The sequence below is a fragment of the Aureitalea marina genome, from assembly GCF_002943755.1.
In the GTDB taxonomy this organism is placed as follows: Bacteria; Bacteroidota; Bacteroidia; order Flavobacteriales; family Flavobacteriaceae; genus Aureitalea; species Aureitalea marina.
Window position 1 is genome coordinate 767844 of the sequence record NZ_MQUB01000001.1, and the last position, 57671, is coordinate 825514.

The 57671-nt window shown below is 44.9% G+C and carries 42 protein-coding genes and 1 tRNA gene (2 of these 43 cut by a window edge); 31 read left to right on the forward strand and 12 right to left on the reverse strand.

Annotated elements, in window-relative coordinates; all coding sequences use genetic code 11:
- The 3 genes from BST85_RS03610 to BST85_RS03620 all read left to right on the forward strand — a co-directional run.
- On the forward strand, nucleotides 1-133 hold the final stretch of the coding sequence (locus BST85_RS03610; protein WP_146090636.1) for a TonB-dependent receptor plug domain-containing protein. It extends 1931 nt beyond the left edge of the window; 133 of the gene's 2064 nt are visible here — the last part of the coding sequence; its start codon lies beyond the left edge, outside the window; its stop codon occupies nucleotides 131-133.
- Between the two features lie 137 nt (nucleotides 134-270).
- Entirely contained in the window at nucleotides 271-2436 is a 2166-nt protein-coding gene (locus tag BST85_RS03615) for a VWA domain-containing protein (RefSeq protein ID WP_104812008.1), read from the forward strand.
- An 87-nt stretch (nucleotides 2437-2523) separates the two neighbouring features.
- The gene (locus BST85_RS03620) at nucleotides 2524-3846 is read left to right on the forward strand and encodes a M24 family metallopeptidase (RefSeq protein ID WP_104812009.1); all 1323 of its coding nucleotides are present in this window, start codon (nucleotides 2524-2526) and stop codon (nucleotides 3844-3846) included.
- Here BST85_RS03620 and BST85_RS03625 read toward each other — a convergent pair whose 3' ends face one another.
- The 7 genes from BST85_RS03625 to BST85_RS03655 form a co-directional block, all read right to left on the reverse strand.
- Nucleotides 3847-5379, reverse strand: a complete 1533-nt coding sequence (locus BST85_RS03625) for an amidohydrolase family protein (RefSeq protein WP_425427909.1) — start codon at nucleotides 5377-5379, stop codon at nucleotides 3847-3849.
- Between the two features lie 143 nt (nucleotides 5380-5522).
- On the reverse strand, nucleotides 5523-5945 hold the full coding sequence (locus BST85_RS03630) for a DoxX family protein (protein ID WP_104812011.1): 423 nt from the start codon (nucleotides 5943-5945) through the stop codon (nucleotides 5523-5525).
- Between the two features lie 63 nt (nucleotides 5946-6008).
- Nucleotides 6009-7259, reverse strand: coding sequence for an MFS transporter (locus BST85_RS03635; RefSeq protein ID WP_104812012.1), 1251 nt, complete (start codon nucleotides 7257-7259; stop codon nucleotides 6009-6011).
- Between the two features lie 3 nt (nucleotides 7260-7262).
- The gene (locus tag BST85_RS03640; RefSeq protein WP_104812013.1) at nucleotides 7263-8771 is read right to left on the reverse strand and encodes a M20/M25/M40 family metallo-hydrolase; all 1509 of its coding nucleotides are present in this window, start codon (nucleotides 8769-8771) and stop codon (nucleotides 7263-7265) included.
- A 22-nt stretch (nucleotides 8772-8793) separates the two neighbouring features.
- A complete protein-coding gene (locus tag BST85_RS03645) occupies nucleotides 8794-9936 on the reverse strand; it encodes a putative porin (protein WP_104812014.1) in 1143 nt (380 codons plus the stop codon).
- Nucleotides 9937-9998: 62 nt separating this feature from the next.
- A complete protein-coding gene (locus tag BST85_RS03650; RefSeq protein WP_104812015.1) occupies nucleotides 9999-10892 on the reverse strand; it encodes a bestrophin family protein in 894 nt (297 codons plus the stop codon).
- 33 nt (nucleotides 10893-10925) lie between these two features.
- Nucleotides 10926-12554: an acyl-CoA carboxylase subunit beta gene (locus tag BST85_RS03655; RefSeq protein WP_104812016.1), complete on the reverse strand. Its 1629-nt coding sequence runs from the start codon at nucleotides 12552-12554 to the stop codon at nucleotides 10926-10928.
- A gap of 198 nt (nucleotides 12555-12752) precedes the next feature.
- Between BST85_RS03655 and BST85_RS03660 the strand changes: the two genes are divergently transcribed.
- Genes BST85_RS03660 through BST85_RS03680 form a run of 5 tightly spaced genes read left to right on the forward strand, consistent with a single transcriptional unit; the run spans nucleotide 12753 to nucleotide 17894 of the window.
- Complete coding sequence (locus tag BST85_RS03660) at nucleotides 12753-12929, forward strand: CAL67264 family membrane protein (protein WP_245917714.1); 177 nt, start codon at nucleotides 12753-12755, stop codon at nucleotides 12927-12929.
- A gap of 15 nt (nucleotides 12930-12944) precedes the next feature.
- Nucleotides 12945-14636, forward strand: coding sequence for an energy-dependent translational throttle protein EttA (gene ettA, locus BST85_RS03665; protein WP_104812018.1), 1692 nt, complete (start codon nucleotides 12945-12947; stop codon nucleotides 14634-14636).
- Entirely contained in the window at nucleotides 14636-15328 is a 693-nt protein-coding gene (locus BST85_RS03670; RefSeq protein WP_104812019.1) for an HAD family hydrolase, read from the forward strand. The genes ettA and BST85_RS03670 overlap by 1 nt, the downstream gene beginning before the upstream one ends.
- A gap of 38 nt (nucleotides 15329-15366) precedes the next feature.
- Nucleotides 15367-17394: a S9 family peptidase gene (locus BST85_RS03675; protein ID WP_104812020.1), complete on the forward strand. Its 2028-nt coding sequence runs from the start codon at nucleotides 15367-15369 to the stop codon at nucleotides 17392-17394.
- Nucleotides 17395-17396: 2 nt separating this feature from the next.
- Nucleotides 17397-17894, forward strand: a complete 498-nt coding sequence (locus BST85_RS03680) for a hypothetical protein (protein ID WP_146090637.1) — start codon at nucleotides 17397-17399, stop codon at nucleotides 17892-17894.
- 38 nt (nucleotides 17895-17932) lie between these two features.
- Here the strand turns inward: BST85_RS03680 and ftcD are convergent, their stop codons facing one another.
- Entirely contained in the window at nucleotides 17933-19621 is a 1689-nt protein-coding gene (ftcD, locus tag BST85_RS03685; RefSeq protein ID WP_104812022.1) for a glutamate formimidoyltransferase, read from the reverse strand.
- Between the two features lie 9 nt (nucleotides 19622-19630).
- The gene (hutI, locus tag BST85_RS03690; RefSeq protein ID WP_104812023.1) at nucleotides 19631-20878 is read right to left on the reverse strand and encodes an imidazolonepropionase; all 1248 of its coding nucleotides are present in this window, start codon (nucleotides 20876-20878) and stop codon (nucleotides 19631-19633) included.
- Between the two features lie 62 nt (nucleotides 20879-20940).
- Between hutI and BST85_RS03695 the strand changes: the two genes are divergently transcribed.
- From BST85_RS03695 to BST85_RS03705, 3 genes are all read left to right on the forward strand, one after another.
- Nucleotides 20941-22119 carry a trans-sulfuration enzyme family protein gene (locus tag BST85_RS03695; protein ID WP_104812024.1) on the forward strand — a complete coding sequence of 393 codons (1179 nt, stop codon included), beginning with the start codon at nucleotides 20941-20943 and terminating at the stop codon, nucleotides 22117-22119.
- Nucleotides 22116-22835 carry a bacillithiol biosynthesis deacetylase BshB1 gene (gene bshB1, locus BST85_RS03700; protein ID WP_104812025.1) on the forward strand — a complete coding sequence of 240 codons (720 nt, stop codon included), beginning with the start codon at nucleotides 22116-22118 and terminating at the stop codon, nucleotides 22833-22835. Before BST85_RS03695 ends, bshB1 begins: the two co-directional genes overlap by 4 nt.
- Before the next feature lie 76 nt (nucleotides 22836-22911).
- Nucleotides 22912-22987, forward strand: a tRNA-His gene (locus BST85_RS03705).
- A 1026-nt stretch (nucleotides 22988-24013) separates the two neighbouring features.
- Here BST85_RS03705 and BST85_RS03710 read toward each other — a convergent pair.
- Nucleotides 24014-24742 (reverse strand): bacteriorhodopsin-like, encoded by a 729-nt coding sequence (locus BST85_RS03710; RefSeq protein WP_104812026.1) that lies wholly within the window; start codon nucleotides 24740-24742, stop codon nucleotides 24014-24016.
- Nucleotides 24743-24852: 110 nt separating this feature from the next.
- Between BST85_RS03710 and BST85_RS03715 the strand changes: the two genes are divergently transcribed.
- A complete protein-coding gene (locus BST85_RS03715; protein ID WP_104812027.1) occupies nucleotides 24853-25737 on the forward strand; it encodes a Brp/Blh family beta-carotene 15,15'-dioxygenase in 885 nt (294 codons plus the stop codon).
- A gap of 446 nt (nucleotides 25738-26183) precedes the next feature.
- Here the strand turns inward: BST85_RS03715 and BST85_RS03720 are convergent, their stop codons facing one another.
- Nucleotides 26184-27218: a M28 family metallopeptidase gene (locus BST85_RS03720; protein WP_104812028.1), complete on the reverse strand. Its 1035-nt coding sequence runs from the start codon at nucleotides 27216-27218 to the stop codon at nucleotides 26184-26186.
- Nucleotides 27219-27354: 136 nt separating this feature from the next.
- Between BST85_RS03720 and BST85_RS03725 the strand changes: the two genes are divergently transcribed.
- From BST85_RS03725 to BST85_RS03745, 5 genes are all read left to right on the forward strand, one after another.
- Nucleotides 27355-28746 carry an MBL fold metallo-hydrolase gene (locus tag BST85_RS03725; protein ID WP_104812029.1) on the forward strand — a complete coding sequence of 464 codons (1392 nt, stop codon included), beginning with the start codon at nucleotides 27355-27357 and terminating at the stop codon, nucleotides 28744-28746.
- A 143-nt stretch (nucleotides 28747-28889) separates the two neighbouring features.
- Complete coding sequence (locus tag BST85_RS03730) at nucleotides 28890-31934, forward strand: T9SS type A sorting domain-containing protein (protein ID WP_104812030.1); 3045 nt, start codon at nucleotides 28890-28892, stop codon at nucleotides 31932-31934.
- A gap of 197 nt (nucleotides 31935-32131) precedes the next feature.
- Complete coding sequence (locus BST85_RS03735; RefSeq protein WP_146090638.1) at nucleotides 32132-32353, forward strand: hypothetical protein; 222 nt, start codon at nucleotides 32132-32134, stop codon at nucleotides 32351-32353.
- Nucleotides 32354-32425: 72 nt separating this feature from the next.
- Nucleotides 32426-34021 (forward strand): SulP family inorganic anion transporter, encoded by a 1596-nt coding sequence (locus tag BST85_RS03740; protein ID WP_104812032.1) that lies wholly within the window; start codon nucleotides 32426-32428, stop codon nucleotides 34019-34021.
- A gap of 1 nt (nucleotide 34022) precedes the next feature.
- Nucleotides 34023-34649, forward strand: a complete 627-nt coding sequence (locus tag BST85_RS03745; protein WP_104813890.1) for a carbonic anhydrase family protein — start codon at nucleotides 34023-34025, stop codon at nucleotides 34647-34649.
- A 69-nt stretch (nucleotides 34650-34718) separates the two neighbouring features.
- Here the strand turns inward: BST85_RS03745 and BST85_RS03750 are convergent, their stop codons facing one another.
- A complete protein-coding gene (locus BST85_RS03750; RefSeq protein ID WP_181039946.1) occupies nucleotides 34719-37196 on the reverse strand; it encodes a tail fiber domain-containing protein in 2478 nt (825 codons plus the stop codon).
- A gap of 321 nt (nucleotides 37197-37517) precedes the next feature.
- On the opposite strand from BST85_RS03750, the gene BST85_RS03755 reads away from it, so the two are divergent.
- From BST85_RS03755 to BST85_RS03825, 14 genes are all read left to right on the forward strand, one after another.
- Nucleotides 37518-40880: a T9SS type A sorting domain-containing protein gene (locus BST85_RS03755; RefSeq protein WP_181039947.1), complete on the forward strand. Its 3363-nt coding sequence runs from the start codon at nucleotides 37518-37520 to the stop codon at nucleotides 40878-40880.
- A 428-nt stretch (nucleotides 40881-41308) separates the two neighbouring features.
- A complete protein-coding gene (locus BST85_RS03760; protein ID WP_104812035.1) occupies nucleotides 41309-42769 on the forward strand; it encodes a hypothetical protein in 1461 nt (486 codons plus the stop codon).
- Nucleotides 42770-42788: 19 nt separating this feature from the next.
- Nucleotides 42789-43682, forward strand: coding sequence for a DoxX-like family protein (locus BST85_RS03765; RefSeq protein ID WP_104812036.1), 894 nt, complete (start codon nucleotides 42789-42791; stop codon nucleotides 43680-43682).
- Nucleotides 43679-48274, forward strand: a complete 4596-nt coding sequence (locus tag BST85_RS03770; RefSeq protein WP_104812037.1) for an Ig-like domain-containing protein — start codon at nucleotides 43679-43681, stop codon at nucleotides 48272-48274. The genes BST85_RS03765 and BST85_RS03770 overlap by 4 nt, the downstream gene beginning before the upstream one ends.
- A gap of 549 nt (nucleotides 48275-48823) precedes the next feature.
- On the forward strand, nucleotides 48824-50071 hold the full coding sequence (locus tag BST85_RS03780; protein WP_104813891.1) for a tyrosine-type recombinase/integrase: 1248 nt from the start codon (nucleotides 48824-48826) through the stop codon (nucleotides 50069-50071).
- Nucleotides 50072-50075: 4 nt separating this feature from the next.
- Complete coding sequence (locus tag BST85_RS03785; protein WP_104812039.1) at nucleotides 50076-50945, forward strand: hypothetical protein; 870 nt, start codon at nucleotides 50076-50078, stop codon at nucleotides 50943-50945.
- 71 nt (nucleotides 50946-51016) lie between these two features.
- The gene (locus BST85_RS03790) at nucleotides 51017-51292 is read left to right on the forward strand and encodes a helix-turn-helix domain-containing protein (protein ID WP_104812040.1); all 276 of its coding nucleotides are present in this window, start codon (nucleotides 51017-51019) and stop codon (nucleotides 51290-51292) included.
- 8 nt (nucleotides 51293-51300) lie between these two features.
- A complete protein-coding gene (locus BST85_RS03795; RefSeq protein ID WP_104812041.1) occupies nucleotides 51301-51576 on the forward strand; it encodes a helix-turn-helix domain-containing protein in 276 nt (91 codons plus the stop codon).
- The gene (locus BST85_RS03800) at nucleotides 51551-52324 is read left to right on the forward strand and encodes a hypothetical protein (RefSeq protein ID WP_104812042.1); all 774 of its coding nucleotides are present in this window, start codon (nucleotides 51551-51553) and stop codon (nucleotides 52322-52324) included. Before BST85_RS03795 ends, BST85_RS03800 begins: the two co-directional genes overlap by 26 nt.
- A gap of 116 nt (nucleotides 52325-52440) precedes the next feature.
- Nucleotides 52441-52845, forward strand: a complete 405-nt coding sequence (locus BST85_RS03805) for a hypothetical protein (protein ID WP_146090639.1) — start codon at nucleotides 52441-52443, stop codon at nucleotides 52843-52845.
- A gap of 68 nt (nucleotides 52846-52913) precedes the next feature.
- Nucleotides 52914-53687, forward strand: a complete 774-nt coding sequence (locus tag BST85_RS03810; protein ID WP_104812044.1) for a hypothetical protein — start codon at nucleotides 52914-52916, stop codon at nucleotides 53685-53687.
- Between the two features lie 131 nt (nucleotides 53688-53818).
- On the forward strand, nucleotides 53819-54028 hold the full coding sequence (locus tag BST85_RS03815; protein WP_104812045.1) for a helix-turn-helix domain-containing protein: 210 nt from the start codon (nucleotides 53819-53821) through the stop codon (nucleotides 54026-54028).
- Complete coding sequence (locus tag BST85_RS03820; RefSeq protein ID WP_104812046.1) at nucleotides 54018-55565, forward strand: DNA cytosine methyltransferase; 1548 nt, start codon at nucleotides 54018-54020, stop codon at nucleotides 55563-55565. Before BST85_RS03815 ends, BST85_RS03820 begins: the two co-directional genes overlap by 11 nt.
- Before the next feature lies 1 nt (nucleotide 55566).
- A protein-coding gene (locus BST85_RS03825; RefSeq protein WP_104812047.1) for a hypothetical protein crosses the window boundary here: on the forward strand, nucleotides 55567-57671 show its 5' portion. The gene runs 1066 nt beyond the window's last position; only the first 2105 of its 3171 coding nucleotides appear in the window; it begins with the start codon at nucleotides 55567-55569; its stop codon lies off the right edge, out of view.

The following is a 57671-nucleotide window of genomic DNA, read 5'->3' on the forward strand; positions in this document are numbered from 1 at the left end:
CAATAATCTACCTGCATATTTAAAGATCACCACCTATCAGTACTATGGTCAACCTCAGCAAACCAAAAAAATAAGGGTGATCACACTAGATGAGATCAATCAGAACAAGAATATACTCAAGGTTAGTATCTAAGTTACTTTTCGAGAAAGAAGAAGCCCGGTTAGCCGGGCTTTTTTTATTTCCCTCATCCAAATACCCCTTTGGCTAATTCGTGCTTTTGGAAGCCGAGCTGTGATCCTAGATTCGATTTCAAATTAAAACCAAGGATTATGAAATCAATACTTAGAACAACGGTCGTTATGTTGCTGATCAGTCTGATGGCCCACGCACAACAATTCGAATTAAAAGGAAAGGTGATCGATGATCTCAGCTTTCCCCTGCCAGGTACCAACATTTATAAGAAAGCGGCCAAAGACGGTGTTCAATCTGATGTTGATGGTAATTACAGCATTGTGGTGCAAGTTGGGGATACCATCCATTTTGCCTATGTTGGTTTTAAAACTCAAAAGCATTTGATCACTGGGAAAATGAATCGATTGGATGTCGCAATGATGATTGACGAAACGGAGCTGGAGGAAGTATTGGTCACTGCCGGTGGTGTCAGAAAGGAGAGTAAAGCCCTAGGGTATGCCGTCAGTGCGGTTTCAGCGGAAGACCTAAGTATTAGACCAGCCGGTGAGGTGGCTCGTGTCTTACAGGGGAAGGCCTCTGGAGTACAGATCACAGCGCAAAGCGGAACGGCGGGTTCGGCAACCAATGTGCAGATCAGGGGTTATTCTTCCATGAGCGGGACTAACCAGGCATTGATCGTAGTAGACGGTATTCCTGTTATTCGGGACGCGAAAAATGCGATAAACAAGCTTTCAGGCAATATTGATGCGAGTGAGTTGATCAACATCGACCCGGATCAAATTGCCGATGTGAACGTATTAAAAGGCATGGCTGCCGCCACACTCTATGGCACAGCTGCAAGAAATGGAGTGATTGTCATTAATACGAAATCTGGTCAGGTAGGCAAGCAACTATCACCGTATTATGACCAGGAATCCTATGCCCGGATCATTGAGAATCAATACAAATATGTCAGTGCCTCCCCCTTGTCAACCTTTTCCATAGACGTGGACAAGGCCGGGTACAGCAATGTCAGGAGAATGATCAACAACGGCCAGGATATCCCGCCAGATGCGGTGAAGCTGGAAGAGATGATCAACTATTTTCAGTACGATTATCCTCAACCGGCTAGTGATGAAGTGTTTTCCATTACGACGGATATCGCCAATTCTCCGTGGAACCCGGATGCAAAGTTGGTCCGTATCGGACTGAAAGGAAAGGAGATCTCACTGGAGCAAGCTCCTGCTTCCAACCTCGTCTTTCTGATCGATGTATCAGGCTCTATGAGTGATCACAATAAGTTGCCCTTGGTGAAAAGATCATTGGAACTATTGGTGAGTAAACTTAGGCCGGCAGATCGGGTCAGTATGGTGGTCTATGCTGGCGCTGCCGGTGTTGTGCTGGAACCAACCACTGGTGATGAGAAACAGGAGATCCTGGATGCCCTGAACAGACTGGAAGCTGGTGGCTCGACAGCTGGTGGAGAAGGAATAGCCTTGGCCTATGAATTGGCTGAGAAACATTTTGTCAAGGATGGCAATAATCGGGTCATCCTCGCCACCGATGGTGATTTCAATGTAGGACCCTCCAGCGACGAGGACATGGAGGACCTGATCGTCAACAAGCGTAAGAGTGGGGTGTTCCTTACCGTTCTAGGATATGGGATGGGAAATTATAAGGATTCAAAAATGGAAACCTTGGCCGATAAAGGAAATGGCAATCACGCCTATATCGATGGCATGCAGGAAGCCAGCCGGGTCTTTGGAACCGAGCTGATGGGAACCATCTACACCATTGCCAAGGATGTGAAGATACAAGTGGAATTCAATCCGGCAAGAGTTCAGGCCTATCGTCTGGTGGGTTACGAGAACAGATTATTGGCTGACGAAGATTTTACCAATGATAAGAAGGACGCCGGCGAGTTGGGCAGTGGCCATACCGTTACTGCTCTTTACGAGTTGATCCCTGTAGGTGTGAAAAGTAAATTGATCCCCTTGCTGGAGCCATTTACTTATACTTCGGGCAAGGAGTCTGCCAACAAAAAGGATTGGTTAACGGTCAAGTTCCGTTATAAGGCGCCGGATGGGGAGAAAAGCAAGTTGCTGGTCCAGGCCCTGGACTCCGAAGCCGTTCCGTTTGAGCAGGCATCAGCTGACTTCCGTTTTGCTGCTTCAGTGGCCTTGTTCGGCATGCAACTGAGGAAGTCCATTTATATTGACCAGCAGAATAGTGACGAGGTGGTTCGCATTGCCCGATCGTCCATCTCTGAGGATCCTGATGGATATCGGGCCGAATTCATCCGGCTTGTAGAGAGTTATCAATAGGGCATAGTTGGGCTAAGTTTACTAAGCGGGAGGATTGTTCCTCCCGCTCTTGTTTTAGTTGTATTTTTAGCTTCAAATTCTCACACTATGAATCGATTTTTCGCGCTTTTGTTGTTTTTAATTTTTGCTTCTACCGGATTCGCCCAAGTGCTTACGGAACGAGATAGGGCCGATCTCAAGGATGAGATACTGGCGGATCGCTTCAATACGCTTTTGCCGGGGCTTATGGACGAAAGTGGAATCGATATGTGGCTGGTCATCTCCAGGGAGTATAATGAGGACCCGGTTATGAAGACCATGCTTCCGGCAAAATGGTTAAACGCCAGACGTCGTACCATCTTGTTGTTCTACCGGAACAAAAGGGCAGGAACAATTGAGAAATTGGCAGTTGCCCGTTACGATGTGGGGAAAAATATCACCTCGGCCTGGGACAAGGAAAAACAGCCCGACCAATGGGCACGACTCGTGGAATTGATCGCCGAGCGAAACCCGGAGAAGATCGGGATCAATTATTCAACTCATTTCGGCTTGGCAGATGGTTTGGTCAAAACCGATTACGAAGAATTGTTGGAAGCCCTGCCTGCCGATCAGGAGGCTCGGCTGGTCTCTGCGGAGAAGCTGGCCATAGGCTGGCTGGAAACCCGTACAGAGATGGAAATGGAGCTATATAACACCCTGGTTCAGATCACCCACGATATCATAGACGAGGCCTTTTCAGATAAGGTGATCACACCCAGCGAAACCACTACCGACGATGTGGTCTGGTGGATGCGCCAAAAAGTAACTGATATGGGGTTGGAGACCTGGTTTCATCCAACAGTGGATATCCAGCGGGACAACGAAGTACTGAAAAGCCAAGTTAATGCATTTTCGAAAGGGAAGGAAGACAAGGTGATCATCCCCGGAGATCTACTCCATTGCGATTTCGGGATCACCTATATTGGATTGAATACTGATTGCCAACAGCACGCCTATGTCTTGCAAGAAGGGGAGAGCAAGGTGCCGGATTTTCTGGCGGCAGCTTTTAAAAAGGGCAACCAGGTTCAGGATTTCTTGACCGATGAGATGAAGACAGGAAGAACAGGGAATGAGATCTTATTATCAGCATTAGAGAATGGGCGAAATGCCGGATTGAGACCTGCCATTTACACCCACCCCTTAGGCACTTATGGTCATAGTGCTGGTACCACTATAGGCATGTGGGATTCCCAAGGCGGGGTGCCTTTTACAGGCGATTATCCCTTGCATCCCAATACGGTCTACGCCATCGAATTGAACACCACCGTGACTATTGATCAATGGAGTAAGGACATCCGGATCATGCTGGAAGAAGCCGGCTTCTACGGTCCTGACGGCTTCCGCTACGTCAATGGGAGACAGCAAGCCATCAAACCGATCAGTTGGAACTGATCAGTCTTTGATCCCTGGCTGCTTCAACTCAAAACCCTCCGCGGCCTTGGCCTCGTCCACCATTTGTTTGACCTGTGCAAGGAGTAGTTTTGCGTCGTAGATGATGCCATCCTTGATGGTATATTTAACGCCTCCAACCCGAACCACTTCATTGTCCTCGGTCAGTTTGATCGCTCCGGTTCCGTAAAGGACTTTGAGGTTTTGCAAGGGGTTTTCCTCAACGATCACAAAGTCTGCCAATTTACCGATTTGCACGGATCCGATCTTGTCGTCCCAGCCAAGGGCTTCGGCCCCATTGAGTGTGGCCGAACGGATCACTTCCAATGGATGGAACCCTGCCTCTCGTAATAATTCGAGTTCCCTGATGTAGGCAAAACCGTATAGTTGGAATATAAACCCAGAGTCTGAACCCGCCGTCACACGTCCACCCCTGTTCTTGTATTCGTTAATAAAGGTCATCCACAAACGGTAGTTCTCTCTCCAGGCAACCTCTTCCTCGGTTCCCCAGAAATGCCAGTAACTTCCATGGCTGATCTTAGAGGGTTGATAAAATCTCCAGAGGGAGGGGAGGGTATAATCTTCATGCCACTCTGCTCTTCGGGCACGTTGAAGATCCCTGCTCGCCTCATAGATATTGAGTGTGGGATCCAAAGTAAAGTCTAGTTCCAGTAATTCGTTCATCACAGCATTCCAATGATCGGAGTAAGGTTCGGCTGCCTGTTTCCATAATCGGCCGGCTTCACCAAAGCGGTGCTGCTCATTCTGATAATTGTAATCCAGTGGATAATCTTGGACCGTACGGTCATCAAATAAAGCTTCTGGTAGGCCATACCAGTGTTCCATGGAAGTTAGACCGGCCCTTGCCGAATGGAGAACGTTCCAGCGGGCAACACTCAGTTGGGCATGATGGCATGCAGAACGCAACCCTAATTTCTTATTTTCGTCCAAGGCAGCAGCCATGATCTCGGGCTCTGCACCAAAGAACTTGATGCCATCGGCTCCATTGGCAGCATTCGCACGAACCCATTCCCTGGCCAGTTCCGGGGTGCTGATAGGAGCGTCATTCAAAGGATTGAAACCGGCAGTGGTCTGGCCAAATCCTGTGTAAGCAAAAACACGAGGTGCGATGATCTCGTTCTTTTCGCTCTTCCGTTTCAGGTCCAAGGTCCAGTCAATTCCCCTGCCCGAAGGTTCGCGAACCGTTGTAATCCCGTGTGCCATCCACAGTTTAAAGACATAATCCCAGTCTGCGCCCTGACCTACCCCGCCAATATGGCCATGCATATCGACAAAACCTGGTAAAAGGTACATGCCAGAAGCATCCAGTTCCTTACCACCTGGTTTGAGTTGAGGTCTTCTTTGCTGGTTGATCGGGACACCGGGATACCCGACCACTTGTATCTTTTTTATCACATTGCCTTCTACAACAATATCTATAGGGCCCCTTGGTGGAGCGCCATCGCCATTAATGAGCATTACTCCTCGGATGATCAACTGATCAAAGGGGCCTTGGCTCACTTCCTGAGCGATCATAAGGGATGTGGCTAGCAGGAATACAGTGACCAGTGCGCGAAAACTTTTCATGGATGGTAGTCTTTTATGAAATTAGGTAGGCAGAAGATACTAATTTCTGACTAGCTATTAATAAGCGGAACCAACCTCATGTCAGTGCACGGTTATTTCTGCATGCGTAAGTATTTGTCTACCGAGTGTTTACCAGAGCCATAGACCAGGAAGAATAAACTCAAAATAAGAGCAACACCAGACAGGATCAGATTGGTTTGATTCATTTCACCAACAAAATTGATGGCAACAGCTCCGATCAGTATGGGTAACTGTGCAACAATTGCCCATCTTGTCAAAAGCCCAAAGGCAATTAGAATCCCACCCACAAAATGAGCAGGGGCAATGTAGTGAATGACGGCCATTTCGCCCGCTACACTTTGCAATGGTTCGAACAGTTTCAGTAGCATCCCCGTGTTGCCCATAAAGTCGATCCCTTTAATAAACAGGAACACACCTAAGGCAACTCGCAGAAGATCCAGCGGATAATAGGTATGGGCGTTGGCCCATTTGTTTAACGATTTAATTGTTTCCATAATCGTATTGCATTGAATTACAATACAAAAGGTACAAAATTTAATAATTAATGTTAAACAAAACTAGGTCCGGGTGATTCTTTTAAGCCCGATAGAGGCGATTAGTCCTACACCTGCAAATGCCATTAGCATCCAGAAAACATCCTGATGACCGGCTTCACCCGGTGAAGCGTCCAGCAAATACCCCATGGCTGGCCCTGCAAATATATCCGGAGTATAACCCACCAGGGAAATCAGACCAACAGCAGTTCCTGTTAGCGCCAATGGGATCATCCCGTCCTGCATGGTTGCAAAGTAAAGCGCGCGCACGCCGTAAACTCCAGTGGCTATGATCAATACAGATGAGAAGAAGAAAGCTGGTAAACTCGGGTCCAGCACCCCACTAGCAAAGATAAAAGCACCGATCAGTGTCAACACAAAGCCAGCAATCAGCCAATTGATCACCCCAGACCTGTCTGCGAGAAAACCAATGGCGATTCCCACAATAGGACGCATATAGAGTAGGATGGTGCCTACCTGGGCGGAATCGATCTCATCGTAGAGCATCACCTCTCTGGCGTAGAGTGAGAATATATCTGTGATCTTGTATCCCACATAGGCACAGAGTATGATCACCATCAGGTACCATACGGAAGGAATTCGCATCACTTGTCTAAATTGGGACCAGCTGATCTTGTTTACGGCATTCTCGTTATCCTCTTGATCTTTCAGTCGCATCCCGAACCAAACAATAAGGCCAATTAGGGCCACCAGGGTAGAACTGCTATAGATCACTTGCCGGAAGGCCATGGCCTGTTCTGCCGGCCCTGTGTCCGCGGTTATGGTCAATCCCAGTATAAAAACTCCCAACGAACCAAAAGCTGCTCCAACCAAGCCGCGTCCGCCATCTAGTAAACCATATGCACGTCCCTGGCTGTTGATCCCTCCCCATTGCCTGGTCGCTTTGATCATCGCCGCCCAAAACAAGAAGATGGTGGTAAAGCCCCAATAACCATAAAGGATCTTCAATTCAAGATAAGTAGGAGAGGAGGCCATCCATAATCCTCCCAGTGCTGTCAAGATCAGGGAAATCCCCATCAATTTGTTGGCTGGGTAGCGATCTGCCAGAGGCCCACCGATCAAATAAGAGACTAGCGCCACGATTCCGTAAATGGAAAAACAAGTACCCAGTTGCAGATTGGTCAACTGGAAAACCTCCAGGACGGTCGGTCGGAATACCCGTGCCAGAACAAAAGGGAGGATAAATACCGCTTCCCCTGCCAATATCAACAGGGTGATCAGATGCCAGGGCTGTCGTTTTGCAGATTGCCCCAAGTCCTATAGTTTTTGAGTCAGGATTGCCAGCATACTTCTTATACCTTCCCGGTAATTACCCAATCTCAGATTCTCATTTGGGCTGTGTTGGTTGTTGTCTCTATTTACAGTAGGGACAGAGACAGCCGGGATATCCAGGGTGACCACAAATGGGGAAATGGGTATGGAGCCACCTGCCAGGCGCTCCATCACTGGGTCCTCCCCGTAGGCATGGATCAAAGCGGCCCTCAACCAGGTTCCTACTTCGCTATCAAAATCGGTGCGGAAGGACTGATATGAAACCTCATAATTGAAAGTGGCAAGTTTGGGATATTTCAGGCGCTGTTCTTTGGTTGGCCAATCTGAAGTCAGGAAATATCCTTGCGATTGGATGTGTTCTTTGATCAGTGCGATCAGTCGTTCCGGGTCCGATTCCAGGACCAGTCGCACATCGATCTCGGCCTTGGCCCAACTGGGAATGATTGTTCTCACTTCCTCATTGATCCAACCAGATTGCATACCCCGAACGTTAAGGGATGGGTATTGAATGGCTTCCTGGTAATACGACCCAACCTGATCGGGCTGGGCTATTTGAAGGCGTTCCCTGATCTCGGTTTCATCATCGGGTACGTCTCTTAGAATTTTGACGGTCTTATTATCTATAGAAATACCGTCGTAGAATCCGGGTATAGTGACCCTGCCAGCCTCGTCTTTCATCGAAGTCAGCAGTCGGGCCAATTTAAAGGCCGGATTGGGTGCGTAGTTGCCGTAATGCCCACTGTGCTGTGGTTTTACCGGACCATGCACCGTAAGCTCGATAGTAGCGATTCCCCTTGCGCCGAAAACCAGGGTCGGCCGGTTGCTGATGTGCATGGGGCCATCAAAGATGACCAACATATCAGCCATTAAGTCGGTTTTGTAATCCTTTACCGACTGGGGTAGGTTGGGTGATCCCAGTTCCTCTTCATAGTCCAGTATCACCTTGAGGTTGTAGCTCGGTTCTAGTTTCTGTTCATCCATCGCATCGATGGCAGAAAGGAACATGGCCACAGGTCCTTTAGCGTCGCTGGCAGCCCGGGCAAAAACACGCCAGTCGTCCTGATAATTGGCTATGCGTTCCCAGGAGATAATCTCCCATTCTTCCCCTTTGGGCTGTTTAAGTACCGGATCGTAAGGACTTGGTTGAAACCAACGGGTAGAATCGACGGGTTGACCGTCCATTTGCAGGTATACCAGTACGGTCTTATCAGCTCCTTCAAAATTACGCTCTGCGAGGACTAAAGGAACAGTGGGCGTTTTTAAGCGTTTGGTGCTAAATCCGCGTTGGGAAAAGACCTTTTCAGTCCAAAGGACATTGGGTTCTATATGGCCAGGTTGCATGGCATCGTTTGGTATGCTGAGCACTTCTTTCAGCAATTCGAAAGAATTTAGCGCGTATTGACTGGCTAATTGCTCGATCTGCGAAGGTGAAAGCGATTGAGCTGCTGAGGTCAGGGAAAACAGTATTCCTGTGACCAGTAGGAAAGAGCGCATAGGGTTGTTTTGGCTAAAGGTATCAAAAACCGATATCGATATCAAACCGTATCCGCTGTCCGGTCTCCAGGAATGGACCGTATGGGACCAACTGCTCTACGGCGAAGTACCGGGTGTTGACCTTGATCTGATCTGAGATCATATAGCCAGCCATCAATTCTAGTCCACGGTAATTGGTTAAGCGGCCGTCAGGAGAATCTGCGAACGAATAATCCCAACGGGCCCAGTCGTTTTGAGCAAAGTAATCCACTGCGGAAAAGCGTTCCAATTCTTGCAAGGTGATCCTGAACTTCCAGTCCCCTTTTTTCTTCAGTTTACCCACCCGGGCACTAATGACCCAGCCTGTGCGCTGGTCCTGAAGATTGTTTGGGATGGAGTCGTTCTTGGTGTATTCCTGTAAATTGTGATAATAGTCTAGCTCGACCCCGACTATCGGTTTTTCGAGTAAGTCGACCCGTCCACCAAGATGCAGTATGGAGTAGTCTACGGTATAGGTCCCACCCCCGTCTGGGATGTCGGGTAAAGCGTGGAAATAGTAGAAACCCGGGAAAAGGGTCAATCGCTTATTCCAATGTTTACTCACGGCTTGTATGCCTTGAAAATAGCTGTCTTCATCCAATCCGCCATTGTTGAAAATGGCAATGAAGTGCCCGGTATTTCCGCCCAGTTCATCGATCCAATTTCCGGATACAGGCCACATTCCTCTTAAGGCGACTCCTTCTGGATAGACATGGTCACTCCAGAACAATTCGTTCTGTTTCTCAAAAGGAAAGGTGTTTTTTCCTGCCCAGATGCGTATTCCGCCGGTAACGTATTGGCCATAGGCTTTCTCCAGGAAAATTGGCAGGGTTCCAAATTCATTAAAGGCATAACCAAGGGTCAACTGGGGGTCTTGTTGTTTCCTGCCAAATCCAGTCCTTAAGCGCGCGCCGATCTCCCAATTGGAATCCAAGTGGTAGGTGCCGCCAAACCGGACCCGGTAGCGAAGACGGGTCCTGTTATCCCTGTAAGACCCATCACTTTTGCGGGAATCCCAGTCAGGTTCTACGCGGAATCTAAAATCGCCGGTCCATGTAAATTTTTGCTGAGTGCTATCGGTCTGGGCTAAGGCCATAACCGGGAACAATAGTGATAGAGCGAGCAGTAGGGCTCTGAGTATACTCATTAGTTGGTAATTCTGCCGCAAAGTATAAAGGTCATTTCAACCGAAAAATGACATTTGTCGCCTTACATGGCGTAGAAGGAATCGGACTCCAGTGGATCAGGTTGACCAGGAAGGTCAAGTAATTGCCGGATGTTGCGATCAATGGCGGTAGAGATGGTAGACATGGCGGTGTCGTTAGGCCGGTTTTCGAATGGGTCTTGAAGGCCTAGTGCCGTTTTTTCGAGCATGAAAAAAGGCAGGGCGATGATCACTACAAGTGGTACTTCAAAGATGGTGTGTATCAGACCAGTAATAGCGATATCCAGCGTACCAATAAAGATGTAGATAAAGAAGTGTAAAAATAGCCGGTACTTCTTAGGGAATACCGTGTTCTTGATCCGTTCTGCCATTCCCATGGATGCGGTCAATCGGACCAAGGTCTCATCTATTTGAACCTGCTGATACGCATTCAGCTTATCTTCTGCCCTCAATTGATTGACGCGCTTTGCAATGGCCACATGGATACCCAAAGGGATATTGTCCTGTTTCACGATCTTGGACCATTCGGAATCTGGAATCAAATCTTCAGCCTGCTGAGCCGGTGGAAGTTTTCTCAACGCATTGGCCAGGCTGTAGCACCAGGCAATCTGTAATTGACCGATCTCCCGGACCAGCTTGTTTTCTGGTTCGTCCGTAAATTCGATCAGCTGGACGATCAAGCTCCTGGAGTCGTTTACTATGGCACCCCAGATCTTTCTTGCTTCCCACCAACGGTCATAGGACTGGTTCAGTTTGAAAGACAGAACCAGGGTGATTGCTGTACCCAGGAAGGCCGGTATGGAAATGGGGAAGTCGTATTCGATATTGAAGTAGTTGGTCACAAAGGTCATGGCAGATGAGACCAAAAGAACTATCAACAGATCAACCTTGGCCAGGTTGAAGAGGTAGCGAAGCGGTATTCGTTTTTCGAGTATCAAATAATTAGAATTTCCAGACTATGAAGATAGAAATTACACCTGAATGACACCAAGATTAAAGGGTTTTTCGATGGGGGATTGGTTGGCCGCCTCTATGCCCATTGAGATCCATTTACGGGTATCCAAGGGGTCGATCACTGCATCTGTCCATATCCGGGCCGCTGCATAATAAGGTGAGATCTGGTTGTCGTATCGGGCCTTGATCTTGTTGTAAAGCTCCTCCTCTTCTTTGGGGTCTATGGTCTTCCCCGCCTTCTTCAAGGAGGCTGTCTCTATTTGGAGCAGCACCTTGGCTGCACTCTTGCCACTCATTACGGCCAATTCGGCACTCGGCCAGGCTGCGATCAGCCTTGGGTCGTATGCCTTGCCGCACATGGCATAGTTTCCTGCCCCATAGGAGTTACCAATAACAATGGTAAACTTAGGGACCACCGAATTGCTTACCGCATTCACCATTTTGGCCCCATCCTTAATGATGCCGCCATGTTCACTTTTACTACCTACCATAAAGCCGGTTACGTCCTGAAGGAAGACTAAGGGGATCTTCTTTTGGTTACAATTGGCAATGAAACGGGTAGCCTTGTCGGCACTGTCGCTGTAGATTACTCCGCCAAATTGCATTTCTCCTTTCTTTGTCTTGACCACCTTTCTTTGGTTGGCGACTATACCCACAGACCAGCCATCGATCCTGGCATAGGCACAAATAATGGTCTTTCCATAGCCTTCCTTGTACTGTTGGAAGTCGGAATTATCAACCAAGCGTTTGATGATCTCTAACATATCGTATTGGTCTCCGCGGGAGCGAGGAAGTATTCCGAAGATATCCTCCGGTTTTTCCTTGGGTTTAATGGCTTCTACACGATCAAATCCGGCTTGCTCGGGCTCACCAATTCGTCCCATGATATTGCGAATGGTCTCCAATGCATCCTTATCGTCCTTCGCTTTATAGTCCGTCACACCGCTGATCTCGCAGTGGGTAGTGGCTCCACCCAGAGTCTCGTTATCTATGCTTTCACCTATGGCAGCTTTAACCAGGTAACTGCCGGCCAGGAAGATACTGCCGGTCTTGTCCACGATCAAAGCTTCATCACTCATGATCGGGAGATAGGCGCCCCCGGCCACACAGCTGCCCATTACGGCAGCTATCTGAGTGATCCCCATGCTGCTCATTACTGCATTATTTCTAAAGATCCGCCCAAAGTGTTCTTTGTCTGGGAAGATCTCGTCCTGCATAGGGAGATATACCCCCGCACTGTCTACCAAGTAGATGATAGGGAGTCGGTTTTCCATGGCGATCTCCTGGGCCCTCAGGTTCTTTTTGCCGGTGATCGGGAACCAGGCACCTGCCTTTACCGTAGCATCGTTGGCAACCACCACACACAATCGTTTTTGGACATAGCCTATCACAATTACCACACCTCCACTGGGGCATCCTCCGTGTTCCTGGTACATCTCATCCCCTGCAAAGGCTCCGATCTCTATCCTTTTGGATCCTTGGTCTAGTAAATGATCAATGCGTTCTCTGGCGGTGAGTTTTCCCTTCTCGTGATGCTTGTCTATCCTTTTTTGTCCTCCACCCAATTTGACCTGGGCCAGGCGTTTCTTAAGGTCGCTGAGTTGTAATCTATTGTGATCTTCGTTCTTATTGAAGTTGAGGTCCATGGGCCGTTGCTGATTTGTTCAAAAATACGAATTGCCCTTCATAATTGAGCGCCGATTCAGCCGAGTTGATATTTTATCAGAATTCCAATAATCCCCTGACGCTAAAGGCAAAAGATAAATGTGATAAATTCCCGATATTTGCTCTCCTCGCGCTACTCATTATAATTCGCGGCGCGTGTTTCAAACTAATCCATTATGATGAATAAAAATACCGTTCTTGCCTGGGCCACCTTTATAATGATCCTGGTGGGACTGGGTCTGATTGCATTAGGCGCCTTTAAGTATGACGATGTAGCAGGTTGGGGATTTGCAGCGGTTGGGATCGGATTCTTTGCCATTGCCTGGGTCTTTAATGCCCTTAAGGGGCGGGTTTAATCCTATTCTTTAATTATGTCAGACGATAAGAAGATCATCTTTTCCATGTCTGGGGTCTCCAAGACCTATCCATCGGCCCAGACACCGGTTATCAAAAATATTTACCTCAGTTTCTTTTACGGCGCCAAGATCGGCATCTTAGGACTGAACGGTAGTGGTAAATCAACCTTGCTTAAGATCATTGCCGGGGTTGATACCAATTACCAAGGCGATGTGGTTTTCTCTCCTGGATACTCTGTTGGATACCTGGAGCAGGAGCCCCAACTGGACGAATCCAAGACGGTCATCGATATCGTCAAGGAAGGCGTTCAGGAAGTGGTTGATGTATTGGATGAATACAACAAAATAAACGATATGTTCGGGCTGCCCGAGGTGTATGAGGATGCAGACAAAATGCAGGAACTGATGGACAAGCAGGCTGCCTTGCAGGATAAGATCGACGCTACCAATGCCTGGGAGTTGGACACCAAACTGGAGATCGCCATGGATGCGCTAAGGACTCCGGAACCGGATAAACCAATATCGGTACTTTCTGGAGGAGAGCGACGACGCGTAGCCTTGTGCAGATTGCTTCTGCAGGAGCCTGATGTGCTGTTATTGGACGAGCCTACCAACCACTTGGATGCTGAAAGTGTTCATTGGCTGGAGCACCATCTTTCTCAGTACAAGGGAACGGTGATCGCCGTTACTCACGACCGCTATTTCCTGGATAATGTAGCGGGTTGGATCTTGGAGTTGGACAGGGGAGAGGGTATACCCTGGAAAGGGAACTATTCCTCTTGGCTGGACCAGAAAGCCAAGCGCCTCGCCCAGGAACAGAAACAAGCCAGTAAACGGCAAAAGACTTTGGAGAGAGAGTTGGAATGGGTTAGAATGGCGCCCAAAGGTCGTCAATCCAAACAAAAGGCCCGTTTGAGCAATTACGATAAACTGTTGAGTCAGGATCAGAAACAGCTGGACGAGAAGCTGGAGATCTACATCCCGAATGGACCCCGCTTGGGGACCAATGTGATAGAGGCCAATGGGGTGGCCAAGGCTTATGGCGAAAAATTGCTATACGAGGACCTCAATTTCAAATTGCCCCAGGCTGGGATAGTTGGGATCATTGGTCCAAACGGAGCCGGTAAGACAACAATCTTTAGAATGATCATGGGCGAAGAGACTCCGGACAAGGGTAGCTTTGACGTTGGAGAGACTGCCAAGATCGCTTATGTGGATCAATCTCATTCCAATATTGATTCCAACAAGACCATTTGGGAGAATTTCTCCGATGGACAGGAGCTGATTATGATGGGTGGTCGTCAAGTGAATTCTAGGGCCTATCTAAGTAGATTCAACTTTAGTGGTTCTGAACAGAACAAGAAAGTCTCTATGCTTTCCGGTGGAGAACGCAACCGCTTACACCTGGCCATGACCTTAAAAGAAGAAGGTAATGTGTTACTTTTAGATGAGCCGACTAACGATCTTGACGTCAACACATTACGCGCGTTAGAGGAAGGGCTTGAAAATTTTGCTGGCTGTGCCGTGATCATTTCCCACGATCGATGGTTCCTGGACCGGATCTGTACGCACATCTTAGCCTTTGAAGGGGATAGTCAGGTCTATTTCTTCGAGGGAGGATTCAGCGATTACGAGGAGAACAAGAAGAAACGCCTGGGAGGAGACCTGCTCCCAAAACGCATCAAGTACAAGAAATTGATCCGCTAATGGCATTGAACGGGATAAAGGCAATTGCCTTTGATGCGGACGATACGCTCTGGGTAAACGAGCCCTTCTTCAGGCAGGCAGAGGAAGAATTCTGCGAGTTGATGAAGGATTATCTCCCGTCAGAAGAATGCAACAAGTTACTCTTCGACATTGAGATGCAGAACCTTCCGTTATATGGCTATGGGATCAAACCATTTACCCTTTCTCTGATCGAAGCCGCGATCCGATTCTCCAATGGTCAGGTTCCTATTGAACGTCTTAACGTACTGATAGAGCGCGGGAAGAAAATGCTGCAGGAGCCCATCGAGCTAATCGATGGGATAGAGGAGACCTTAAAGGCTCTAGCCCCTAATTATCGCTTGGTCATGGCGACAAAAGGAGATCTGCTGGACCAGGAAAGAAAGCTAATCAAATCTGGTCTTGAGCCTTATTTTCACCACATAGAGATCGTTTCGGATAAAACAGAGAATCAATATCGGAAACTAGTCAGTCACCTGGACATCAGACCGGAGGAATTCCTGATGGTCGGTAACTCGGTGAAAAGCGACATTTTACCGGTTCTCAACATTGAATCCTATGCCTTTCACATTCCCTTCCACACCACCTGGGTCCATGAGTTGGTGGATGGAAGCATTGATCATCCCCGGTTCCGGGAGCTGTCCAATGCCCGGGAGATGCTGGAATTACTGTAGTTAATAACCGATCAAATCGATACAATACCGCTATAATCATGAAGAAGTTCCTTTTTCTCGTTGCCTTTTGCTTATTTACCAGTTACCTCAGCGCACAGTTACAATCCGACTTCGATTATTTGGATGTTTTCCAACTGGAATACGCCAATGATCCCCAGATCTCTCCAGACGGAAACTATGTGGTCTATCGCAGAATGGGCTATGACATCATGAAAGATAGATCGGTGGGAAGCCTATGGGTGATCAGTACCACAGATCCCACGATTCATCACAAACTAACGGCAAGAGACGCTAGTGAAAGCCAGGCCCGATGGTCTCCCGATGGGAAGAAGATAGCCTTTGTGAGCAGCACGGAGAACGGCAGTGAGATCTATCTGTATTGGACAGATACCGGTGCTGTAGCTCGACTCACGCAATTGCCAGCTAGTCCTGGGAATTTGGCTTGGTCTCCCAATGGCCGGAGAATTGCCTTTACCATGAAGGTGGAAGCCAAACCACCTGTAATAGCCAAGATTCCGGCTAAACCCAAAGGTGCCAAATGGGCCGCTGCTCCAAGGATCACAGATCGGCTAAAGCATGAGGCGGATGGGGCAGGCTATATCAAACCTGGCTTTACCCACATCTTTACAATCTCCTCAGAGGGTGGTGCACCCCGCCAGTTGACCTCCGGAGATTTCAATCATGGCGGCTCGCTATCCTGGTCGTCCAACAGCTATAAAGTATTCTTCTCTGCCAATCGCAGCGAAGATTGGGAATACGACTTCAGGAATTCTGAGGTTTATGCCTTCAATACGCAAACCTGGTTATACGAGACCTTCACAGATAGGAACGGCCCCGATGCAGCGCCCATGGCATCCCCGGACGGAAGCTATGTTGCTTACATCGGCTTTGAGGACAAGGTACAGACCTATCAAACCAGGAAGCTGAACCTGATGCACGCTGACGGATCGAACAAGCAGGTACTTTCTTCCAACTTGGATCGAAGCATAAGCAGGGCCAAGTGGTCTGGTGATGGTCAAGGATTGTATGTGCAGTACAACGACCTCGGCCTGACCAAGATCGGTTATATGGACCTCAGTGGAAATCTCACAGAACTGGTAAGCAATGTGGGTGGTACGACCATTGGCAGACCTTATGCTAGTGGTGCCTTTAGTGTTGCAAAGAATGGGAAAGTAGCATATACTGTTTCCTATCCCGATCGGCCTGCCGATGTTGCCATTTATGACCCCGCTACGGGAACAGCAAAGGATCTGACCAACCTGAATGGTGATCTGATGGACTATCGAAACATGGGTATGGTGCAGGAGATCAATTATAAATCCTCCTATGACGGCAGGGAACTGCAGGGTTGGATCGTTTATCCGCCTAAATATGAAAAGCGAAAGAGCTACCCCTTGATCGTGGAGAATCACGGCGGTCCGATACTGAACTATGGTCCACATTTCTCGGCAGAGATGCAATTGTATGCTGCCAAGGGCTATGCCGTTTTCTATCCAAACCCGCGAGGAAGTACCAGTTACGGGGAAGAATTCGGAAATCTGCTGTACAACAATTACCCGGGTCAGGATTATAACGATGTGATGGATGGGGTTGACGCTGTAATGGAGAAGATGAAGATCGACAAAGACCGATTGTATGTGACCGGTGGGAGTGCAGGTGGTATCATGACCGCCTGGATCGTTGGCAAGACCAACCGTTTTCGAGCCGCTGTGGTGGCCAAGCCAGTCATGAACTGGATCTCCAAAACCTTGGTGGCAGATAACTATTACGGCTATGCTAATTCCCGTTATCCCGGCCAGCCCTGGGAGAATTTTGAGGGTTACTGGAAGTTCTCGCCCATATCCCTGGTTGGAAATGTAGAAACACCAACTATGGTTATGGTAGGGATGAACGACCTAAGAACTCCTCCAAGTGAGGCGAAGCAACTCTATCACGCCCTGAAACTGCGTAAGATAGAGACTGTGCTGGTCGAGATACCTGAGGCTTCTCATGGGATCGCCAACCGACCGTCCAACCTGATCGCCAAGGTGGCACATACCTTGGCCTGGTTCGAGAAATACAAATGATGATGCGCTTTCTCGCATTATGTATGATATGGGCACTGGTCTCCTGCGGGGATTCGCCCCCGGAACCCTATCCTCTTCCTGAGAATGCAATGAATTTGATTGCGGGGGATAGTGCAAAGACCTGGATGTTGGCCAAAAGGATCAATGGTAAGGTCCGCATGAACATGGGCGATTGCTTTCTGCACTACCGACAAACCTACCTCCAGAATGGGTCGGTTTCCGATAACAATTCTAAAGCGAAGGATTGTGGCCCAAGCTTGGTAGGTCAGTGGGAGATCACGACCACAGAAAAAGGGAATTCTTATATCAAGATCACCAGTGCCCTAATCCCAGAATTGCTGAATATTGAGGAGGATCACAAATTCTTTCAGATCCGTTATCTCTCTGAAGATTCCTTAGTGCTCAAGTTCTCTCACAATCAATTCGGAAAAAAACAGTGGATAACCGACTACCTGGTAACCGAGAGCGTTGATGTTCCGGACCGGGATTTTCACCACTAAAGGGATTATTTAAATTTCCCAATAAAAAAACACAATTGCTAAAGTTTCTCTTCCAATAATTGGGTCATGGAGGCCTCGGCTGTGTTTGCTGCATTTACAATCTCCGTTGCTCGAGTCAACAGATCCTCTGCCTTTTTACGATCCTTCAGATCTTTAGCATTGATCTTTACATTGAAGTATGCTCCAAGAACCGCAGCCCGTGCACAGAGAATGCCTACTCCGGCATCGGATAGTGAATTCTGGAGTCCATCTTGGGCCATTGCCTGCATCACTTCCATGGAGGCGAGGGCTGTTTCCATCACCTTAAGCGGTACTTCTGTGGCGTAAAGGGTCGCAGCTTCAATGGCTTTCGCTCGCTTGGCCTTTTCCGCATCGCTGTCCTTAGGCATGCGAAATGCATCGATGATCTTATTAAAGGCATGGGTGTCCTCATCCACCAAGGCCAGCAGTTGCTCTTTATACCCTTGTCCTTTCACAGCCCAGTCCGAGTAAAGTTCCCATTTGTCGTCCCATCCGGGTTTATGAGCAGATAAGTTAGCCACCATTGTCCCCAGCGAGACTCCAAGTGTCCCTACATAGGCCGCAATGGAACCTCCTCCAGGAGCCATGGATTCACTGGCCGTTTCATCAGCAAAATCCGTAAGGGTCATTCCGACTAACCCCTTGGAAGTATCGGCAATCTTGTATTCAATGATCTTTTCTTGGGGATCAAAAGGCTTAAGATCGTCCAGTCCTAGAGACTTCACAGCGATCTTGATCTTTTCGGATTCTGCTATTCCTAATGAGCGCCCCTGCTTGATCAGAAAATAATCCGCAGCGTCCAGCATGGCCTTCAGCGGAACCAGCCCAACCAGTTCCGATCCTGTAACGCGCAAGCCCCTTTCCGTGGCCGCCTTGCAGGTCTCATCAAAAGCTACATGCATGGAAGTAATGGAAATATTGGTCAGGTTATAGGAGATCTGCGCAATTCCGTATTCCTCAATATACCAACCAATGCCCTTAACGGCCTTCAATTTACCCGGCACCCGTACTGGTTCTCCTTGCGAATCCAGCACTTTCTTACCAGTGATCGGGTTTCCTTCTCGTTTAATTCGACCGGCCTCACGAATGTCAAATGCGATAGCGTTAGCCCGACGGGTAGAGGTGGTGTTGAGATTAACATTGTAGGCAATCAGGAAATCCCTGGCCGAAATAGCTGTGGCACCTGTTGAAGCTACATGCTCATTGAATTCCGCAGGCCCAAAATCGGGTTTCCAGACGGGATCGGTCAATTTCTTCGCTAGGCCCTCATATTCCCCGGCCCTGCAATTGGCCAGGTTACGTCGTTCCTCGCTGCTTGCAGCGTTCTCGTAGAAGTAACCTGGAATTCCCAACTCTTCGCCAACTCGTTTACCCAGTTTATGAGCATACTGCGCTGTTTCTTCCATGCTAATATTGGCAATCGGGATAAGGGGACAAACATCTGTGGCCCCAAAACGCGGATGCTCTCCTTGATGATTTCGCATATCGATCAGTTCTGAGGCTCTGCTAATTAGCCGAAATGCGGCTTCTATAACCGGTTCCGGTTCTCCTACGAAAGTGATCACGGTCCTGTTCGTGGCCTGGCCGGGATCCACATCCAACAGCCTTACGCCCTCTACGGTTTCCACGACAGCAGTGATTTGATCGATCTTTTCCAGATCTCTTCCTTCACTGATGTTGGGAACGCATTCTATGAGTTGTTTCATGAGTTTGGTTTAGTTGTTCGTTCGGATCTCCTTTCCGGCGATTAGCACCTGATGGATCAGGTCACTACCAAAAGAGTAGGGGAGGTATCCGTAACTGGGTATTTGTTTTGTAATAATCACTGAGGCTTTTTTACCACGGGTAATACTGCCATGGGTGTTTTCCAGCCCCATGGCAAAGGCCCCATTGATGGTAGAAGCATTAATAGCCTCCTCCGGAGTCATTTTCATTTTGATGCAGGCCGCAGATAAAACGAAGTTCATATTTCCGCTAGGTGCCGATCCCGGGTTCATATCCGTGGCCAAAGCTAAGGGGATGTTTCGCTGGATCAGTTCACGAGCCGGGGTATAGGGTATGCCTAAAAAGTAAGAGCATCCGGGTAATGCCACCGCAAGGGTCTCACCACTTTGCAGGGCTTCATAATCTTCCTCCTTCATTACCTCCAGGTGATCTACCGTCAATGCCTTGTGACGAACCGCAGCAGGAATCCCGCCAATGGAGTTGAATTGATTGAGGTGTACCTTGGCGGCCAGCCCAAATTGTTGACCAGCCTGTATGATGCTTTCCATTTGGGCTACATTGAAATATCCTTCTTCACAGAAAATATCGATAAAATCGGCCAGCTCTTCTTTTGCCACAGCCGGTAAAATCTCCTTTATGATATGATCGATATAGGCATCTCCATTCTTGTTGAATTCTTTTGGGATGGCGTGAGCTCCTAAAAAGGTGGTCTTGATATCAATTGGATGATTTTCCTCCAACTGACGGGCCACTTTCAGCATTTTCATTTCAGATTCCTCAGTAAGCCCATAGCCACTTTTTATCTCCATGGCACCAGTGCCCAAGGCCATCACTTCTTTGAGCCGTTGCTCAGATTGCTGATAAAGATCTTTTTCCGAAGTCCTTTGCAACAACTCTGCGCTATTCAGGATTCCTCCACCCTTCGCGGCAATCTCTTGGTAGGATAAACCATTTAGCCGGTCAATGAATTCCCCTTCGCGGTTGCCAGCATAGACCAGGTGGGAGTGAGAATCGCACCAGGTTGGTAAGACAAATTTGCCGGTGCAATCGACTATTTGATCAGCCTCCGGTAAAGTATTGAGGCGCATGGAGCCATAATCGGCAATGAGATCGCCATCCAAGAGTAACCAGGCTTCTTCCAAAATTGGGAGCTCCACCATCTGTGACCCTCGCAGTGGTTGTTTGACTTCGTCCCTTACTTGCAGCAATTGACGAATGTTGGAAAGCAGGATTTTCACGGTTTAAAGATAGCAATCCTGCCTAGTAATTTATAAATTAGAGCTGCGAAAAATAAGCCATCATGAAATCGAAAAAACCAGGAATAAATACCCTGTGTACCCACGGGGGAGAGGTCAAGGACGAGCAATTCAAGGGAGCGGTTTCTCCTTTGTATATGTCGAGCTCCTACGCCTATGAAGATGTGGATGTTAAGCGATATCCCCGGTATTTCAATACACCCAACCAAGAAGCTTTAGGTAAACTGGTTGCCAAGTTGGAGAATTGTGAAACCGGGATGATCTTTGGCAGTGGTATGGCGGCGGTCAGTCATTCTCTTTTTGCCTTTTTAAAGGCAGGAGACCATGTGGTGTTTCCTCCAACTTTATATGGAGGCACCTACAATCTTGCAACCGAGCAATTTGGTAAGTACGGGATCGAATTCGATCTGGCCGAGGGATTCTCTAAAGCGGACTTCGAAAGCAAGATCAAAGAAAACACGCGGGTTATCTATGTGGAAACTCCCTCAAATCCCTTGATGCTGATCACAGACCTAAAAATGATCGGCGAATTGGCGCGAAAATATGGTCTGGTCAGTATGATCGACAATACATTTGCTTCGCCTGTCAACCAGCAACCGGCCAATTTTGGAATCGATATCATGATTCACAGCGCCACCAAATATATGGGAGGACACAGTGATATCTGCGCAGGGGCGGTGGCAGCATCACAAGAGCATATGGATCAGATCTGGAACCTGGCCAAGAACCTGGGAGGTAGTCTGAGTGATTATACGGTCTGGTTACTGGAAAGAAGTATGAAGACCATGGCAATCCGGGTGAAAGCACAAAATAAAAATGCCCTTAAGGTGGCCAAATGGTTGCAAAAACACCCGCTGGTCGGCAGGGTTCACTATCCTGGTCTAAAGGATCATCCGGACCATAGGCTGGCCAAGAAGCAGATGAAAGGCTACACCGGCATGATGTCCTTCGAGTTGGTCAAGTCCGCAAATGCAGAGGAGTTTATGAAATCACTGAAGATGATCAAACAAAGTATGAGTCTGGCAGGAGTGGAATCGACCATACTTTCGCCGGCCAAAACTTCTCATTCTTTGCTCACACCGCAGGAACGGGAACAACAGGGTATTTCCGATGGGCTTCTTCGACTCTCGGTAGGAATAGAAGATAAAAAAGACATTATTGCCGATATGGAGCAAGCCTTCGAGCAAACGACTAAATCCCAAATGGAAAGTCTCCCGGTATGAAGTTGGATATTTTAGCTATCGGAGCTCATCCGGATGACGTAGAATTGGGTTGTTCTGCTACCCTCGCTAAGGAGATCTCCAGAGGGAAGAAAGTAGGAATTGTCGATCTGACCCGAGGCGAACTGGGAACTCGTGGTTCTGCCAAACTCAGGGCAATAGAAGCGGCCAATGCAGCCGAAATCCTCGGTGTTTCTGCACGCGATAACCTTGGTCTTGCGGATGGGTTCTTCCAGAACGACAGAAAGTCCCAACTCGCACTAATACAGCTGATACGCAAATACCAACCCGAGATCGTCCTTTGCAATGCCATAGACGATCGGCATATAGATCACAGTAAGGGTAATAAACTTGCAAGCGATGCATGCTTTCTAAGTGGTTTGCGAAAGATAGAAACTCAGGATAGAGAAGGTAAGTCACAAGCCGCTTGGCGTCCGAAGTTTGTGTACCATTATATACAATGGAAGAACCTCGAACCTGATTTGGTTGTGGATGTAGGGGAGCATATACATACCAAAGTATCTGCGGTGAAAGCTTATAGCAGTCAGTTTTACGACAAGGATTCCAGCGACCCCAAGACTCCGATCTCGTCAGAGAATTTCCTGGATAGTATTACCTACCGTGCACGTGACCTGGGTAGATTGATAGGGGTAGAATACGGTGAAGGATATACGGTAGAGCGCTATCCGGCTGTGGATTCTCTCTTCGATCTTAAGTAATTTTTCGCACTTGGTATATTGTGCACTCCTGCGAAATGAATTATATTTGCCCGCGCTTTTCTTTTAAAGTGAAGATGGTGGTTGTAGCTCAGTTGGTTAGAGCGCCGGATTGTGGTTCCGGAGGTCGCCGGTTCGAGACCGGTCTTCCACCCAAACAAAGCCTTCGATGATAATCGAGGGCTTTTTTTTATTGAACAACTCAAGCTTGCTTGAAGTTGTGAGTATAAAAAAGCCAAGCGTGGCGGCAGCCACGAAGGCTTTGTTTGTGCAGTGTTCCCCAATTTCGGTCCAGCGAACGAAGTGAGCTAAACCGGTTCATTGTATTGAACAACTCAAGCTTGCTTGAAGTTGTGAGTATAAAAAAGCCAAGCGTGGCGGCAGCCACGAAGGCTTTGTTTGTGCAGTGTTCCCCAATTTCGGTCCTGCGAACGAAGTGAGCTAAACCGGTTCATTGTATTGAACAACTCAAGCTTGCTTGAAGTTGTGAGTATAAAAAAGCCAAGCGTGGCGGCAGCCACGAAGGCTTTGTTTGTGCAGTGTTCCCCAATTTCGGTCCAGCGAACGAAGTGAGCTAAACCGGTTCATTGTATTGAACAACTCAAGCTTGCTTGAAGTTGTGAGTATAAAAAAGCCAAGCGTGGCGACAGCCACGAAGGCTTTGTTTGTGCAGTGTTCCCCAATTTCGGTCCAGCGAACGCAGTGAGCTAAACCGGTCCAATGATATTTAAACACACTCGTTCCTGCAGTGTTCCTCCTCCGCACCGCCAGGTTGTATTCAGCTTTGAGTGAGATGATTTTGAAAGGTCAATTAGGCTTAACCAGCCCTCGCGACAAGCTGGCCCTCGGGTAAAATGTCCACTGGACATTTTATAACCCCTCGGTCCGGTCCTCGAGTTTCATCCCGGGAATTCATGTAATTCGATTGTCCATTCTGGAATTTGGACCTACTTCCGGTCAAGAAATAGGAAATCCGGGGTTAGAGGCATATTTTGCTCCCGGTAGGGGGATAGGGCCCCAAGGTGGAAATTAAGTGAAGAGTGAGCAGTGAAGGGTAGGCAGTGACAAGTGGCATTTGTTTGGAATCAGATCTATAACCACTTTTCAACTTTGTTAGATTTACATTTTGGCACAAAAAAAAGGGCCCGAAGGCCCTTCCAAACTTAAGCATAGAATAGTCATTAGGCTTCTGAAGTCTGTTGTACCGCAAGGTTATAAATGACCAAACCGAAACCAATTTTATTGATCGCGTCAGCAATGTTGTAGAAAACATCCATACTCAGGCCGCCAAAGATACCTTCGTACCATCCTGGAGTTCCAGCCATGTATCCGATAGGATAGATAGCCCATCCAACCAATACGAACCAGCAGAGAATTTTATGGGCGCTTTGCACCGATCCTCCAGCAGATTTAGCCAATTTAGCCGCGCCACCCAGCCAGATCTCATAGACGATGGCAAAGTAGGCAATACCTGATATTAATCCCCAGATCTGGGCGTTAGCAGGGTCTACACCTTCTCCGAAGTAACCTGTAACCAACATGACCACAGATAGAAGGATCAATTTCCACATTAGGGATTTCTTGGCCCCTGCAACTTTCAGGATAAGGTAGAACTCAACGCACATCAATGGCACCGTCAGAATCCAATCCACATAGCGGAAGAATGTTGGAGATTCCATGTTTGTGGCCCAATAATCACGCATGTACCAGTAGTGGACAGCCGCAATAAATGTAATTAGTCCGGAGACCAGAATAGAGGTTTTCCACTTTCTGTCAAAGCTATTCATTGATAGAAAGAAGAAGGCTGAGGCAGCCATCATAGCCATACATCCTACAAAGAATGTAAAGCCGACGTAGTCATCTGGTGCCAATTTGGGTACCAGGGCAATAATATTCGCCAGTTTTTCCATAAGAGTGTATTTTTTGTTTAAACAAATGTATACAAAATTAAACAGAATAAAAATACCATTATCATAAAATATTTAACAAAATTTCGGAATTTTAGCAAAAATAGCCGCAAATGTTTAGGAGTATTGCAATAATATTAACCTTTTTCTCACTTTGGTTGTCGGGATTCTTTTCGGAACCCTCACAACAGTTCTTGGCATTTGTTCTGATCTTTTCAGTAGGCATACTTCATGGTAGCAATGATCTATCTATAATTGCGAAATCTGGTGACGGATCCAACCTCAAACAAATTACCTACATGGTCGGCACCTATATCGGGACGGTAATAGCGGCTTCTAGTTTATTTTATGTTCTGCCGCAGGTTGCTTTGATCGTTTTTATCTTGTTAAGCGCCTATCATTTCGGCGAACAACATTGGAACTGTATTGAGTGGGGCCCAAGAAACAAAAGTCCCTGGTTTTTTAGTCTGTACGGATTGAGTATTCTTCTTCTGTTGTTCTATCTGAATATGGATGAAACAAACGCGGTAATTGCCGCGCTTACCGGCATTAGCGTTCCTCCGTCTATCGCGATCTATGGTTTCATTGCCACTGCTGTAGTATGGTTGGCAATGGCTCTTAATGACGTATTAAAGGATCCCAAACTGTTACTGAAGTTATTGTATGAACTTTTCCTGGTTCTTGTTTTTGCAATAGTCTTTAAAACGGCCACATTGATATGGGCCTTTGCCATTTATTTCATTTACTGGCACTCCATACCCTCCATGTTGGAGCAGCTGAAATTCTTATACGGCAATGCTAGTTGGAGAGCATTTTTAAGATATATGCGGTCGGCAGGGCTTATTTGGATCATCTCCCTGGCATCACTTCTGATCGTCTATTATTTGATACGAGATAAGGATGACATCTTTATTCCGTTGTTCTTTGCCTTTCTTGGAGCGATAACGTTTGCGCACACGGTGATCATGTCTAAAATGTTTCATAGCCAGAACGAATAGACTTAAACACTTTAGGTTAAGCTGTTTAACTAACAAGTGTTTGTTGTTTTTTTCAATTTCAATGAAACTTGGAATCGAACTAGCTGTTTAATTACGATGGATTTGTGTAAGCTGCTCAGCTCGCCATTCGCGAATCCGCACGAACCGTCCTCAAATGCGCAATACTTCCTATCGTCTTATTCATGGGGTTTCCATCAATACATCTAATTTGTCTTGGGAGGGGAAAAGTGCTCCTAGGTAGAAGTGAGGTGAAGAGTTATGGATGAGGAGTGAGGAGGGACTTTTGAACGGAGTGAGATCTGAAATCGCTTTTTTAGTGATTCTAATACTCGTCAAACTTCTTACTGGTTTTTAAGAATGATATAGAATTGTAAAATAAAAACCGGTACATCTTTGCACCGGCCTCTATAGTATTTAAATGATCTTAGTACTACTCGAACTCAGTACTATTTACTTCCAGCGGCCTCAACTTTGTCAGCCGTGATACGACCATCTTTATTGGCAACCTCCCAGGCTGTATGGAAAATCAATTGCGCTCGTTTAGCCATCAGATCGTATTCGATCTTATCCGGGGTATCTGTTATTTTGTGGTAGTCTTCATGCACACCGTTGAAGTAAAAAATGATCGGAATATTGTGCTTTGCAAAATTGTAATGATCGCTTCTGTAGTAGAAGCGGTTCGGGTCATTCTCGTCATTGTACGTGTAATCCAGTTCTAGCTGGGTGTATTGGGTGTTCACTGCTTCAGACAACTCATGTAGTTCCTGGCTCAGTTTATCACTACCTATTAGATAAATATAATTGGGGCTATCTGCTTTATCCGGATCAATCCGGCCCACCATATCAGAGTTCAAATTACAAACTGTATTGGCCAGCGGGTAAATTGGATTTTCAGTGTAATAACGCGAACCGTATAGCCCGATTTCTTCTCCCGTCACATGAAGGAATAAGATAGAACGCTTTGGTCCGTTCCCATTTTTTACGGCCATCTGGAAGGCCTGAGCGATTTCCAGTAGGCTGATCGTACCACTTCCATCATCATCAGCACCATTATAAACGTTACCATCATTGTCCATTCCCACATGATCATAGTGTGCAGAAATAACGATCACCTCGTCTGGTTTTTCCGATCCTTTGATAAAAGCCAGTACATTTTCCGAAGGTTTAGGTTCCTTTCTCCTCTTGAAATAGCTTGCTGGTATAGGCTGATAATAAGTCCCATCTGTCATTCCTCCCGGTATGTCCTGAGCCTGGTAGAAATCGGTGAGGAATTTGGCGGCCTTCTTTTGACCTTCGGAACCTGTCATACGTCCCTGCATCTCGTCCGATGCGAAAACATAGAGCAATTCTTTCATTTCTTCTGCAGTAATGGTATTTGCATAATCGGTGCGATCCATGGTCTTGGATGAACTCGCTGTTTGGGCCGAATTACAGGAAATGAACGTTACCGTCATCGCAGTGATAAGGAATCCTTTGTACATAGTTATTTTAATTTGGTAATAAGGGCTAAATATACATTAACTGAGAGGGCTTAGTCCTAAAAAATTACTAAATCAGGCGTACCAACGATGTGGTTAGTAGCAAGGGCAATTCGTATCTTTGTCAAAAATATTTTCTATGGTCTTGGAACAAATCTACACGGGCTGTCTTGCTCAGGGAGCCTACTACATTCAGAGTGAAGGTGAGGCTGCCATCATTGATCCACTGAGGGAAACACGCCCCTACACAGACCGGGCTAAACGAGACGGAGCTGTTATCAAATACATCTTTGAGACTCATTTCCATGCAGATTTTGTTAGCGGACATGTCACACTTGCCCAGGAGAGTGGAGCTTCCATAGTTTATGGTCCCTTGGCCAATCCCAGTTATGATGCGATCATAGCGGAAGATGGCCAGGAATTCAAAATCGGTAAAGTAACAATTAGAGTACTGCATACACCCGGGCATACCATGGAAAGCACAACTTACCTGCTTCTTGATGAGCAGGGAGAACCTCATTGTATTTTCAGTGGGGATACCCTTTTCCTGGGTGACGTAGGCCGCCCTGATCTAGCTCAGAAAGCTGCGAGCATGACCCAGGAGGAATTGGCGGGAACCTTGTTTGACAGTTTGCGGAATAAGATCATGCCCTTGCCTGACCATATCACAGTCTATCCTGCTCATGGAGCGGGTTCTGCTTGCGGTAAGAATATGAGCAGCGATACCCAGGATACCTTGGGAAATCAGAAGAGGACCAATTACGCCTTGAGGGTAGATATGACCAGGGAAGAATTTATTCAGGAAGTTACCGATGGACTGTTACCGCCTCCAAAATACTTCCCGGAAAATGTCCGCTTGAACAAAGAAGGATACAAATCCCTGGACCAGGTTATGGAAAGAGGTCATCGCCCTTTGGATCCGGATACCTTCGAGCAGATTGCCAATCAGGAAGGTGCTTTGGTGCTTGATGTTAGACATCAGGCCGATTTTGTGAAGTCCCATATTCCCAGATCAATCTTCATCGGTATTGATGGAGGGTTTGCTCCATGGGTTGGTGCCCTGATCGCAGATGTTAATCAACCCTTGTTGATCGTGGCTCCCGAGGGTAGGGAAGAGGAGACCATTACCCGTTTATCACGTGTTGGCTTTGATCATTCCCTGGGATACCTTGAAGGAGGGATTAACAGTTGGGAAGCTGCCGGTAAAGAAGTAGATGATCTGCTAACCATTTCGGCAGATGAATTCAAGGATCGGCTAGAGAGCAAGGAGATACCCGTACTCGATGTCCGCAAGGAATCAGAATACGAGGCAGGTCACCTTAAGGATGCGATATTGGCACCTCTGGCCGAGCTCAACGATCACCTGGCAGAAATTCCTCAGGATGAAACCTTTTACATACATTGTGCAGGTGGATACCGATCCGTTATAGCAGCTTCCATTCTCAAAGGAAGAGGAAGGCATAATTTGGTGGATGTTGGGGGCGGCTTCAAGGCGATCAAGGCGGCCGAGATTCCCATAGTTTCAGAATAGGCCCCGATCGATTTAATAATCTTCTAGTTGAATTTTGTTTAATGAATATGAAAATGTGTTAAACAAAAGCTAAAGTCCGGATTGTCGGTAGCAATCCCACTTCATAGGTTGTTTTAGAAATATAAAACCAAAAAAATCAATCTATGAAAAATCTATTTTTACGCTCAACCTTTTTATTGATGGGGATAGTGGGCTTGGCACAAACGGCCGATGTCCAGATCATCCACAATTCGGCCGATGCGGCCGCTTCGACCGTAGACATCTATGTTGACGGTAATTTAGCCCTGAATGATTTTGCCTTCAGGACTGCCACTCCTTTCATTCCTTTGGACGCCGATGTTCAAATTGAGATCGCAGTAGCTCCGGGCGACAGCGATAGCGTGATGGACGCCATTGCCACCTTCCCGGTCACTTTGACCAGTGGAGAAACCTATGTGGTAGTTGCCGATGGAATTGTCGATACACCCAACTACAATCCTGCTCCAGGTTTTAATCTGGAGATTTACGATATGGGACAGCAAGCTGCTGGAGACCCAATGAATACGGACGTATTGGTTCACCATGGATCCACTGACGCTCCGACTGTAGACATTGTGGAGGTCGGTGCAGGCGCAGGGACCATTGTGAATGACCTTAGTTATACCGACTTTCAAGGCTACTTACCTCTGCCGACAGCAGATTATGCCCTGGAGGTAAGAGACCAGACCGGTACTGTAACCGTAGCAGCCTATGAAGCGCCATTGGCCACCTTAGGACTAGATGGAGCAGCTGTAGTAGCTGTAGCTTCAGGATTCCTGAATCCAGCTGTCAATTCAGACGGCCCAGCCTTTGGTGTTTTCGTGGCGACTCCTGCAGGAGGACCACTAGTCGAACTACCTACTTCGACTGCTCGTGTGCAGGTGATTCACAATTCTGCGGATCTGGCAGCCACTCAAGTGGATGTATACCTAGGCGACACGCGTATCATTGACGATTTTGAATTTAGAACTGCTTCTCCTTATGTGGACCTACCAGCTGGTGTAGGCATCAATATTGGAATTGCTAATGGAGGGAGTGCAAGTTCGGCCGATGTTTTCGCCAACTTCCCACTTACTTTAACACGAAATGAAACTTATTCAGTAGTTGCGGATGGTATAATAAGTACCGGAAGCTACAACCCATCACCTTCCTTTGGTCTTGAAATCTTTGCTGGAGCTCGCGAAGCAGCCACAGATCCAAGCCGAGTAGACGTACTGATACACCATGGTTCCACCGATGCACCGACTGTTGATATTTTTGAGACCCTGATCGGGGTCGGACTGATCGCTAACGATCTTTCTTACACTGATTTCCGTTCTTCTTATCTAGAACTACCTAATTTGAATTATGCTATCGAGGTCCGGGATGAGACGGGAACAGCAACTGTTGCAGCATACGACTTGCCTATCGCTGACCTTGGGATCGAAGGTCTTGGAGTTACCGCAGTGGCTTCCGGGTTTCTGGATCCTTCTAATAATCTGGATGGACCTGCTTTCGGAATTTTTGTCGCTCTTCCAGCAGGAGGACCATTGGTAGAATTACCAACTTCTACTGCTCGAGTACAAGTAATACATAACTCTGCCGATGCAGCCGCAGAGCAAGTTGATGTATATATTGACGGTGCCTTGGCCTTGGATAATTTCACTTTCCGCAACGCAACTCCTTTCATCGACCTGAACGCCGGGGTAACCACAGAAATTGCTATTGCTCCAGCTGCGAGTACTGATGTGAGCGAGGCTATCGCAACTTTTCCTGTTGTACTGGCGGTAGATGAGACCTATGTTGTTGTAGCAGATGGTATCGTATCCCCAACAGGTTATGATCCTGCTCCGGCATTTGGCCTAGAAGTTTACGATATGGGAAGAGAGGTTGCTTCCGATCCAACTCAAATAGATCTGTTGGTTCACCATGGTTCCACGGATGCCCCAACGGTAGATATTGTCGAAGTGGGAGTGGGCGCTGGAACCATAGTAGATGATTTAGCCTATACCGAATTCCAAGGATATCTGGAATTGGATTCCAATGACTACGCCCTCGAGGTCAGAGATGAGACTGGTACAGTTACTGTAGCTGCTTATGAAGCGCCTTTGGCCTCTTTAGGGTTAGATGGAGGTGCCGCTGTTGCTGTTGCTTCAGGTTTCCTGAATCCAGCAAATAACAGTGACGGAGCAGCATTTGGAATTTGGGTAGCCCTTCCAACAGGGGGAGAGATGATCCCGCTGCCTATTTCTACAGCTCGTTTGCAAGTGATCCACAACTCGGCCGATCTGGCTGCCAGTGAGGTGGATGTTTACATAGGAGGTGCTTTAGCTCTGGATGGCTTTGCCTTCCGCACTGCCACTCCGTTTATCGATTTTCCATCCAGCATTCCGGTCGATATAGCCGTAGCACCTGGAAATAGTACAGATGTGGGTGATGCCATTGCTACCTTCCCCGTTACCCTGACAAGAAATGGGACCTTTGTTGTTGTAGCCGATGGTATCGTTAGTGAGACCGGTTACGATCCTGCTCCTGCCTTTGGACTGGAAGTTTATTCGGCTGGTAGAGAAGAAGCCTCTGATCCAGCAAATACAGATGTATTGGTACATCACGGTTCCACCGATGCGCCTACTGTCGATGTTGTTGAAGTTGGAGTTGGAGCAGGAACCATTGTCGATGACCTGGCGTATACCGACTTCCAGGGATACCTGGAGTTGCCAACAGACGACTATATCATCGAAGTAAGAGATGAGACGGGAACCGCAACCGTAGCTAGCTATGGAGCCCCATTGGAGACTTTAGGTCTTAACGGTGCCGCAATCACGGTGGTTGCATCAGGCTTTCTGAACCCCGCCAACAATTCTGACGGCCCAGCCTTCGGATTATGGGTAGCGTTGGAAGCAGGTGGTGACCTGATCGAACTGCCAACGGAGACCTTGTCGACGGATGATTTCCAGGTAAATGAATTAGCTATTTATCCAAACCCTGCGACCAACCTGATCAACATCAGAGGATTGAATGCTGCAGGAGTAACTATTCAGATGGTAGACCTACAAGGTAGAACAGTTTTGGAGGCCAATTTGGATGCCAACAGCCAGATCGATGTCAGTAATTTGTCTGCCGGATTGTATCAAATGGTAATTAGAAACGGTAACCAGGTACTAGGTTCACGAAAACTGATCAAGCGTTAATAAGTACGCCCTAAGACGTTAAAGGCCTGCACTTCGCGGGCCTTTTTCAATTTTTATTATTTCATTAACTTCACAATGGGTAAACCTATTTATCTTTGCTTTTTTCAATTGCTTTGTTGAAATCTACGCTACATATCTTGATTGTCTCCGTGTTGACTGCCTCTATTATGGGTCCCACAGTTATAAATTACCTGGATATGGCCACAGGAAGTGCTTGGATGGACCAGCTTCCGGACGACAAAGGCGAGAATGAGAATAAAGAGAAAGAGAAGCAGGAAAAGGAATTTATCTTGTACTCCTTCCTTCTCAAATCTGTGGCCCCTTGGCAGGTTACGTCGGATAATTACAATCAATTCGACTCCCGTCTGACCATCGGGATCAAAAAAGTGGACTTGCCACCTCCGGAGATAATATCCTAACTCCGGAACACTTTTTTCATTCTTTTTCAAATTAACTGTTCTACCTCTAAGGGTAGACCTAATTTAGTGGCTATGTTTAAATATTTAAGAAACGATATTCCTGCCAGTATCGTTGTTTTCTTTGTGGCGTTACCCTTATGTCTGGGAATCGCATTGGCAAGTGGAGCTCCATTGTTCTCGGGGCTTATTGCCGGAATCGTTGGTGGTATTGTGGTTGGGGCCCTTTCAGGCTCTCAAATTGGGGTCAGTGGTCCAGCCGCCGGTCTTGCCGCTATCGTATTAGTTGCCATTGGGACTTTAGGAAGCTTTGAGAATTTCCTGCTAGCCGTCGTCCTTGGTGGTGTTATCCAATTGCTTTTCGGCGTACTAAAGGCTGGTGTAATCGGCTATTATTTCCCATCATCGGTGATCAAAGGTATGTTGACGGGAATAGGGGTGATCATTATTCTAAAACAAATTCCACATTTCTTTGGTTACGATGCCGACCCCGAAGGTGATTTTGCCTTTATGCAAGTGGACGATCAGAACACCTTTTCAGAGATCTTCACATCATTGAAATACATCAGTCCTGGTTCCACTATCATTGCCGTTGTGAGTTTGGCCATACTGATCCTTTGGGACCGGGTATTGTCCAAAAAGGCGAAAATTTTCAAGCTTGTTCAAGGTCCATTGGTGGCCGTAGTTGTCGGAATTGTTTTCTACACCCTGACCAAAGGTGATCCAACCTATGGCATAGCTACAGACAATTTGGTGTCTGTACCTGTACCAGAGGATTTGAATTCATTCTTTGGCCAGTTCAGCTTCCCTAATTTCGGAGCAATTACCGATACGCAGATCTGGGTAACTGCTTTTACCATTGCCTTGGTGGCCAGTTTGGAAACACTACTCTGTGTAGAAGCCACGGACAAGTTAGATCCAGATAAGCGAGTAACCCCAACAAATAGGGAATTACTGGCTCAGGGAACCGGAAATATTCTGTCTGGTCTGATAGGAGGTCTACCTATTACTCAGGTGATCGTTAGAAGTTCTGCCAACATTCAATCTGGTGGTAAAACCAAGAAATCGGCAATCATTCACGGATTTTTCTTGTTGATTTCGGTTATGCTAATTCCAGGACTGCTCAATATGATACCACTGTCTGTATTGGCGGCAGTACTTTTCATTGTTGGATATAAATTGGCGAAACCAGCATTGTTCCGAGAGATGTACGCCAAAGGTTGGAAACAGTTTGTCCCTTATATCGTAACTATAGTGGGAATCATTTTCACCGATCTGCTGGTTGGTATTGGTCTTGGCTTAGGAGTTGGTATTGTGATCATACTGATCAAGAGTTATCAAAATTCCCATTTCCTGCATATTGAAGATAAAAGCAATGGCGTAAGTCGTGTGAAGATGACCTTGGCAGAAGAGGTAACTTTCTTTAACAAAGGTGCTATCTTGAAGGAATTGGATGAGTTGGAGGAAGGCACTTTCTTGGAACTAGATGTTAGAAAGACGCGTTACCTAGACAATGATATACTGGAGATCCTGGACGATTTCGTCGAAAAAGCTAAAAACCGAAATATTACGATAACTTTAGTTTCCGAGCGTGGTACCAGGGAAAATCCTGAAAGTTATGTCAAGTTCTTTAAGTTGAATCCTAAGACGGCCGAATATGGCCAACAATAATATGAAAGCACAAACAAAAGAAACTCAAGCCGCATTTACCCCGGCATCCGCTCTGGAAGCGTTAAAAGCAGGTAATCAACGATTTGTAAATAACCAGCAAGTTAGTCGTGATCTCGGCTCACAAGTACAGGACACGGCTACAGGTCAATATCCCTTTGCCACGGTCCTACACTGCATTGATTCAAGGGTCTCTGCAGAGTTGATCTTCGACCAAGGAATCGGTGATCTGTTCAGTATTCGAATCGCAGGAAATTTCGTGAATGACGATATACTTGGAAGTATGGAGTTTGCCTGTAAACTAGCCGGGACTAAAGTGCTGGTTGTCCTTGGACACACAGCCTGTGGAGCGGTGAAAGGCGCCTGTGATCATGCCAGGCTCGGAAATTTGACCACCCTGATCCAGAAGTTGGAGCTGGCCGTAGAATCTGTACCAGAACCTACGGACCAGACTCAGCGCAATTCCGCCAATATCGAATTTGTCAATGAGGTCGCCAAGAAGAATGTCGAGATGACCATGGATAATATTCGCCTCAAGAGTGCGGTTTTACGAGATATGGAAGAAAGCGGTGATATTGTTATCGTAGGAGGGATGTATGATATTGCAACTGGAGCGGTGGAATTCTATTGATAGAACCCATAGCCGATAATAAAAAAAGAGCCCGATTAAGGGCTCTTTTTTATTTGGTTATGTTTTGAGTTAGTCTTCGTTCTTTGCAGAATCCGTCTCTCCAACACCTAGTTTTGTTTCCAGGGCGCTAAGTCTGTCTGCCAAGGCCTCCATTTGTTGTAATTTATCTTCCAATTCGGCAATACGCTCATCTTTCTCCTCATTCTGGGCTTTCAATTCTTTAAAGGCTTGAACAAATAGAGCGTCATAGTCACCATAGGCCGTTTGATAGAAGCCCAAACCGTCTTTGGTTACTTTCTCGGGGAAAACTTCCATCAATTCCTGTGCAACAAATCCGTACTGTATCGTTTCAGGACGATCAAGTCCAGTTTGGTTGTCATTCCAATGATAGGTCACTCCTCGCAATTGGGTGATCATATCCAAGGCCTCATTGGGCTTAATAGTATTGATATCCTTTTTTAATCGGCGATCACTATTGGCCAGCCAGTTACCAGAGGTCGTTTTAGAGGCGTCTCCATTTACAGACAAAGTGTTTGGCAAGCTTGGCGTAGTGGAATAGTCCCAGTTGATTCCAACTTCGTCGTTGGAGAAATCTCCGTAGATAAGGGATTGGGTTGTGCTAGAATTGTCTATCAATAAGGTGTTTGACATTGCTCCCGCAGTAGAGTTCTTTCCTACGGAGTTGCCAATAAATACGTTGTCGCTACCTGTGGAGTAGGTAGTTGGAGGTGGTCCTCCAACACTGTAAGATCCAGCGGAGGCTCCAATGTAGACATTTCTACTGCCGGTGCTGGCAAAACCTGCGGAGGCGCCGATAAACACATTCTCGTCGATCTTGGTTCCATCTCTACCGGCATGGAAACCAGTGAACTTCCCGATCATGGTGTTGTCGTCCCCTTGAAGACCAAATCGGAAAGATTCGAATCCGATTCCGACGTTACCTCCTCCAGTAGTAAGGGCGTTAATAGTTAAATTACCTATGGCTGTATTTCCCTTGTCGGTGGATGGACCCACATACTTGTTCAAGGCGTATGGGCCAACAGCGGTGTGACCTTCGCCTTCTGTACTCCATCGAAGGGAATACACACCTAAGGCCATATTATTACCACCTGTTAAATTTTCCCGAAGTGTAGATACTCCAAGAGCAACATTTTGACTTCCAGTTGTGTTAGCGAGCATGGAATTACTTCCCATCGCAATATTGGTATTCCCGTCGGTTGTTGAAACCTGCAATGCATTGGTTCCGATGGCAACATTTGCTGTAGCGCCATTACTGGAGCTCATGGCATCTTTACCTATAGCGATATTTCCACCACTGGTAGTACTCGAAGATAAAGCGTTTAGACCAATAGCGGTATTGTTATTACCTGAAGTGTTGGAGGTCAAGGCTCCTTTTCCAATTGCGGTATTACCTGAACCACCAGCAGTAGATCCGGCAGATTGATATCCAATTGCCGTATTGTTTTCTCCGGCACCTGACACCAAACTTTGATATCCAATCCCGACATTTTTGTTATTAGTACCATCATCGCTGGCACCTGAATCGATTCCAAAAAATACGGACGATCCGTTATTGGAGCCGTCGACGTCTGATCTGGCGTCTGAAAGATCATCGATGCTCCTTACAAAAGGTACCCAAGCCGAACCATCCCAGGAATAGAAACCTGGAGAAACGGCAGTTGCTCCACTACCAGCAGAGACTAAGTTATATACCATAAGCCCTGTTGCTGGCGATGTGATGGGCGATGCATTGTCCGTTGCGGAAAGCACAACTTTGTTGATCAGTAATCCTTTATCCGGGTCCGCCAATTGTAGTTGCGAGCTAGCATCCGGAGCAGTTGTTCCCAGACCAACGTTGTCATTCTCACCGTTTACAACCATAGCTGCATTTGTATTGGCTGTCTGAACGATGAAATCAATGTCAAAACTACCGGGGTTCAAAGTAACTTCTCCTCGCTGACTTCCGGTCGCATTTCCGTTGATGTTGATATATCTGTAACTATTGATGGAAAAATCGAGCTCTCCAACTGCATTAGTCCAGAGTCCGGCAGAAGGGTCACTATTAAAAGAATAGAATGGGTTTCCAGGCGTACCATCTTGCATACCTATAACTTGTCCGCCTCCTTGTGTTGTAACACGAAAACGCTCCGTATTGTTGGTGCGCATGGTCAGTCCGGTATTGTCTGTTGTCCCAACAAAGTTGACATCCTGATCCGTTCCGGCATTTCCTTCCAGATCCCACTTTTCATCTAAATCGTCAGGGCTTACTTCGGCGGCAGCCTCGAGAGTTACCCACTCAGTTCCATCCCACCAGTAAAATCCAGGTACAACATCATTGGGAGCGGTCCCATCAGTTGCTGTATTGAAAACTAAGACACCTGTTACCGGTTCTGGGGTTACTGGTGCGCTTACTGCTGTAGATGTTAATGCTACTCTGGGAATTAATAATCCCTTGCTTGTAGACTCGATATCCAGCATGGCTCCATCTGCTGGAGTGGTAGTGTTGATTCCTACTTGAGCGAATGCACCTATACTGGATACAAACATCAAGATCAAAATTAATGTGTTAGTGTAAAAAGGAATCCTCTTTTTCAAAAATGTGTAGAAGCGGTTCATAAGATTCAGGGGCGTTATGAATGATTAGTTTTTGTAGTACTTCTAATTTCAAAATGCGTTTAAAACATTAAAAACTCAAGTAATTAAACCAGAATGTGGTTCATATTATTATCTGAATTGCACGTACAAACATATAAAAAAAATGCATTATAACGATAAAAAAGGTGTTTTATCGATAAAATGAAGAATTTTCTTATATTAGCGATCTACTTTAAGCCCCCAATTATGAACCCCAACCAAAACTTATCAACTGTGAAAAAAGGAATACTACCTATCCTGACCTTTTTGTGCTTTAGTTTATCTATGGCTCAGACAACTTACTATGTCGATGCAACTGGTGGAGACGATCTGAAACTTGGAACCACCGAGTCAGAGGCATGGCAAACACTGAGCAAAGTCAATTCATCGACCTTCTCACCTGGAGATCAAATCCTGTTCAAATCCGGAGAGGAGTTTCTGGGAAAACTCATACCACCTTCTAGTGGAACCGCAGGAAACCAGATCGTTTTTGGAAAGTATGGCGGTGATGCCCGGCCTATAATCAACGGATATAATTATAAGGAGTGCATTAATGCGAGTGGTAAAGAATACCTGACTTTTCAGGATTTAGAACTTATTAACAATTCCGACGATGATACAGGAATAATTGATACTTGTACCAATCCAGATTGTACTAACGGAGCCGAACAGAAGCGGTATGGTTTCTATGCCAATTCGCAGAATGGTCTCAGAAGAAGCTTTGTTTTTGACAACATGAAGATTCATAATATATACCCCCGCGACCCAGACTCAAAAGGCGAGTATAATGGGTTTGCTATTCAATTCACTGGCTTCGGAGCTACTGATCCAAATTACTTTGACGGAATTACCATCCAGAATAGTGAATTGTACGATGTTGGTATACTCGGAGTGAGTATTAATAAATGGGGAACTTTTGCCACTTCGAACATCCATAAGAATGTGACCATTACGAACAACTATATCCATCATACCGGTGGGTCGGGCATCGTTTTCTTCGAGGTAGATGGTTACCTGATCGAGAATAACCTAATTACCTACACTGGTGATTATACCATGGACGTTGGACATTCACCTTCACGACAACGGGGAAGAGGTAGTGGTTTCTGGTGTGTTCGGACCTATAACGGACTCCTACAATACAATGAGTTCTCCCACGCACATGGGCCTAAAGATTCTTGTGGGGCACATATCGATATCGGAAATGACAATGTGATCATCCAATACAATTTGAGCTGGGACAATGCTGGTGGTTTTGCTGAGTATATGGGGGATAATACTAATTGTATATACCGCTATAACATCAGTATAAATGATGGTTGGCGAGTTAAGTTTGACAATACTATAGTCCCGGAACCCACCATTGCGACCCATCCACAAATGTTTACTGCCAAGGGAGAACGCAATGGACAACCCGGATCGGCGGTGTGGTTTTCCAATTATTTTGGTCCATCACTCCCTGATGTAGGTTCATTCAATAATTCAGTATACAACAATACCTTTTTCATTGGTAAGCACATTGAAGATACCTGGGAAGTTGACATCGATGCCCATATCGAGTTTGAGAACTTGACGGACAATAACGAGGTTAAGAACAACCTATTCTATGTTTCTGGAAGCAGCACTATTTCCTACGTCAAAGAAGCGGGTGCTGGTGCCGGAAATATAATGGACAACAATATGTACAATAAAGAGGCTCCTACAGATGCTTATTTCATGGGACCTAATGACATTTATCCGCCCAATGGATGGCCACTGTTAGCCAATGCCGGAGGATTAGATCCTGCAGATTACAAGATCGCACCAAGTTCGCCAGCCATTGATATGGGAGTTACCATGGCCGGAAATGGAGGAATCGATTACTTTGGAAATAGTCTGCCGGGAGCAGGTTCGACGGATATCGGTGCTCACCAGACGTTTTCCTGCGGAAGCAGCAAAGGGTATACAGCCGGAGGGTGGGATTCTGGTGTAGGTCCAACGACTTCGGATTTGGTCACCTTAACTTCCGATTATTCGACGGCCATAGAAGGAAATTTTGAAGCTTGTCAGTTGATCGTGAACAGTGGGACTACCTTGACCATTGCGGCCGGCGATCACATTAAGATCAATGGAAGTGTGACTATTCGTGGAGATTTGGTTATAGAGCATGGCGGAAGCCTGGTACAGGTTGATGACGGTGCAATTGTGAAGCGAACTAATAGTGGATCGATCAATGTTGAGGTCACAACCCCTAATCTTTTACGAGATGACTTTATGGCCATGGGAAGTCCCATGAGCGGAGAAACTCGTGCTGATGTCTTTGGTGGTGTACGTAATGTTCAATACCATACTCCGTCAAATTTTATCCCGAATGTCGCTGTTCCTGGATCGACAAACTTTGCTGACGACAACCGTGATTTCTGGCAGAACTATACCAGCGGCAATCTCAATTTAGGGGAAGGCTACTTAATCTTCCCTCAGGATAACCCTAGTGGAACTGTCGATTTGACCTTTAGCCAAGGAACCCTGAACAACGGGCTGGTTACAGTTCCTAAGATCTACAATGGTGCTGGTGTAAATCCCGCAGGAACACCAAATATCTATTCCAATCCTTATGCTTCGCCGATCTCGGCGGATGATTTCCTATCGGCCAATGGGTTAACGGATGTTTACTTTTGGGAGCATATTACAGCACCTCATTCCGGTATACCTGGTCCTTACGGTAGAAACTATTCCATGGACGATATTTCGATCTATAACGACATATCCGGTGGATTGGCAGCGGCCAACGATGGCGGCAGCAGTACTCAGCCTAACGGGATCATCTCGACGTCTCAAGGATTCGGTGTACTGGCCACCTCTAGTGGTAATGTCACCTTTAACAATAGTATGCGCCTGACCACGGGTAATACGACCCTAAGGACTCAAGACCTGGAATTGGATAGGATGTGGTTTAGGGTAAGCAGTGACGCCTTTGAGTACCCGTTGGGTAGTAATACCCTGATCGCTTACAATCCAGAGGCTACCGATGGTCTGGATGCCGGGGATACTAACAGGCTGGATACTTCGGTATCGCTTTACAGTACCATCAGCGGTACCAATAAACATCTCACCATTCAGTCATTGGAGGAATTCGACCAGGAGGATAAGATCTCCATGGGCTTCTCGACCTTGGTGGAGGCAGACCTGGAATACACCTTCGAGCTTACCCAGACACAAGGGACACAGCTTGGAGATCGTTCGATCTATCTGATCGACAATCTGCTGGGTACGATCACGGACCTGACCCAGGAGAGCCATAGCTTCAGATCAGGAGCAGGGGATCAACCAGGACGCTTTACGCTTCAGTTTGAGTACCAGACTCTGGCCACTTCTCAGAATGAGTTGGAAGCCATCGGCATGTATCCAAACCCTACCGATGGGGTATTGAACATAGCATCTCCCCAAAGCCCAATTACCGAGGTAAAGATATTTGACTTACAAGGGAGAGAAGTTCTAAGTCAGGTTGTACATGAAAGAGTTACACAATTGGACATCAATGATCTAAATCAGTCCATATATATGATAAAGATTTCCACGGCAAGTGGACACCTTGTAAAGAAATTGGTCAAAAGGTAATCTTGATTAATTTAATTCGGTGAAAAGCGGCCTTCGAGCCGCTTTTTTTGTCGTAGCAGGCCAAATTGCGGGTCTTGTAAATTTAAAGTAAATGATTTCCATGCTTAAGGTTAATTGCTATCTCGAAGGCATGAATGAGCTACTGAATGGGTGGGAATTGGATTATTTTCATTGGATTTATTCACACTATTTTATAGAAATACCTTTTACAATGAAACAATTATCAGGATTATGAAAAAAAAATGAATACGGGAAAAATTGATAATTGTTCAAGCTTTATAGCCGTAACAACTTGAAAAACAAATCTTAAGAAAACTAAACACAATGCTCCGTAAATAGTTAACGAAATTGATAAAAGTGCATTTCATCGAAAAAATATGTAATTCAACGTCATTTTGTTTAGGTTTGGGCGACCCAAATCAATTACCATGCATAAGAATTTCATTAAACGCCCCTACATATTCTTTTTATTCTTGACCTTCATTCTGGCCGCTTTGCAGCTGCAGGCTCAGGTCGGGATCAACACCACGACTCCAGCAGATGGAGCTATGCTGGACATCGAATCCACCAGCAAAGGATTACTTATCCCAAGAGTCGCTCTTACATCAACTGCCGTAAACGCTCCGGTAACACCGGAACCTGTAACAGGCGTTTTGGTTTTCAACACCGCAACAGACGGTACTGCACCCAATGATGTCGTCCCGGGATTCTATTGGTGGGATGGATCTCAGTGGGCGACCATGGCTGGATCAAATGCAAGCGATTGGTCAATCGATGGAAATTATGGTACGGACGACACGGTTAACGTCTTTGGGACCATGGACGAGCAGGACATTATTTTTGTGGCCAATGGGGTAGAGCGGATGCGTTTGGATGGAACTACAGGATTCTTCGGTATCAATACCGACGCTGGCCCAGAGGAGTATCTTGATGTCAATGGTGACGTCGATATGGGTGGAGGTGCGGATGACTGGGATTCCCAGGGTGAGAATATTCGCTTCCGTGCCCGGTCTGAAGATTGGTGGATTGCTGCCGAGAATACCTCTACTGGGTCCGATTCCGGATTCTATATAGGGACTACCCAAAACCCGGACGGAGCACAGTTGTATCTATCCAACGAAGGGTTTCTGAATATTGGTAGCGATAATGAATATAATCCGCTGGATCTGATACACGTGACCAACGACTCAGATTCTGAAACGGCGACCATTCGTATTGATAACACCCGAAATGGTGGAGGAAATATACACACAGCCCTTGAGCTTTGGGATGGGAGCAATGAGTCAAGTACAACTACAGGGCTTCAAGCTTATTTCCGAGCTCGTAATGGGGACCGCAGATTAGAACTTGGTCATGCCAAAGCGGACGGTGAAGTCTATATGTATTCCGGAGCACAATCCGGTACGACATCCGCAGTAACCATGATGCTAAGTGAAGATGGATTTGTGGGAATAGGAGAAGACGACCTATCTCCAAACGATATACTCCATATAACCAACGATCAGGATGATACCACGACAATTCGTCTGGATAATTCCAATGATGGGACGGATGTGGTGCACACCGCTCTCGAATTATGGGACGGTAGTTCAGGAACAGGGGAAATGGCTTTTTTCCGCCATAACAACAATACCCATACCCTGGAGATTGGACATGCTCGTAACAATGGGCAGGTAATCTTCTATTCCGGAGATGGAACAGGAGGTACCAGTGGGAATTCGACCACGGCCATGACCCTGGAGACCGATTCTCACGTCACCATAGAGACCTTGGTCAATATCAAACCAGGTAGCGCCCCAAGTAGTCCGGAGCGAGGAGACGTCTATTATGACGATTCGACCAACAAGCTCCGCGTATATACCAACTCCGGTTGGGTAGACTTACATTAATAAACTTAAGCCCCCTGATATGTATTCAAAAAACAACTGGCTGATTAAGGCCATTACACTATCGACGGCTTTTGTTTTTGCCGGTCGTGCCTATCAATTCTTATTCTTTGATGCCCCGTTTCGTGCATTACTTTGGGACGAAGGTATCATGAAACCCGTTGTAGAAGGTCTGTTTGCAACAGATTGGTCTAACTATGTTGGTAGTTCTGCAGTAGATACGGGAATTCAACTCTCCATTCGGATAACGGGCTGGATATTCGTCCTGGCCTGCCTTGCCGCCTTGACCCTTACCAAATCCAATAGACGGTTTAACCGGGTTGTACTGATCATAGGAGGTATCCTCCTCTTTGGGTTGTCCGCCCTATATATGAAGGAGAAATTCTTTCACTACGGTCAGTTCTTCGAGTATAGTATTCAATTCTCCATGCCGTTCTTGCTTTTATATGTGACCCATCAGTCCTTTAAGCGTGAGCGCCTGCTGTTTACCTTGAAAATATTGATCGCATTCACTTTTACAGCCCACGGATTATATGCTATCGGATATTATCCGGTACCAGGAAAATTCATAGATATGACCATAGCCAGTCTTGGCGTGAATGAGACCACGGCCAGATTGTTCCTGAATATAGCCGGGATACTGGATATAGCCTTGGCGGTATTGATATTTATTCCCAAAATGGCCAGGTATGCCCTTGCCTATGCAGCGATCTGGGGATTCCTGACGGCATTTGCCCGTATAACGGGAACCATACACTACGATATGCTGGGGCTGACACTTAATCAGTCCATCTACCAGGTAGTTTATCGATTGCCCCACGGATTGGTGCCCTTAATTGCCTTCATGCTCATAGGTGCCCAATCTGCCTTTAAGACCCCAACTAAATCTTATCAACTTTCAAGAACCGAATCATGAAGAAGTTATTAACCTGCTTATTATTTGTCTGTGCAACTGCATGGGCCGGAAACGATAAATACCGGATCATTATCAATGATGATCCTGCCACTACCATTACTATTGCGTGGAATCAGACTTCAGGTTCTAACCCGGTGGTGTACTACGGAACAACGGATCATGGTACAAACTACCTGAACTATGCCTTTAGCAAAACGGTAGATCGATCTGTTGCCTCCAGAGGGATGAGCAATCAATTTGTGAGACTCACCGGACTCAGTCCAAATACGAACTATTACTTCGTGATTCACGATTCGGAAGGGACCAGTTCTCGCTTTTGGTTCAGAACTGCACCTAACGATCTGAGCAGACTTTCATTTATTGCAGGAGGAGACTCCAGGAATAACAGAACACCTAGGCAAAATGCCAACTCCTTGGTTTCAAAGCTCAAGCCGCATGCGGTTTTCTTTGGTGGCGATATGACCAATGCGGACACCAATGGAGAATGGCAGAACTGGATGGACGATTGGCAATTGACCACGGCGGCAGATGGACGTATGTTCCCGATCGTGGCTGCAAGAGGTAATCACGAAGGAGCGAGTGTGATCTATGAATTATTTGACACCCCAGACTCCGATTCCTATTATGCCGTTACCTTTGGAGACAATCTGGTCAGGGCCTATACGCTTAATTCCGAGATCTCGGTAACCGGCAACCAATTGACCTGGCTTACCAATGACCTCTCGGCCAATCCGGATGTTATCTGGAAGACGGCTCAGTATCACAAACCCATGACCCCACATACATCTGGAAAATCTGAAGGTACAGACATTTACAATGCCTGGGCCCAGTTATTCTATGATGAGGGCGTCCGCTTGGTTGTCGATTGCGATTCGCACACCGTTAAGACAACTTGGCCGGTAAGACCTGATACTGGCGCGGGAAGTGAATTGGGCTTTATTCAAGATGATACGCGTGGAACCGTTTATGCCGGTGAAGGTTGTTGGGGAGCTCCAACAAGGGTCAATGACGACGACAAAGTTTGGACCCGTGATTCTGGTTCTTTCAATCAGTTTAAGTGGATATTTGTAGGTACCGACAGGATCGAATTGCGCACCATCCGCGTGGACAATGCGCCATCGGTGGGCGAGAACACCAATACAGACCCTTTTGCCATTCCAGCTAATCTGGATATTTGGAATCCTTCCAATGGAAGCTTGGTGACCATCTATCCTGTTGGAGATGTCCCAATTGTGGAATTTCCTGAGGACACGGCCCAAAATTATGCTTCCGGATCCAATCTGGAGTTGAGCGTCGATATCCTGGATGACGGAGCCGGATTATCCAATGTAGAGTTTTACGTTGATAACAGCCTGGTCTACACCGATACTCAGGCACCTTACTCTTTTACAAATACCTACGGTGTAGGTAGCTATAAGATTCGGGCAGTTGCCAATGCAACCGACGGCAAGTCCGGCAGTGATGCCATCTCTATCAATGTGGGAAGTTTTGGTGGATCAGATTCTGTGGCTATCAGTAACGGAGATGATGACATTGAGGAAGAAGAAGATGGTACGATGTACTTTAATAGCTCTGACCTGGAATTCGTTAACGACGGGGGCAGAGGATATCAGAAGATCGGATTGCGCTTCAATAGCATTGATATCCCACAAGGTGCGACCATTACTTCTGCCAGAATTCAGTTTACATCAGACAGTTTCCACGATAATGCCAACGCGGAATACAATATTTATGCAGAGGATGAGGACCACGCGGATCCATTTGGTACCGCAGACGACGATCTGACAGATCGCGATATGGTCAGTGGTGCTGTGAATTGGACTCCGCCTACCTGGAATGTAGGTTCAAATGGTACGGCTCAACGAACCCCTCAATTAACCAGTTTATTACAACAAGTGGTGGATCGATGTAATTGGGCGTCAGGCAATAGTGTCGTATTCAAAATTGAAGGTGCCGGACAGAGTCTGACCGACCCAACTGCTAAACGCAGGGCGAGAACCTATGATGACGACCCTAGCTATGCAGCTGTACTAAGTTTTACATATAGCTACAACTCCTCAGAGTTTGGTAATCTTTTGGATATAGCATTTGAGGATATGGAAAGCAACTACACCAACGGTAGCAATATCGATTTTGATGTTGATGTCCGTGATCTGGGGGCCGGAATACAACAGGTTCAATTCCTGGTTAACGGTTCACTAGTCGCAACGGATAATACGGCTCCATATCAGTTAACACACTCCTTTGGCAATGGTAGCCACCAAGTTGAAGCCATAGCCACCGATGCCTGTGGTGATGTAAGCGCTATGCAATACATCCATGTGGGAGATATCACTTCGACGACCATTTCTAAACGTATTGAAATAGGGAAAGACGATGTAGAAGAAGAGGAAGATGGTGGTATGTATTCGACCAGTTCGGATTTAGAGATGGTCAATAATGACAATGACGGAGGTCGAGGAAATCAAAAGATCGGCCTGCGATTCAATGAGATCGTGGTACCCCAAGGGGCCACCATTACCGACGCCTATGTTCAGTTCAGATCCGACGAGACCAATAGCGTGCGAGCAGAATTGTTGCTCTATGTGCAGGATGCGGCCAATGCCGAAGCATTCGGTACTGAGGACTATAACGTGACCAATCGGGATCGTGTAAGTGGATCAGTCTACTGGAATCCTCAGCTATGGTCGGCAGTAGGACAGACCGGTACAGACCAGCGTACGTCTGATATTTCTTCTCTGGTTCAACAGGTGGTGGATCGCTGCGACTGGCAATCCGGAAACAGTGTTGCGGTTTTTATAGAAGGAACGGGAAATAGTTTGACCAATGCCAATGCCAAAGTTGTTGGCGATTCTTATGAAGGTAGCAGCGGTAATGCGCCTCAATTGGTGATCACCTATTCCTACGATGCAACAGATCCGTCGAGTACAAATGTAACTCGATTTACAGGAGGAGGATGGTCCAATGGGACCCCAGATTCTGCTTCCAAAGTAATTTTGACCACAGATTATGACACCACCGTAGAAGGTGGTGGATTTGAGGCCTGCTCGCTTGAAATTCTTGCAGGAAATACCTTAACTGTACAAGCCGGGGATTATTTAGATATTCAAGGCGATCTAGTGGTCAACGGTAATTTGATCGTCAAGCATCAAGGTATAGTTGTTCAGGATGACAACAAAGCCTCGGTGATCAATAACGGTAACATCCAAGTAGAAGTGACCACTCCAAATCTATTGAGAGCAGACTTTATGGCGGTTGGTAGCCCTATGAGTTCGGAAACAAGGATCAATGTTTTTGCAGGGGTGCGTAATGTTCAATATCACACTCCATCTAACTTCATTGCCAATTCTTCTGTTCCGGGTGCCACTAATTTCGCCGATGACAACCGAAACTTCTGGCAACATTATACCAATGGGCCACTCAATTCGGGAGAGGCGTATTTGATCTTCCCTCAAGATAACCCCAGTGGTACAGTAGACCTGACCTTTGACAGAGGAACACTCAACAACGGTGATGTGGTAGTCAATAAAGTCTACAATGGTGTGGGAGTAAATCCAAACGGAACTCCAAACATCTACGCTAACCCTTATGCATCACCGATCTCGGCAGATGATTTCCTCTCTGCCAATGGATTGTCCAATGTGTATTTCTGGGAACATATTACGGCGCCTAGTTCCGGTATACCAGGGCCTTACAGCAACAATTATTCCATGGATGATATTTCCATTTATAACGACGTATCCGGTGGATTGGCAGCGGCCAATGATGGTGGTGGGACTACACAGCCCAATGGCATCATCTCGACGGCTCAAGGTTTTGGTGTCCTGGCGACCTCCGCTGGTACGGTGACATTTACCAATAGCATGCGTCGCACCTCGGGTAATACAACCCTGAGAACCCAAGACCTGCAACTGGATAGAATGTGGTTGCGGGTTAGCAATGATGCCTATGAATATCCGTTGGGTAGCAATACCTTGATAGCCTATAGCCCAGAGGCAACCGATGGCCTGGATGCGGGAGATACCAACAGGATAGATACTTCAGTGTCGCTCTATAGTCTGATCAGCGGCACCAACAAGGCATTGACCATTCAATCCTTGGAGCAATTTGACCAGGATGATAAGATCTCATTGGGCTTCTCGACCTTGGTAGAGGCAGACCTGGAATACACCATTGCGCTGACCCAGGTACAGGGTACTCAGATTGGAAGTCGCTCTATTTATCTGATCGACAACTTATTTGGAACGGTCACGGATCTGACCCAGGAGGAATATAGCTTCAGATCAGGGGCAAGTGACCAACCGGGAAGGTTTACCGTGCAATTTGAGTCACAGATCTTGTCTACGGCACAAATCGACCTGGAGGCCATAGGTATGTATCCTAACCCGACAACTGGTGTGCTGAACATAGCATCACCTCGCACATCCATCAACCATGTAACGATCTACGATCTGCAAGGTAGAGAGGTGAAAAAGTTGACGGATTCTAAGAATATGCTTCAATTGGATTTGTCCGATCTAAATTCAATGATCTATATGGTCCGGATCGAGACCACATCCGGTATTACGACTAAAAAATTAATCAAAAGGTAATCTTGATTAATTTGATTCGGGAGAAAAGCGGCCTTCGGGCCGCTTTTTTGTTTTATGATTGTTGAACAAAATCATTCTAAGAAGATTCTCCACATGTTAACGTTTAATGGGATTACTCCCTTCGGTCGTGATCCCGGACCGAACGTGCCGGAGGCAAACAAGGTCCTGTGGACCTTGTTTAGCGAGGGGCCAGGTGGTGCGGTGGCATTGATAGGCTGGGATTACTCCCTTCGGTCGTGATCCCGAGGGAAGGAACCCTGCAGCCAAAACGCTCCCAAACTGCGTTTGGCAGTCCTTTTTTTATTCCCCTTCACTTACAAAAGCAAGCTTTTGACGTTCTGGTAATAAAAAAACGCCTCACCTTTCGGTGAAGCGTTTTGGCTGCGGAGGAAGAGGAAATTGAACCTTTTATTGCTAATTATAGCTCAACAACTTGTATTTCCTAAGGTTTTACGCTATTTAAGCCGTATTTTTATGTTTAGTTATAGGTGGAAATATATAGCTAAATATAGCAAAACTTACACCTCTACTTACACCCCGCCGAAAAATATGAGGAGTACATTCAATCTAAAAGACAGTAAAAAAGATCGCCCTACTTCTATCAGGATGATCGCTTACTTCAAGGAAGAGGACAAGAAATTTGTCTATTCGACTGGTGAGGTAATTCACCCGGATGATTGGAACTTTGAGCTACGTCAACCAAAGGATCTAACTGGAAGAACTAAAAAGGCTAATGAAATGCGCTCTATAAAGCGCCAGATTGAACGTTATGCCGATTTCTTGGATGAACTACACCATAGACATCAGGCGTTAAAGGAAACGCTTACAATCGATATTACGCGCGCTGAATTCGATAGAAAATTTAAACGTGCTAAAGCAAAAGCGAGCAAGTTCTTCGATATCTATGATCAATTCATCACCGATAAGATCAATGACCGATCAGGAAGTGGAAACTCAGAATCCACCATTAAACGGTATCAGTATAATAAAAAGCTATTAGAAGAATTTGAGCATTATCGTAATAAAAAGATCAGCTTTAATTCAATCTCAAAACCATTTTACAATGAGTTTTTAGATTTCTGTATTAAAATAAAACGGCATTCTGTCAATACTTTAAGCAGGAACATGGGTTTACTTAAGACTTTCCTGAACTGGGCCTTGAGTAACAATTACACATATAAGGATGACTTTAAAGAGTTCCCCAACATTAAAAAGGAAGTTACCCAGGAAATAGCCCTGACTTTAGATCAGGTTATTCAAGCTTATGAATTTGACCTCAGCAATAATAAGAGGTTGGAACGTGTTCGAGATCTATTCGTTTTTGGATGTGCAACAGGAATGAGATACAGCAACTATTCAAAAGTCAAACAAAGTGACGTTTACAACGATCATATTAATATCCGTGATAAAAAAAACTCAAATAAGCTACTTAATATACCTCTGAATGATTTCTCCAAGGCCATACTTAAAAAGTACGATTACGACCTCCCTGTCATCGCCAATCAAAAATTCAATGATTACATCAAGGAAGTTTTTAAAGCCCTAGGATATGACCAGTTAGTTAAAAAAACAACCAAGATTGGGAATGAAATCATTGAAAGTGAAACTCCTTTATTTCAGCGTATCTCTAGCCATACTGCGCGCAGAAGCTTTATTACTATTATGAAAAACAAGAAGATCCCTGATAAAGTGATTATGAGCTATACAGGTCATAAAAGCCTAGAGATCTTTAATAAGTACTATAAACCGAATGAAGAAGACAAAGTCGACTTTATGAATTCGGTATGGAAACTCTAAGTTTATGATAGATTTTGACGATATCAACAATGTAATAGAGGATTACGATCTGACATCCTCTGCATCTTATTCTGATAAATCTTATAAAGAAAATAGGCTGTATGATATTAATATGAAAGCATACAACTTGGTCCGCTCAATGACAAATCTGTCAAATCATATTGAGTCTACTCTGAAGAAAACCTATGATCAGGAATCAAGACTAAAGGAAGAGTATTTCATGGCAGTTCAAGCGGACATTGCTTACACTAATCCTCATCTTACTTCTAAAGATCAATTAAATAAGACCTGGGATTCAATTAATGATTCTTTTCAAAAAGACAAATCTGTCCTGAAAAAAGCAATAGACTATGCTGATCTATCATCTTCAAAGGATAGAATATTATTTTTAAGTGACTTCATAGTTCAACAAATCAAATCAGCTTACCCATACATTAATGGGTTAAGAATATTGAAAAGTTTCAGGATCGGTTCAGAAAATACTGTTGCTATATGTGGTCTTATTAAGGAACGAATAGAGTCTGTCAAACCTAGAAAAGCTCCAAGGTCCAGGACACCAACCGCTCTACATTATGCACTCAAGGTCTATTACTTACAACAATCTAAATACATGGAATATTTTGAAAACCATCCATCTGGTGTACTAGCAGGGATCAAGGAATTTGTAAATGGCCGCGATTATCATTTAAAGTCTGATAAGAACTTTCAGCAGACTTATAATAAAATTTCAAATTATTCTACGAATCGAATTTCTAAGCAAAATGCTCCAAAAATTAAATTTGTAATAGAGCATATGCTAATCGGCTATCCTAAAGCCATTGAAATCGCTGAAGAAGAACTCCAAAAAGCTATATCAAAGAATAAGTATGATTAATTGGTAAGCCTTACATTAGGCTTACCTCATACCCCAGTCTTTAAGTTTGAACAAAATTTAAAGATAGAATTATGTATTCAAATCCTTTCGATCAGATTGACCACCGTCTTAAGAGTATTGAAGAGGTTCTTACGGAATTAAACAAGAAAACCTCAGAAAATAGACCTGTAAACTACACGGTTAAAGAGACTGCTGAAATTCTAAAGGTCAGTGAACAGTCTATTCGGAGTTATATCAACCGAGGTCTTTTACCTGCTGCAAGAATTGGTAGACACTATGTCATCGACAAAGAGGTCATTGACAACCTGGATTCTGTTAAATCATTACGATATCAGCGAACTAAATAAAATCAATCATGAATCCTCTGGAGAAAAAATTTGTGGAAGTCCATAAGAAACTTGATGAATTGCTCATAAGGAAAAAGCTGCGAGATGAAGTTCCGGCAATGTATCATTTATTCAAAGAAAAGGAAGTCGCTGAAATCTTTAAGGTCAACATTCGAACAATTAAGAACTGGAGGAGACAGGGACTTCTGGGTCACGTTAAATTAACAGCGGGTATATATTATAAACTGCCAGACATAATGTTCTTAATAGACCAACACTATGAGCCAGCTAAAAGTTTCGAATAAAATAAGTTATCAAAAAGTACCATGCGAAGCTTTCTTTGATGCTCAACAAAACCAAAGAACACACCTTCTTAAATTGTTTATTGTTTTAAAGCTTTACTTCCCCGAAGGAAAGACCAGACTAAATCAATCTGTGATTGAGCAAATAGCCTTTATAATGGATGCGAAATCCACATCAAATGTAGAATCAAATATCGAGAAACTAATTGAACTGAAATGGATAAGAACAAATCACAAAACCGGATATACAATTTTCTTTTCATGGGATCACTTGCGTTCCCAGAATTCCTGGTACATAAAACGTGCAATGCCGGTTGGATGGGACAATTACAAAAAAATTAAAGCATTAACAGGGGCCGTGATCTATGGTTATTTGTACCTAGATTTCTGGATTAAACTAAGACGAAAGAAACGCGTTCGAATTAAAAGCCGAACCTATCAGTTTCTGTCGGTTAGGTTTGATTATAGAAATACACCGGCTCCTGTTTCTATATATGGAATTGAAAAAATTTTTAATATTCCAAAATCTACAGCCTCCTTGCTCAAGAAAGAAGCACAGTGTGAAAATTATTTAAAGGTCATTAAGGATTTTTCAGATCCTATCGGTAGCAAAAGAGAAATGCTTCAATGGTGCAAATTGAATGACTTAAAAGAATCCATTGTCTATTATGAAGGAAATTATCATTTTCAACTAATTGACCTTATCCTTCCGCAATTTTCATTTAAGAAACGTAAATCCATTGAACCATAACATAAAAGCTTAATAGCATATCATCAGAATATTCCGAAGAGCCAAAATAGATTTCTAATTTTTTTTGCGCTGATCGAAAATGTTTCATGATTTCGTACCTTAATAAAAAATCGATCATGATTGAAGATGAATACGAAATCAGAGGATTTTATAGACCTCATTTTTTGTCAATATTTATTAACGGCGAATTTGATGTTGATCTCGAGAAAATGTCACAAAAGGATCTAGGTACATTTGTGCATGAGTACACCCATTATTTGCAAAACATTAGCACCGTGTTTGGATTACGAAATAGTGTATACTTTTTTCGATACCTGTTTGAAGTAAAACAATTTGTACATCAAAACCAATCGATCAATATTCCTCTGAAAGAATTTGAAATTTCAAAGGCATTAGAGGAAGGGAAAGAACGCTTTGACTTTTTCCATGGGCATCCCAAAGCATTACATTTTGAGTACGAGTCTATAAATTGGCGGTTAGGTAAGGGGGTATATCAAATGGGGAGGTTCATAACACGATAAATCTAATTTATAGTAATGGCAAGCTAAACTGCAAGTTTCAGTTAGGAAATTTAGCAGTTAAAGAGGGAATGGCCAGGTTAATGCAATTATATTTTGATCCCGCAGTAGACCATCCAATTTATCCCTATCTCAGTATCGAGCACTTAGCTGAATTGATAAATCCTAATTTAAATAAAGACCCGAGAAGTCTAATTTCATTGTGCATAATAGCACTAAATGCTCCCGATTCGGCTAGGACACTTTATGACTTAATGCAGAACTCCCGTGTTGAACCTAATCTAGATGGAAGAGTTCTATTCGAAAAGTATACTAGCCCAGATGAAAGGTGGATAATATCGAAGGGACAAAAAATGTCTATACAAGACTATTTAATTGAGTCGATTGATGTATTTGAAGATTATCTAAACAAATCTCTTCACAACGAGTTAGGATTACAACATATTAATTTACTTCTCGAAAATATGAGGATTGCGACGAGGGAACATAAAAATCCAATTATTGAGATTCTCTATAATGATACCAGCCCATTGGATCGAATCAAAGAAATGATATCTTGGTTTGGGATTCCGAGGATCCGAAGTATCAGTGGAAATACTAATCTACCTTTAGGACCTGATAAAGAAAATCCTGCAATTGAGTATTTAGAACTTGAAGCACAGCAAATTGTCTTCGAAAGATTGCTCGGAATTTCGAAAGACGGAATATGTGGTATGTATCCTATTTGCAGTCAAACAGAAGCTATGACAAACGAACTATGTTTTGAAAGTCAGTGGGAACGTAAAAGCCCTTGTCCGTTCACTCAGATAAGTAATTTGTGGGGACTACCAGCTAAAATTCTATGATAATAAAGCGAGCTTTAGCCTAAATTATACCGAGCTTTCTTGGTATAAAAATATATTGTAATTTAGAGTAATTTTTACAATTATTTCGTGATAATTGTACTCCCCCGTTTTTTTCTTAACGCATAAGAATTATGAATCGTATTAAAGTAATCCTCGAACAAAAGGGGATCAAACAAGTATGGCTGGCTGAAAGGTTAGGCAAGAGTTACAACATTGTAAATGGTTATGTTCAAAACAGGAAACAACCAAGTTTGAAAGTGCTATATATGATAGCAGAATTATTAGAAGTTAATCCCAAGGAATTATTGGTAACTCAGAAGGAAATTAATAATGAAAAATAAGAGAAGGCATATTGAACTTTTTGCAGGTTGCGGGGGTATGGCAGTAGGAATGGAGAATGCTGGATTCTCTCTTGTTTTCGCTAATGAGGTTTCGCCTATGGCGAGCAACACCTTTGCTCATAATATACTCGGTGTGAACATAGAAGAACAGCCTGAGAATGTTAAGTGGATTCATTCTAAATATGATCGGTCCAATTACAACAAGCGACTTCGTGAAAATTTATTAGACCCTAAACTTGATGAAAATTGTGAGTTAGAATTTGATGCTAATCTTGGTGATCTAGAAGGGAATTTATTAGTTGGCGATGTAAGACAACTTAGACGTAAATTATTTGATAAGAATATCTTTGATCCTTATAACAAAAGCTTGGATTTAATCTCCGGAGGTCCTCCATGTCAGAGTTTTAGTCTAGCCGGCAGAAGAGAACTTGGCAATTACAAGAACCGTCTTCCTTTAGATTTTGCGGAAATCTGTGAAAAACTTCAACCTAAAGTTGTTTTACTTGAGAATGTAAAAGGGATACTATCCGCTTTTAATGATGGTGGAGAAAAGCACTATGCCTGGTTTGAAGTGGCTAAAGCGTTTGCATTAATAGGTTATGCCCCATTATGTATGCTTCTAAACTCTAAGTACTTTGGAGTGGCTCAAAATAGGCCAAGGTACATCATGATTGCTTTAAGAAGTGACATCTTAAATAAATTGATTGGATTACGTCCAAACAATACTGTTCTCAACAAGGTATCCGGATTCCTTCAAAAAGCTAGCGAGAATACGGATCAGCTAACAATCAAAGATCTCGATTATTATGACATCGAAAGAGATCTAAAATTATTTGATGGGCACGTACTCCCGTTACCAATAACCTTCGAACCAAACACTTGGTTTACGGTTAAAGATGCGATAGATGATTTACGTAAAGACCAAAAAGGTCAAAAGTCACCTTATGTCCATAGTTTACATAACGAGCTGAATTCAAATTCTTCCATTGATTATAAGATTCTCAACCATAACGAAAGGAGCCATACTGAAAAGGTTAAGAACAGGTTTTTATTCTACCAACTCTTAAGTTCCATGAATGGATTGGAAAGTCAAATATTATTGAAAGTAAGAAATGGCGAACGTCCTACTAGGGAACTGATAAAGGAAGCGTTTAATTACTTGTCACTAAAACTAGATGGATTTGACGAACTGTTTAAAACCTATAGCGAATTTAGTAGATTCATCTTAAGTATTGAACTAACAAAGAAACATTCACAAAGGGCATTAATTTCTTCATTGCCGTCGCCGGCGCAACTCACAATACCTGATGATATGTGCCATTATTCACCTTTCGAAAATCGAGTGTTAACCGTTAGAGAAATGGCAAGGATACAGAGTTTCCCAGATTGGTTTGTTTTTAAGTCAAAGGAAACTACTGGAGGATCTAACCGAAGCTATGAGGTGCCTCAATACACACAGGTGGGAAATGCAGTACCTCCCCTTCTAGCATTTCACTTAGGACAACACATAAGTTCGTTATTAGATCAAATAGAATAAAATGGCTTATAAACGAGTAAAAGGGGGAGAGAAAAACTTGAAGTCGGGCATTCGTTGGACTAAGGATGAAATTATTTTGGTTTATAAATTATACAAGGAATTAAACGGCGTTGGTCTTCACGAACATAATCCGGCCATTCAAGATTTAGCTGCAAAATTAGGACGAACAGTTAGATCCACAGAAGCGCAAACTTTAATGTTCCGGAATCTCGAGAAGGGAGGTGATTATAGCCACGGTAATATGAACAAGCTCTCTAGGGAGGTCTGGGAAGAATTCGAGCCAAAATATAGCCAGATAAAAATCGAATCAGATAATTCTAATAATGGTCGTAAAAAGGATCATTATGAACCTACTTCAGCAGCATCTTTATTCAATGAAGATGATGATCAAGCACCGAACTACGATTTTTGGAATAAACTTTTAATTGATTACTATTTCAATGAATCAAAGAGTGGTGAAGAGATAGTCTGTATTCATGTTTCAAATGATTTATTTCAAGAAATTTCCAACTATAAATTTGACGTTTACGATTTTTTTCATGCTATCAAAGTTGAAATTGGATCGAATGATTTTTTTGGAAAACTAAAGAAATTACATGACAGCTCTAAAGCTATTATGATCAACGGAAAAAGATTGCGGAGGCCTGTCCCTGCATACTTTGGGTTTCTAATCTTTTTGATCTACGCACTAGCCGAGGATGACAGCCGTGATATGTCTGTGGCAAATGTGTATGATCGTATCAATCATTTTGGTAATGAAGTTCTCAAAAAAAAATGGTCGGACATCAATACATCTGTTGCTCGGGATCACCTAGAACCTATATGGGAAAATCTAGAAGATTGGTCTTGCAATTACCTTTCTGGATTTAAAGGGAAGTTTATTCGTCATGATTCCAGTAGTTGGAATAGAAAGTACGTTTCTCGTATTGAGAGGCACTCGATTCTTAACTCTAGTCAATTTGTTGAAATTATTGACCAATTAATTGATGATGGTTTCATCCCAGGAAGGATTATAACACTGGAAGAATGGAAAGCCTTTTTTATTAAGCATCGTTCTCAATTGTCAAAAGCTGAGGTTCTGCTGAATTACTTGTCCGAGACTTCGCCCTTGCAACGTTCCATACTTGGATTCTTAAACAATTATTGCCAAGTTCATTTTTTGAAAGATTCGATATCCAGCGCTTCGGCAAAATTTCGAACTCCCCCAATAGCACTAAAGTTATGTATTTCTAGTGTCCCAAGTTGGCCGGGTGATCCAATTGAAGGATTTTATTTCAGGGCGGTCTCAGACGACTTGCAAAATGACACCATTATTGTTGAAGATAAATCAATAGAAGTAACTCCGGTGAATGCAGATACTTCAGAAGAGATTTCAATAAATATTGATTTGAATGAAGGTGCCACTTTCAAGTCGAATAAGAGAAGATATTCAACTAACAAAAGAGTTTATTGGTTATCCAAGAATCATGAATTCAATGAGTGGCGTGAATCAGACTATCCAAGCAACGAGCCGTCATTTATTCTAGTTATCCACCAAGATCAAATATTAGATAACAACATTGAAGGTATCCCTGGTGTAACAATATACCCTGTAGATGAGAGTAACTTTCTTGCCGTAAAATTCAATTCTTTAAGTGAGGAATATTTCAATGATATATTCAAGATTTATAGTCCCTATAAAAAAATTGAAGGAAAGATTGAACTTGTAACGGAATTTACCACGAATCGCCGAAGAACTCTCTACAAGGAATTCACTCCTAAGTTTCGATATCTCGGACCACAGTCTTCTCCTTCTTTGACAGTCTTAAAGTCAGATGATAAAGAAGTTATATGTGATTTGGTGAAGGTAGATGGGGAAGAGAATTTATTCCAATTACCGTTTGATTTCCAGATTGCCTCTGAATTTAAAATTAGAGAGGAGAATAGTGCACTGGAATCTTCATACAACTACGTATTAGGGGACTTTTCAGGAGATCCGCCGAATTTAACCAGTCCTTTCTTGAAAGATTTTGATGGAAGAAGTCGTTATTCCCAAGAGAGGTCTAATGGAGACATTTATGACATACCGGGAAATTTCAATAGAGATAGTGACGTCGTAAAATTTAA

Excerpts from the sequence above, each read along its gene's own strand:
- BST85_RS03615 (WP_104812008.1), top strand. The coding sequence starts at position 271 with ATGAAATCAATACTTAGAACAACGGTCGTTATGTTGCTGATCAGTCTG.
- BST85_RS03620 (WP_104812009.1), top strand. The coding sequence starts at position 2,524 with ATGAATCGATTTTTCGCGCTTTTGTTGTTTTTAATTTTTGCTTCTACC.
- BST85_RS03625 (WP_425427909.1), bottom strand. The coding sequence starts at position 5,379 with ATGATCGCTCAGGAAGTGAGCCAAGGCCCCTTTGATCAGTTGATCATC.
- BST85_RS03630 (WP_104812011.1), bottom strand. The coding sequence starts at position 5,945 with ATGGAAACAATTAAATCGTTAAACAAATGGGCCAACGCCCATACCTAT.
- BST85_RS03640 (WP_104812013.1), bottom strand. The coding sequence starts at position 8,771 with ATGCGCTCTTTCCTACTGGTCACAGGAATACTGTTTTCCCTGACCTCA.
- BST85_RS03645 (WP_104812014.1), bottom strand. The coding sequence starts at position 9,936 with ATGAGTATACTCAGAGCCCTACTGCTCGCTCTATCACTATTGTTCCCG.
- BST85_RS03655 (WP_104812016.1), bottom strand. The coding sequence starts at position 12,554 with ATGGACCTCAACTTCAATAAGAACGAAGATCACAATAGATTACAACTC.
- BST85_RS03660 (WP_245917714.1), top strand. The coding sequence starts at position 12,753 with ATGAATAAAAATACCGTTCTTGCCTGGGCCACCTTTATAATGATCCTG.
- ettA (WP_104812018.1), top strand. The coding sequence starts at position 12,945 with ATGTCAGACGATAAGAAGATCATCTTTTCCATGTCTGGGGTCTCCAAG.
- BST85_RS03670 (WP_104812019.1), top strand. The coding sequence starts at position 14,636 with ATGGCATTGAACGGGATAAAGGCAATTGCCTTTGATGCGGACGATACG.
- BST85_RS03675 (WP_104812020.1), top strand. The coding sequence starts at position 15,367 with ATGAAGAAGTTCCTTTTTCTCGTTGCCTTTTGCTTATTTACCAGTTAC.
- BST85_RS03680 (WP_146090637.1), top strand. The coding sequence starts at position 17,397 with ATGCGCTTTCTCGCATTATGTATGATATGGGCACTGGTCTCCTGCGGG.
- ftcD (WP_104812022.1), bottom strand. The coding sequence starts at position 19,621 with ATGAAACAACTCATAGAATGCGTTCCCAACATCAGTGAAGGAAGAGAT.
- BST85_RS03695 (WP_104812024.1), top strand. The coding sequence starts at position 20,941 with ATGAAATCGAAAAAACCAGGAATAAATACCCTGTGTACCCACGGGGGA.
- bshB1 (WP_104812025.1), top strand. The coding sequence starts at position 22,116 with ATGAAGTTGGATATTTTAGCTATCGGAGCTCATCCGGATGACGTAGAA.
- BST85_RS03710 (WP_104812026.1), bottom strand. The coding sequence starts at position 24,742 with ATGGAAAAACTGGCGAATATTATTGCCCTGGTACCCAAATTGGCACCA.
- BST85_RS03715 (WP_104812027.1), top strand. The coding sequence starts at position 24,853 with ATGTTTAGGAGTATTGCAATAATATTAACCTTTTTCTCACTTTGGTTG.
- BST85_RS03720 (WP_104812028.1), bottom strand. The coding sequence starts at position 27,218 with ATGTACAAAGGATTCCTTATCACTGCGATGACGGTAACGTTCATTTCC.
- BST85_RS03725 (WP_104812029.1), top strand. The coding sequence starts at position 27,355 with ATGGTCTTGGAACAAATCTACACGGGCTGTCTTGCTCAGGGAGCCTAC.
- BST85_RS03730 (WP_104812030.1), top strand. The coding sequence starts at position 28,890 with ATGAAAAATCTATTTTTACGCTCAACCTTTTTATTGATGGGGATAGTG.
- BST85_RS03735 (WP_146090638.1), top strand. The coding sequence starts at position 32,132 with ATGGCCACAGGAAGTGCTTGGATGGACCAGCTTCCGGACGACAAAGGC.
- BST85_RS03740 (WP_104812032.1), top strand. The coding sequence starts at position 32,426 with ATGTTTAAATATTTAAGAAACGATATTCCTGCCAGTATCGTTGTTTTC.
- BST85_RS03745 (WP_104813890.1), top strand. The coding sequence starts at position 34,023 with ATGAAAGCACAAACAAAAGAAACTCAAGCCGCATTTACCCCGGCATCC.
- BST85_RS03750 (WP_181039946.1), bottom strand. The coding sequence starts at position 37,196 with ATGTTTGTATCCAGTATAGGTGCATTCGCTCAAGTAGGAATCAACACT.
- BST85_RS03760 (WP_104812035.1), top strand. The coding sequence starts at position 41,309 with ATGCATAAGAATTTCATTAAACGCCCCTACATATTCTTTTTATTCTTG.
- BST85_RS03765 (WP_104812036.1), top strand. The coding sequence starts at position 42,789 with ATGTATTCAAAAAACAACTGGCTGATTAAGGCCATTACACTATCGACG.
- BST85_RS03770 (WP_104812037.1), top strand. The coding sequence starts at position 43,679 with ATGAAGAAGTTATTAACCTGCTTATTATTTGTCTGTGCAACTGCATGG.
- BST85_RS03780 (WP_104813891.1), top strand. The coding sequence starts at position 48,824 with ATGAGGAGTACATTCAATCTAAAAGACAGTAAAAAAGATCGCCCTACT.
- BST85_RS03785 (WP_104812039.1), top strand. The coding sequence starts at position 50,076 with ATGATAGATTTTGACGATATCAACAATGTAATAGAGGATTACGATCTG.
- BST85_RS03790 (WP_104812040.1), top strand. The coding sequence starts at position 51,017 with ATGTATTCAAATCCTTTCGATCAGATTGACCACCGTCTTAAGAGTATT.
- BST85_RS03795 (WP_104812041.1), top strand. The coding sequence starts at position 51,301 with ATGAATCCTCTGGAGAAAAAATTTGTGGAAGTCCATAAGAAACTTGAT.
- BST85_RS03800 (WP_104812042.1), top strand. The coding sequence starts at position 51,551 with ATGAGCCAGCTAAAAGTTTCGAATAAAATAAGTTATCAAAAAGTACCA.
- BST85_RS03805 (WP_146090639.1), top strand. The coding sequence starts at position 52,441 with ATGATTGAAGATGAATACGAAATCAGAGGATTTTATAGACCTCATTTT.
- BST85_RS03810 (WP_104812044.1), top strand. The coding sequence starts at position 52,914 with ATGGCCAGGTTAATGCAATTATATTTTGATCCCGCAGTAGACCATCCA.
- BST85_RS03815 (WP_104812045.1), top strand. The coding sequence starts at position 53,819 with ATGAATCGTATTAAAGTAATCCTCGAACAAAAGGGGATCAAACAAGTA.
- BST85_RS03820 (WP_104812046.1), top strand. The coding sequence starts at position 54,018 with ATGAAAAATAAGAGAAGGCATATTGAACTTTTTGCAGGTTGCGGGGGT.